Annotated in this window: 37 protein-coding genes and 2 tRNA genes; 26 read left to right on the top strand and 13 right to left on the bottom strand. The window is 57.8% G+C overall.

Annotated features, from left to right (window positions below; genetic code table 11):
* Window positions 1-92: 92 nt before the first annotated feature.
* The 4 genes from HMPREF2562_RS09720 to HMPREF2562_RS09710 all read right to left on the bottom strand — a co-directional run bounded on the left by HMPREF2562_RS09720 (window position 93) and on the right by HMPREF2562_RS09710 (window position 2,541).
* A tRNA-Ala gene (locus HMPREF2562_RS09720) sits at window positions 93-165 on the bottom strand.
* 364 nt (window positions 166-529) lie between these two features.
* On the bottom strand, window positions 530-604 hold the full coding sequence (locus HMPREF2562_RS11200) for a 50S ribosomal protein bL37 (protein WP_014300525.1): 75 nt from the start codon (window positions 602-604) through the stop codon (window positions 530-532).
* A gap of 76 nt (window positions 605-680) precedes the next feature.
* Complete coding sequence (locus tag HMPREF2562_RS09715; RefSeq protein WP_016422223.1) at window positions 681-950, bottom strand: WhiB family transcriptional regulator; 270 nt, start codon at window positions 948-950, stop codon at window positions 681-683.
* Between the two features lie 484 nt (window positions 951-1,434).
* Window positions 1,435-2,541: a diacylglycerol/lipid kinase family protein gene (locus HMPREF2562_RS09710; protein WP_246819346.1), complete on the bottom strand. Its 1,107-nt coding sequence runs from the start codon at window positions 2,539-2,541 to the stop codon at window positions 1,435-1,437.
* 100 nt (window positions 2,542-2,641) lie between these two features.
* Between HMPREF2562_RS09710 and HMPREF2562_RS09705 the strand changes: the two genes are divergently transcribed.
* Window positions 2,642-3,100: a hypothetical protein gene (locus HMPREF2562_RS09705; protein WP_224783785.1), complete on the top strand. Its 459-nt coding sequence runs from the start codon at window positions 2,642-2,644 to the stop codon at window positions 3,098-3,100.
* Here the strand turns inward: HMPREF2562_RS09705 and HMPREF2562_RS09700 are convergent.
* Both HMPREF2562_RS09700 and HMPREF2562_RS09695 read right to left on the bottom strand, forming a co-directional pair.
* Window positions 3,097-4,428: an Rv3212 family protein gene (locus tag HMPREF2562_RS09700; protein WP_069359464.1), complete on the bottom strand. Its 1,332-nt coding sequence runs from the start codon at window positions 4,426-4,428 to the stop codon at window positions 3,097-3,099. The genes HMPREF2562_RS09705 and HMPREF2562_RS09700 overlap by 4 nt on opposite strands.
* A 68-nt stretch (window positions 4,429-4,496) precedes the next feature.
* Window positions 4,497-5,861 carry a DEAD/DEAH box helicase gene (locus HMPREF2562_RS09695; RefSeq protein WP_049191109.1) on the bottom strand — a complete coding sequence of 455 codons (1,365 nt, stop codon included), beginning with the start codon at window positions 5,859-5,861 and terminating at the stop codon, window positions 4,497-4,499.
* 94 nt (window positions 5,862-5,955) lie between these two features.
* On the opposite strand from HMPREF2562_RS09695, the gene HMPREF2562_RS09690 reads away from it, so the two are divergent.
* From HMPREF2562_RS09690 to HMPREF2562_RS09660, 7 genes are all read left to right on the top strand, one after another.
* On the top strand, window positions 5,956-6,180 hold the full coding sequence (locus HMPREF2562_RS09690; RefSeq protein ID WP_042388469.1) for a DUF3107 domain-containing protein: 225 nt from the start codon (window positions 5,956-5,958) through the stop codon (window positions 6,178-6,180).
* Window positions 6,180-7,088: a DUF3152 domain-containing protein gene (locus HMPREF2562_RS09685; protein WP_049172838.1), complete on the top strand. Its 909-nt coding sequence runs from the start codon at window positions 6,180-6,182 to the stop codon at window positions 7,086-7,088. The genes HMPREF2562_RS09690 and HMPREF2562_RS09685 overlap by 1 nt, the downstream gene beginning before the upstream one ends.
* A 9-nt stretch (window positions 7,089-7,097) precedes the next feature.
* Window positions 7,098-7,949: a TIGR02569 family protein gene (locus HMPREF2562_RS09680; RefSeq protein WP_048733339.1), complete on the top strand. Its 852-nt coding sequence runs from the start codon at window positions 7,098-7,100 to the stop codon at window positions 7,947-7,949.
* A gap of 104 nt (window positions 7,950-8,053) precedes the next feature.
* Entirely contained in the window at window positions 8,054-11,404 is a 3,351-nt protein-coding gene (locus tag HMPREF2562_RS09675) for an ATP-dependent helicase (RefSeq protein WP_224433827.1), read from the top strand.
* 2 nt (window positions 11,405-11,406) lie between these two features.
* A complete protein-coding gene (locus HMPREF2562_RS09670; protein ID WP_070429783.1) occupies window positions 11,407-14,901 on the top strand; it encodes an ATP-dependent helicase in 3,495 nt (1,164 codons plus the stop codon).
* A gap of 115 nt (window positions 14,902-15,016) precedes the next feature.
* Window positions 15,017-16,084 carry a potassium channel family protein gene (locus tag HMPREF2562_RS09665; protein ID WP_049182182.1) on the top strand — a complete coding sequence of 356 codons (1,068 nt, stop codon included), beginning with the start codon at window positions 15,017-15,019 and terminating at the stop codon, window positions 16,082-16,084.
* A gap of 119 nt (window positions 16,085-16,203) precedes the next feature.
* Complete coding sequence (locus tag HMPREF2562_RS09660) at window positions 16,204-18,273, top strand: ATP-dependent DNA helicase UvrD2 (protein WP_070549928.1); 2,070 nt, start codon at window positions 16,204-16,206, stop codon at window positions 18,271-18,273.
* Window positions 18,274-18,299: 26 nt separating this feature from the next.
* On the opposite strand, the gene HMPREF2562_RS09655 is transcribed toward HMPREF2562_RS09660, so the two are convergent.
* Window positions 18,300-19,235 (bottom strand): TOMM precursor leader peptide-binding protein, encoded by a 936-nt coding sequence (locus HMPREF2562_RS09655; protein WP_070545786.1) that lies wholly within the window; start codon window positions 19,233-19,235, stop codon window positions 18,300-18,302.
* A gap of 68 nt (window positions 19,236-19,303) precedes the next feature.
* Here HMPREF2562_RS09655 and HMPREF2562_RS09650 point away from each other — a divergent pair, with 68 nt between their 5' ends.
* Window positions 19,304-19,834 (top strand): YgjP-like metallopeptidase domain-containing protein, encoded by a 531-nt coding sequence (locus tag HMPREF2562_RS09650; protein WP_016422236.1) that lies wholly within the window; start codon window positions 19,304-19,306, stop codon window positions 19,832-19,834.
* 4 nt (window positions 19,835-19,838) lie between these two features.
* On the opposite strand, the gene HMPREF2562_RS09645 is transcribed toward HMPREF2562_RS09650, so the two are convergent.
* Entirely contained in the window at window positions 19,839-21,317 is a 1,479-nt protein-coding gene (locus tag HMPREF2562_RS09645) for a zinc-dependent metalloprotease (protein ID WP_069359468.1), read from the bottom strand.
* Between the two features lie 139 nt (window positions 21,318-21,456).
* Here HMPREF2562_RS09645 and HMPREF2562_RS09640 point away from each other — a divergent pair, with 139 nt between their 5' ends.
* Entirely contained in the window at window positions 21,457-22,530 is a 1,074-nt protein-coding gene (locus HMPREF2562_RS09640) for a YlbL family protein (protein WP_048733327.1), read from the top strand.
* Window positions 22,531-22,568: 38 nt separating this feature from the next.
* Here HMPREF2562_RS09640 and HMPREF2562_RS09635 read toward each other — a convergent pair whose 3' ends face one another.
* From HMPREF2562_RS09635 to HMPREF2562_RS09625, 3 genes are all read right to left on the bottom strand, one after another.
* Window positions 22,569-23,996: an alanine/glycine:cation symporter family protein gene (locus HMPREF2562_RS09635; protein ID WP_048733326.1), complete on the bottom strand. Its 1,428-nt coding sequence runs from the start codon at window positions 23,994-23,996 to the stop codon at window positions 22,569-22,571.
* Between the two features lie 69 nt (window positions 23,997-24,065).
* The gene (locus tag HMPREF2562_RS09630; RefSeq protein WP_049172850.1) at window positions 24,066-24,491 is read right to left on the bottom strand and encodes a fluoride efflux transporter FluC; all 426 of its coding nucleotides are present in this window, start codon (window positions 24,489-24,491) and stop codon (window positions 24,066-24,068) included.
* A complete protein-coding gene (locus tag HMPREF2562_RS09625; protein ID WP_224784093.1) occupies window positions 24,488-24,907 on the bottom strand; it encodes a fluoride efflux transporter FluC in 420 nt (139 codons plus the stop codon). The genes HMPREF2562_RS09630 and HMPREF2562_RS09625 overlap by 4 nt, the downstream gene beginning before the upstream one ends.
* A gap of 282 nt (window positions 24,908-25,189) precedes the next feature.
* On the opposite strand from HMPREF2562_RS09625, the gene pgm reads away from it, so the two are divergent.
* From pgm to HMPREF2562_RS10910, 12 genes are all read left to right on the top strand, one after another.
* Window positions 25,190-26,845, top strand: a complete 1,656-nt coding sequence (gene pgm / locus HMPREF2562_RS09620) for a phosphoglucomutase (alpha-D-glucose-1,6-bisphosphate-dependent) (RefSeq protein WP_048733320.1) — start codon at window positions 25,190-25,192, stop codon at window positions 26,843-26,845.
* A 54-nt stretch (window positions 26,846-26,899) separates the two neighbouring features.
* Entirely contained in the window at window positions 26,900-27,340 is a 441-nt protein-coding gene (locus HMPREF2562_RS09615; protein WP_048733317.1) for a MauE/DoxX family redox-associated membrane protein, read from the top strand.
* A 144-nt stretch (window positions 27,341-27,484) separates the two neighbouring features.
* Window positions 27,485-28,216, top strand: coding sequence for a DsbA family protein (locus HMPREF2562_RS09610; protein WP_070429782.1), 732 nt, complete (start codon window positions 27,485-27,487; stop codon window positions 28,214-28,216).
* Between the two features lie 175 nt (window positions 28,217-28,391).
* Window positions 28,392-28,467: transfer RNA gene (locus tag HMPREF2562_RS09605), tRNA-Ala, on the top strand.
* Between the two features lie 179 nt (window positions 28,468-28,646).
* Window positions 28,647-29,900, top strand: coding sequence for a tyrosine-type recombinase/integrase (locus tag HMPREF2562_RS09600; protein WP_070549925.1), 1,254 nt, complete (start codon window positions 28,647-28,649; stop codon window positions 29,898-29,900).
* Window positions 29,901-30,547: 647 nt separating this feature from the next.
* The gene (locus tag HMPREF2562_RS09590; protein WP_070549923.1) at window positions 30,548-30,802 is read left to right on the top strand and encodes a MerR family transcriptional regulator; all 255 of its coding nucleotides are present in this window, start codon (window positions 30,548-30,550) and stop codon (window positions 30,800-30,802) included.
* 2 nt (window positions 30,803-30,804) lie between these two features.
* Window positions 30,805-31,170, top strand: coding sequence for a hypothetical protein (locus HMPREF2562_RS09585; protein WP_070549922.1), 366 nt, complete (start codon window positions 30,805-30,807; stop codon window positions 31,168-31,170).
* 3 nt (window positions 31,171-31,173) lie between these two features.
* Complete coding sequence (locus HMPREF2562_RS09580; protein ID WP_070549921.1) at window positions 31,174-31,800, top strand: hypothetical protein; 627 nt, start codon at window positions 31,174-31,176, stop codon at window positions 31,798-31,800.
* On the top strand, window positions 31,800-33,143 hold the full coding sequence (locus HMPREF2562_RS09575) for a hypothetical protein (RefSeq protein ID WP_070549920.1): 1,344 nt from the start codon (window positions 31,800-31,802) through the stop codon (window positions 33,141-33,143). The genes HMPREF2562_RS09580 and HMPREF2562_RS09575 overlap by 1 nt, the downstream gene beginning before the upstream one ends.
* 580 nt (window positions 33,144-33,723) lie before the next feature.
* A complete protein-coding gene (locus HMPREF2562_RS09570; RefSeq protein WP_070549919.1) occupies window positions 33,724-34,359 on the top strand; it encodes a helix-turn-helix domain-containing protein in 636 nt (211 codons plus the stop codon).
* A 379-nt stretch (window positions 34,360-34,738) separates the two neighbouring features.
* A complete protein-coding gene (locus HMPREF2562_RS10985; RefSeq protein WP_168162082.1) occupies window positions 34,739-34,906 on the top strand; it encodes a hypothetical protein in 168 nt (55 codons plus the stop codon).
* 311 nt (window positions 34,907-35,217) lie between these two features.
* Window positions 35,218-35,532, top strand: a complete 315-nt coding sequence (locus HMPREF2562_RS10910; protein WP_126107920.1) for a hypothetical protein — start codon at window positions 35,218-35,220, stop codon at window positions 35,530-35,532.
* A gap of 420 nt (window positions 35,533-35,952) precedes the next feature.
* On the opposite strand, the gene HMPREF2562_RS09560 is transcribed toward HMPREF2562_RS10910, so the two are convergent.
* Window positions 35,953-36,198, bottom strand: a complete 246-nt coding sequence (locus tag HMPREF2562_RS09560; protein WP_070549917.1) for a hypothetical protein — start codon at window positions 36,196-36,198, stop codon at window positions 35,953-35,955.
* Window positions 36,199-36,550: 352 nt separating this feature from the next.
* Between HMPREF2562_RS09560 and HMPREF2562_RS09555 the strand changes: the two genes are divergently transcribed.
* Both HMPREF2562_RS09555 and HMPREF2562_RS09550 read left to right on the top strand, forming a co-directional pair.
* The gene (locus HMPREF2562_RS09555) at window positions 36,551-36,985 is read left to right on the top strand and encodes a pyridoxamine 5'-phosphate oxidase family protein (RefSeq protein ID WP_070549916.1); all 435 of its coding nucleotides are present in this window, start codon (window positions 36,551-36,553) and stop codon (window positions 36,983-36,985) included.
* A gap of 179 nt (window positions 36,986-37,164) precedes the next feature.
* The gene (locus HMPREF2562_RS09550) at window positions 37,165-37,761 is read left to right on the top strand and encodes a TetR/AcrR family transcriptional regulator (protein WP_224784081.1); all 597 of its coding nucleotides are present in this window, start codon (window positions 37,165-37,167) and stop codon (window positions 37,759-37,761) included.
* Between the two features lie 51 nt (window positions 37,762-37,812).
* Here the strand turns inward: HMPREF2562_RS09550 and nadE are convergent, their stop codons facing one another.
* Window positions 37,813-38,664 carry an ammonia-dependent NAD(+) synthetase gene (gene nadE, locus HMPREF2562_RS09545; protein WP_070549915.1) on the bottom strand — a complete coding sequence of 284 codons (852 nt, stop codon included), beginning with the start codon at window positions 38,662-38,664 and terminating at the stop codon, window positions 37,813-37,815.
* 38 nt (window positions 38,665-38,702) lie between these two features.
* On the opposite strand from nadE, the gene HMPREF2562_RS09540 reads away from it, so the two are divergent.
* Both HMPREF2562_RS09540 and ykgO read left to right on the top strand, forming a co-directional pair.
* Window positions 38,703-40,184: a sugar porter family MFS transporter gene (locus tag HMPREF2562_RS09540; protein ID WP_141744329.1), complete on the top strand. Its 1,482-nt coding sequence runs from the start codon at window positions 38,703-38,705 to the stop codon at window positions 40,182-40,184.
* Window positions 40,185-40,435: 251 nt separating this feature from the next.
* The gene (ykgO, locus tag HMPREF2562_RS09535; RefSeq protein ID WP_005511141.1) at window positions 40,436-40,558 is read left to right on the top strand and encodes a type B 50S ribosomal protein L36; all 123 of its coding nucleotides are present in this window, start codon (window positions 40,436-40,438) and stop codon (window positions 40,556-40,558) included.
* The last annotated feature ends 224 nt before the right edge of the window (window positions 40,559-40,782 follow it).

The following is a 40,782-nucleotide window of genomic DNA, read 5'->3' as shown; positions in this document are numbered from 1 at the left end:
CCGAGCGGACACACTTTTTGCTACTTAACCCCGTAATGGGAAAATCCCAGGTCACGGTGATGTGGCCTGGGATATTTTTGTGGAGCTATTTGTGGAGCTAAGGGGAATCGAACCCCTGACCTTCGCATTGCGAACGCGACGCTCTACCAACTGAGCTATAGCCCCATTGCTTTCGAGCAACCTAGCTGGAGCTGCTGTAAAAGCTCTGTTTTCAGACGTTACTCCGGTGGGGTTTGGGCTCCAAACTCGCTGGTAAGGTTCTGGCGGATGGTTAATCCGGAAAGCGAGGATGCGGTATCGACGAGGCATCGAAAAGGTGTTGAAAGTGACTAGGTTTATGACAAAAAACTGCGGGTGAATTCAATTCATGTGTCATAAACCTAGTCACTTTCAGACCTGCTACCCGTTGAGGTATCCGCTGGAGGCATAAAAAACTCCACCCCGTCCCTCGGTGCAATACCGAGTTGTGCTGGAGTGGAGTGAGATGTCTTAGCCGGTGATGGCTAAGACTGCTGCAACTAAGGGCAACTTAGCTGTTCGGACGCTTGCCGTGGTTAGCCTTGTTCTTACGGCGGTCCTTGCGCTTACGGCCACGCTTGCTCATAGCTGGGCTCTCTTTCTATCGGGTTAAACAGGTATCAACCGGTATAGATTACACGGTACGAGGGTAAGTCCTTTAATTAGACCGTGGTGCTGGTGCGAGTGCGACGGGTGCGGCCGCGGTTGCGACGGCGCTTCAGTGCGCGACGCTCATCCTCGCTCATGCCGCCCCAGACACCTGCATCCTGGCCGGTCTCAAGTGCCCAGGCCAGGCACTGAGCAGTAACGGGGCAACGGTTGCAAACGACCTTGGCCTTAGCAATCTGGGCGAGAGCCGGGCCGGAGTTACCGACCGGGAAGAACAGCTCCGGATCCTCTTCACGACAAACGGCCTTGTGACGCCAATCCATGACAAACTCCTAAAACATTACGAGCCCGGGTGAGGGCAGGGTTAAATTTCCTTGCGGGAAGGCAGCTCCGGAAATGGATTTCGTCAGACACGACAAATCGCCGTATCTCAACGAAGGTTGGGGTTCATTCCCGGTTGCCCAGGGGTATTAGGCATCTTGGGAGGGGCCACCTGTTCCATCGCCTATATGACGTGAAAGGTAGTGGGGACTCACCAAAGAGTTTGCGCCTAAAAAGGCGAGACTTGCATGGTTACACAACCAGTGAACTGCGTGCCTGTCTCGCTGACGATTTACATGTTTTCACGACTGGGGCGGTTCGTAAAGAGCAAAATGAATAAAAGTGCCAAACCTCACAGAAAAGTGAAGTTTTGGTTAAAACGCCAGGTCAAAACTAGCCCTTTGTGGGGGTAAAATTAGTTTTGGTAATTGCAGTAGTGAGGGTGTATGGCGCATTTTTGTTGGCTTGTCAGTAAACAGTTGCAGTTTAAGTCGGGTTTGCCTCGGCTTTTTGGCTAGCACTGAACAGTCGGCGTGTGCGATCCATGACCTTTTTGGTCACCACAACGAGCAAGCGCTCGTCCACGGGGCGGGTAGCGACTTTCTTGGTGAACTGGTCCTCGGTGTAATCGTCGGCACGCGCCACAAAATTGATAGCGCCTTGCTTAACACGGATGTTGAGGGACTCACACTGATTGATGTACTCGCCGTCCAACTGGAGACGAAGTGGGGCAGTAGCGGTGAGCTCGATGTGCTGGACGTTGTCGGCGCGTCGTTCGCGGGCTTCGACGTGGAAGGGGGAACGCAGTCGGGTGAAGAAACCGGCTAAATTGGCTGCGGCGACAAGTCCCGTCACTCCCCTCAGGGAAGTGAAGCCATAAAAGCCCAGGCCCCTGCGCAGTGACACAGTGGGGTTGGTGACGATGGGGAGGTCGCCGAGGAATGTCCAGGGATTGGAGTTGGACACCACGGCCATTGCGAGATCACGGCCAAACTCCGTGCCGTCGATAGTTGCGGTGATTTGTGGCGGGCTTTTGCGCAACTGATTCCATGCGGTGAAAATTGCCGGCAAATAGCGCACGGCTTTGGCGCGGGTACCGTTTTGTCGGAGCTGTTCCATGGTGGAAATGACTTCCGCATCGATGCCGATACCGGCATTGACCACGAAGCATCGCTCCGCTGCATGTCCAACGCTGATATTGCTGCGGGTTCGGGAGCGCAGCAGACTTGCGATGTACCACGCGGCATCTACGGGGTCGCGGGGAATACCCAACGCACCTGCCAAAACGTTGGCGCTGCCGGTGGGAATTGTCGCGATGACAGGCAGGTCAGTGGCAGGCAGTGCGGAGAATGGGTTGGAGTTCATGAGCCCATTGACAATCTCGTTAATGGTTCCGTCGCCGCCGAGAGAAATAATGACGTCGTAATCGCGAACCGTTATTCCCGCCACCATTTCCGCAGCATGGCCAGGGTAGGCGGTAAACATGGATGTCAAGCGAATCCCCTCGACCGAGCGAAGCGCCCGCACAACGCCGGGCATACGTCGAGCAGTGTTACTGGTCGAATTTGGATTGGAGATTAGCAACGCACGCACAGGCACCAAGAATAGTGCATGAGCAGACTTGTGATGGGCGCATTAGCCGGTATGCCTCCAGGGTGTATTCATCGGTTCGCACCGGGCTAACATGTAGGGCGTGAGTAACCAGAAAAACAGCAGCAATGCGCCCAAATCGCGTACTACCGACCAGCTTGCGGCAGCCGACGGGCCGATCGCCGCACCTCAGGTTGTTATGGTCGGTGCGTGGATTGGTGTCGCCGAATGTGCCCTCGGTCTGGGCTACGGGATTTTCCTTCTCATTCGTGATTTGATGGGGTACCGCGACGAGGCCGCGGTCATTTCCGGTTGGGGTACCGCGCTGTGGTTCCTTCTCATTTTCGGCGCTGTTCTCGCTGGTGCGATTATGTTGCTGCGTGGCGCCCGATGGGGGCGCGGGCCGATTATTATGCTCAACCTCTGCTTGCTGGGCGTGGCCTATTACATGTTCCGCTCGAGCGCTTTTCTGCTTGCTCTACCGACGGCGGCAGCTTCAATTGCTGCGCTGGCCTGTATGTTTAGTCCGAAGGCGATTGATTGGGCTGCCCGCTCTTTCTAAGCTTCGATGGCGAACGCGTCGACTGACTCACCGCGCTGAACTAGTAGCGTGTCACCGACAACCGCAAGGCGCACGGGCACTTCCGGCTTGTCCGCATTATTTGCATGAGTGGACTTCGCAGCTGCAGGCAACGGGAGTGTGCCGATAATCTCGAGAGTCTTGGCATTCAATACCGCGACTCCGTCAGCGACTGGCATGAAAACATGCTCACCCCATGGAGCTGGGGTTCCTGTGGCCTCAGGAAACTCGAAATCCGGCGCCAGGGTGCTCGGGCGGAAGCCCAGTAAACCACGCGGCGACCACCACGTCATGTGATGGGGAAGATCCGTTGTAAAAGGCGCACGCGGGGCATCGCCGTTGGAGTTAGCTTCCGCCGGTGCTGGGCGCAGGGTAGTCTCATCCAGCGCCAATTCAGTCAGCATCGTGCCGTCCATACGAAAAACTCGGATGCGATTGTCTGACAGTACCGCCGCCGTGTCCTGGCCAATCGATACCAGTGACATATCTGCAGTTACCGGACCAAGGTCAATATCGCTCTTGACCTCCGGTTTCCGAGACTCCTCCGGATTTGCCGCCTGCATGACCAGGCGCCCGTGACCATCGCAGTTGTTTACGACGGCCAGCAGCTCCACGCGCGTGAGCGCACTGATAATCGAACACTCCGGATGCGGCTGCATCTTCGGTTCCGGAGACGCTGGAATCTTGCCGTACTCGACTACTCGGACCAGGTCAGAGCGCCACAGCTCCAGGAATCCAGAGTCGTAGACACCCGCGTATGAGTTCGAGCGCACGGCGGCAGGGCTGTCAGCCGCAATCGATTTACGGGTCGCGACATACTGCCCCGAGTCGGGCTTGAGTGCAACGGTCTCACCGCAGCCAGCTGCCCCACGAAAAGTCGCGAAAACTTGGCCATCACTGCCCGAGAGCGCACAAAGCGGAATATCTCGTCGATAGTGCCAGCGCTCCGTGCCGTCGTTAAGCGAGATAGCACGCACGCCCTTGTTCTCAGCAACGATGAGGGAGTTGTCCATCACCAGTGGCGCCGGGGAGATGGTGTGCGTGCTTGTGCTTGCCGACGATTCAGTGGACCACACCGGCCGGAGAGTATGTGGCATTGCCTCCGGATCGTTCGCGGCCGGGGCTTGCGCTGTGCTGCTCGTCGGTGCCGTGGATTCAGTGCGATCGACCTTACGAGCCGGAGAAGCGACCCATGTCCAACCGACGACTAGCACTACGGCGATGATGAGAACTACTGATGCGATTCGATTGCGGCGCAGTCGGGTCTCTGCAGTGGTGGGCTCAGCGTTGGCTTGTGGTGACTGCAGCACGGTTGGAATGTCCTGTCGACGAGTGGTCGTGGCGAGAGGTGAGGCGGGGAGTTGGCACGCGCAGCGGCCTAGCTGCGACGATGAGAATTGGAGTGGCCGGCCCGCTTTGAGCTTCGTCCTTGGCCGCGATTGCGATGATGAGCCTGTGAGCGGTTGTTTCGCGGGCCTCTTCCGCCACGCCCGCGAGGTGGTCTGGAACCCAACACCGGGCGGGCTGGCCCGACCTTCTCATCGATCCCCTCGGGGATGTCTAGAGCTTCAGCGAGCTCGGGGGAGGTGGAAAACCACGTCGGAATCTCGGCCATGTCCAGGTCGAGAGCATCTGAAATAGCCTTCCACTTTGTGGTTTCATCCCAGCCGACGAGCGTAACGGCGACACCGCTGTGTCCCGCGCGGCCGGTGCGGCCGATGCGGTGGACATAGGTCATTTCGTCATCGGGCACCTGGTGGTTGATGACGTGGGTGACATCGTCGATATCGATACCGCGAGCCGCGACATCGGTTGCGACCAGGACGTCGACGTCGCCATTGCGGAACGCCGTCAGCGAGCGCTCACGTGCAGGCTGGCCCATATCGCCGTGGACGGCGGTGACCAGGAAGCCGCGCTCGCCGAGCTGCTCAGCAACCGAGGCGGCGCCGCGCTTCGTGCGAGCAAAAATGATGGTGCGACCACGACCGTTGGCTTGCAGGATGCGGGCAATGACCGAGACCTTATCCATCTGGTGCGATTGGAAAACAATCTGTTTAGTGGTCTCGTGGACTGTGGCCTCTTCCTCGCCTGATTCAGCGCGGATGTGCACCGGGCGATTCATAAAGGTACGTGCGAGAGTCAGAATTGGGCCCGGCATTGTTGCCGAGAAGAGCATGGTCTGACGTTCATCTGGCACCGCAGCCAGAATCTTCTCGATGTCCGGAAGGAAGCCCAAGTCGAGCATCTCGTCGGCCTCGTCGAGAACCAAAATCTTTACGCCTGACAGCTCTAGATTATTGCGCTGGTAAAGATCGATGAGACGGCCGGGAGTACCGACGATGATGTCCACGCCGCGGTCTAGCTGTTCAATCTGTTCCTCATAGGGGCGGCCACCGTAAATAGTGCACACACGCAGATTGGTTGAGTGCGCAGCGCGGGCCAAATCCTCGCCGACCTGCACACATAGCTCACGGGTGGGGACGATGATGATTGCGCGGGCAGTGCCATCCGGTTCTGGAATGCGGGCGTCATCAAAGACGCGGTCAATAAGGGGGACACCAAAACCAAGAGTTTTTCCCATTCCAGTACGGGCTTGGCCGATGATGTCCGTGCCGTCGAGCGCCAAGGGCAGCGTCAGTTCCTGGATGGCAAATGTGCGGGTGATTCCTTCGTCGGCGAGTGCGTCGCAGATTTCCGCGGCGACCCCCAATTCGACGAATGTCGGGGACTGGGACTCTGCCACGGCGACTCCTTTGCTGTTTGTAACCTCACGTGACACGACGGCTTAATCGGTCTCTCTAATCCTAGCCGCTTTGGGAATGGTTATGATGTCACCTATGGACATCACTATTGGATTTGCAGACAATACGCGTGAGCTGAACATTGAAAACGTCGCTGGTGGCGAGGAGGTCAAGGCTGCGATCTCCCAGAAGCTGGCTGCTGGCGAAGGTGTGATTGAGCTCAGCGACGGCGCTGGTCAGGAGTACCTGATTAATGCTGACAAGGTCGCCTACGTCCGTACCGGTAATAACGCAGACCGTAAGGTTGGCTTCTTCGCCTAATGACGCAAGAACCCTTTCTCGTACGCATTGCAAGGAGTTGGGGGTGGCGAGCCTATGCCATCCCTGTACTTGTGGTGCTCACAGTCATCATTCTCTTCGACATCTTCACTGCTGAAGATGATTCTTCAGGTTCCGGCACTGGCACTGTCGCCTCGCAGAGTGGCAATGGTCGCCCTGGTCCGGTGCCCGGTGAGGGATACGGTGATGGTTACGAGGGAGGGCAGTTGCCACCCGGTCCGGCCTTTGCCACGGAACCCTCGGGAAATTTTAAAGATGTTACCGTGGCGCATCCCCGTGTTGGGGAGGGGCGCGACAATGCGGTCAGGTATTCCGTGGAAATTGAAGACAACATTGATGTTCCTTCGATTGGTGGCGAGCGCGCCTTTGCAGAGACGGTGAACTCGATTCTGGCCGATCCACGTGGCTGGACAGCTAATCCAGATTTTTCTTTCGAGGCAGTGCCTCGCGACCAGGATCCGACGATTGTCGTGCAGCTTTCCGCGACTGGAACCGCACATCAGCTGTGCGGCAACACCTTGGGAATGGAGACCTCCTGTTACCTGTCTGGGCAGCGGGAAGGTGAGCCTGGGCGCGTGGTCGTCAGTATCGCCCGGTGGGTTCGAGGTGCCCTGCCTTTTGAGGGGGACCTGGGATTGTATCGCCAATACCTTATTAATCACGAGGTTGGTCACGGACTTGGGTACGCGGTTCACGAGCCCTGTCCGAGGGACGGCGGTATCGCGCCAATCATGATGCAGCAGACCCTGAGCGTGTCGAACGATGAACTGCACAAAATCGACAGCAGCGAGGTCTATCAGGTCGATGGTAAGACGTGTTCTGTCAACGGCTGGCCGTACCCATTTGGGGCGGACGACGATACGGCCGCACCGACTCAGAAAGCAAGGTAGTAGCAGATTATGATCGCCACTCCTCCCGACCGTGTTTTAGAGGCCTTTGGTGCCGAGGGCGAGCCGCATCGTGCCGGGCGAGCTTGGGACAATGGCTGGGTCTACGACGATTCCATTGTCCTTTCGCCGGTACATAATTCGGCGCAGGCGCTGTGGTCTGCAAAGGTTCGCAGTGCGCTAGATGTCGATGGCGTCCGAGTGGCGAAATCCGTGCGTACCAGTGACGGCCGCTTAGTCATTGCTGGGTGGCAGGCTCGTCATTTCATCCCGGGGGGATTCGCGCCACGTGCCGATGAAACCATTGTGGCCGCTGGTCGCGTGGAAGAGTCGCTTGCCAGTATTGAACGGCCACAGTTCCTCCTTGATAAAGAGCCCGATTACTTCGTCATGTGTAATCGCGCAGCTTGGGACTCTGACCCAATCGGCATCCTCGAGCAGCTTCTCGACGCGGATAGCGTCCCCCGCGCCGATTGTGCCGAGGCTCTCACGATCTCCGGTGATCTTCTCCAGCTGCGGGCAGAGATGGTTGTGCCAACGGAGCTTCTGCAGGTCTGTCACGCAGACCTCGTCGGCACGCTGCTTTACGACGGCACGGCCGCCCCGGTTCTCACCGATATCGTGCCAGCGTGGCATGTCCGTGGTTGGACAGCTGCCTTGGCGGCAGTGGATTGTCTGTCCATGATGGGGGCTGATGAGGAGCTACTGCGGCGCTTCGATCACCTGCCGGATTTCGGTCAGTTGCTCGTTCGTGCGATGTGTTATCGACTTTTTGTCCACGCTGTTAGTCCAGAATCGCAGCCGAGTGCGTATCGCGGTCTGTTCCGCGCGGCTTCGCTAGTTCGCGCGTTTGTGTCTAAGTAACGCCGGGCAGTATTTACGGGAGTTTTTTGGGGCGGGGGTATTTTTCTCCTTACTTCGAATGGGTGTTCGAGTATTGGTCCGGAGGTTGTGCCACAATGGTGCACATGAACGTAGATGGAATGCCGAAGGTTCGGTTCGTCCAGGAGGAACCTCCTCGTCGTCGGCAGTGGTTGGGTACTGCGGTAGAGGCGCTTTTCCCTTCCCATAATCAGGCGCTCGTGGTAGAGAACAAGCTTGTAAACCAGTCTGTTGTGCGCGTTTTAGGCGGCCCAGGGACTGGTAAGAGTTCGCTGCTGGCAGATCTCGCGGTGGACTACATGCAGGCGGGCATTCCGGCGGACAGCATTTTGGTGGTGTCACAGTCAAAAGAGGCCGCCGCGGAATTGAGGCGGGATATTGACAGGCGTTTTTCCTCTGAACTGGGGGAAGGCGGTTCGGTCGGGGCAGGTCAAGGTGGCATGGTGCGTGCCGTGCATTCGCTTGCCTATGCAGTAGTACGTGATGCCGCTGTCAGTCGGGGAGAGCCTGAACCATCGTTGACCACTGGTGCACGCCAAGATGCTGTCGTGCGGCAACTTTTGGCCGGTCATGCGGAAGATGGTGGTGCGTATTGGCCAGAGCGGTTGCGCCCGGCTCTTCCGTTAGTCGGTTTTTCCCGTGCGGTTCGTGACTTTCTGCTGCGTGCAGCTGAGCGGGGGATTGATGCCCCGAGGCTTCAGCAGCTCGGCGTGGACTATGGCATTGAGTCGTGGTGTGCGGCTGGCAAGTTTATGGCGGAGTATCAGCAGACTATGCGGTTGGCGTGGGAGCCCAGCCTGAACGCTGCAGAGATTGTCTCTGCGGCATTGATGGAGCTGGATACAGACGCGCAAGCACTGGCTCGGTGGGGAAAGTCGGTGGTGCTGGTCGATGATGCTGAACACCTATCCCCGGAAGCTGCGCGTCTTGTGGATCGGTTTGTGTCGCAGGCGGCCGTAGCCGTCATTACTGGTGATGAAGATCAATCGGTATTCCATTTCCGCGGTGCTAATAATGACTATCTCCGGGGGACTGGTGAGGTCGAGTACAAGGCAATCCACTTGCAGCAGTCTTACCGCTGTAACGCTGATATCGCGGATTTAGTCAACGCAGTTTCTCAGCGCTTGCCTAAGGCTCCTGCATACCGTGGCATTGTCGGTTCAGTTGGAGCACAGGAAGCTCGTGAATCCGAAGTTGGAAACAACAGCGATACCGTCGCAGCGGAAAACTCGTACGCAGCTAAAAGTGCAGTAAGCATAGCTATTCATCCTTCTGAACGTGCACAGCGAGCCACAGTCGCGGACTACTTCCGGCGCCTTCATATTGACGAGGGAGTGGCATGGAAGGATATGGCGGTCATCGTCCGGTCCGGTGCAGGGGAGTCCTCTCTGTTCCGTGCGTTGTCGCGTGCGGGTGTGCCTGTGCAGATTGACCCAACGGACATCGTGCTAAGTCATCAGCGATTGGTGCGAGCGCTGATGGTGGCGTTGCGGGCAACTATGAACCAGCTCGATGACGTGGAGTGGGACGAGTTCCTCTCCGGCCCATTGGTCAACATGGATCCGATTGTCAAAGAGCGTCTGCTGCGCGGAATCCGAAAGGCCGACCTGTTCGGCGGGGCCGCGATGACTCAGCTCATCGGAATCTTGAAGGCAGAGGGACTCACAGCTGAACAGCTGGAGCTTATTGAGTCTCTGTCGCAGCGTGAACGTCAGGCGCTGCAGGTGCCGCTGGATCTGTTGAGCGCAGCTCGTGAAGCGTTGCGCGATGGTGTGGAAGCAACTTTGTGGGCAATTTGGCAGTCCACTGGTTTGGCAGACCATCTGGTGGCGGCATCGTTGCGCGGCGGTACAGCTGGCGCATCGGCTGACCGCGATTTGGATGCTGTGATGGCACTGTTCGACTTTGCTGGTGACCGTGTGGAGCTGAATCCAAAACTGACGGTTGACGGTTTTATCGCTTCTGTGGAAGAGCAGGAGCTGCCCATCGGCGCACGTGACCGTAGCGGGGTAGAGCGCGATGCCGTGCGCATTCTCTCAGCCCATGCGGCTCTGGGCAGGCAGTGGAAAGCAGTAGCGGTTGTCGGAGTCCAGGAAGGCCAGTGGCCCAGCCTCGGTGTGACTGGCTCGGTGATGAAGCAGAACGAGTTCATCGGTCTCGTTGATCACGGAATTGAGCCGCGGGAGTACATCAATTCCATGGCGGATGCGCTGGCGGAGGAACGTCGTTTGCTGCACGTCGCGGTATCACGGGCGAGCGACAGGGTACTGCTGACCGCAGTCGATTCTCCTGACGATGTTGGAGTTCCCAGTCCGTTTATTATCGAGCTCGTTGAAAAGCTCGGTAATTCGGTGACGGAGCTGGTGAAACAGTCGGAAGCATCGTCGTCTGCGAACGGAGTCGGGGCTACGGCTAATGAAGCAAACGCCGGCAATCCGGATGTTGCAGAGGCAGAAGATGTCGCATGGGCCGGTGAAGGCCTGCCACGGGTGCTCTCTGTGGAGTCACTGCTGGCAGAACTGCGTGCAGCCGTTGTGGACGATGCGGAGACTGAGACGCGGCGTCGACAAGCTGCACGTCAACTCGCGCGATTGGCGCAGGTTGAGGTTGCTGGCGCACATCCAGACACCTGGTGGGGGCTCCGTGCACCGTCGACTTCGAAGCCGGTAAATGACAAGAAGCCGATGAGGATCAATCCCTCCAAGGTGGAAGCAACCCTGAGTTGTCCGTTGAAGGCCATGTTGGATAAATCAGCACCGACATCGGCCATGTATCTGGGCTCTCTACTGCATCAGGCGGTAGAAGCAGTCGCCAAGGGAGTGACTGTGCCTGAGGCTCAGTCTGAGATCCGGCGTGTTTTTGGGGACCTGTCCGATGATCCGGAGTGGCGTAAGCGTACTGAGGAAGAGACCTGGTTGACCGGGCTGGAGGATTGGCAGCGGTGGATTGAGACTAAGAAAGATATCGGAACCGAGGTCCCAGTAAATGTCAACATCAACGATGACATCGTGATTGTCGGACGAATCGACCGGTTGATTGAAGACGCTGATGGTGCAGTTCAAATCGTCGATATTAAAACCGGTAAGACAGCGCCCTCCGGTAAAGAAGTAGAAGGACACGCACAGCTAGCTACATATCAACTGGCGCTGTCGAAGGGGAAGCTCGTTGAAAGCGGAGATGGGCTCGCTGTGGACAACGGCGAAGGCATTGAACAATCTGGGGCATACCTGGTATTTCCGCGAAAGTCACACAATAAGACCATTATCACTAGCCGCGAACAGTCAAAGCTCACGGAAGACAAGTTGGCTGACTGGGAGCGTCGCGTAGAGCAGGTAGCACGTGCGACGTCTGGCCCGCGTGCCTTGGCGCTCGCTGGTGATCATTGCAAGTTCTGCACGCTTTCGAAGGCGTGCCCGGCAGCAGAAGGGAATCGGTAGTCATGTCGGAGGAACGAACCATCATTGATCCCGTCACCCTGTCGGAGATGATGGGGCAGGACTTTCCGCCCACCCCGCAACAAGCGGCGGTAATCGGTGCACCGATGGAACCAATGCTTGTTGTCGCCGGTGCCGGTGCTGGTAAAACAGCGACAATGGCTGCCCGTGTTGTGTGGTTGGTCGCCAACGGCTTTATCCGCCCAGAAGAAGTTCTAGGTTTGACCTTCACCAGGAAGGCAGCGCGCGAGCTCGGCGTCCGTATCCGCCAACAGCTGAATGCGCTTGCTTCTTCCGCTGCATTTCGTGCACAAGCTTCACCAGAGGTGCTAGCAAGCCTCGAGGTCATTGCCCCAACCACGCTTACTTACGATGCCTATGCCTCTGAAGTCGTGAGCAATTATGGTCTTTTGCTGCCGACGGAGCCGGGGGTCACCATTATGGATGGCGCGACGCAGTGGCAGTTGGCCTGGGAAACAGCTCGCAATGTGACCGAAATTGATGTCGATATTGCGCCATCAACGCTGGCCAGTCGCATTATTGAGCTGGGGTCGAACATCGACTCAAACTTGTCTACTCCGCAGGCGATTCGCGAGGAAACCGAAGCGTTCATCAGCAATATTGAGCAGACCCCGCAGAAGGGTAAACGCGAGGGGCTAATTGGCGATCTACAGGGCATCGTCGATAAGCAGCGGGAGAGATTAGAGATTTTGCCGCTGGTAGAGCAGGTTCGAGCTCGGTGCAATGAAGAAAATGTAGCCACCTTTGGTATGCAGATGGCTCGTGCGGCCCGGCTAGCCACCGACTTCGCGGAAGTCGGGGAGGAGGAGCGGCGTCGCTTTAAGATCATCATGCTCGACGAGTACCAGGACACGTCGCACACACAGCGGCTGTTCCTGCGTGCGCTGTTCTCCGGTGGTTGTGTCACCGCTGTCGGCGATCCGATGCAGGCAATTTATGGCTGGCGAGGAGCAACGGCCGAAAACCTTGTGCAGTTTGTCAATGATTTTCCGCGGTCGGATGGGCAGCCAGCGGAGAAAAAGCAACTGACCATTTCTTGGCGAAACCCGCAGTCAGTGCTGCAGCTTGCTAACGCAGTCTCCGACCGTGCTTTTGCGGGGCAGGCTCGTACGGTAGAGGCACTGGATGCGGGGCCAAAAGCAGGTCAGGGCGAGGTGCAGCTTGCTTTCACTGCAACCGGTGAGGAAGAAGTTGCATACATCGCAGATTGCATGGAGGCGCAATTACGCGAATGTGAAGCAGCTGGCAACAAGCTCGATGCTGCCATCCTGGTTCGGACAAATGCTGAATCGGCTGTCTATTTAGATGCACTGTCTGAGCGGGGTGTGCCTGCAATCATTGTGGGACTCGCTGGATTGCTGCACTTGCCCGAGGTCATGGATATCACCTCGGTGATGAAGATATTGGTCGACCCCAGTTCAGACCAGGATGCTCTGCGTCTGCTACTCAGCCCACAGTTCAATTTGGGTGCCGCAGACGTGGAGGCACTTCGCACTCGTGTAGATCAGCTGGCAATCACAGGAAAGGACGAGTTGGCCCGCAAGAAGGGCAACGTCGAAGAGACTTCAGACTCCTCACCGCTTTCCCAGCTCGCTCGCCAGTATGACAAGCTCGTGGAAGATGCCGAAGCAGCATCGTCCGCGGTGGGGCTGGGGCACGCCATCGCCGACCCGGATATTCGTTTTTACGACGGCACCCCGCTGGCGCGCGGCAGTGTGGAAAAAAATGGGCGGTTGGTCTGCAGCGAGTCACTGAACTACACAGATGAAGCAATGGTGCGCATCGCACAGTTGGGTGCAAGCCTACGAAAACTACGCCGGTTCTCGCTGAATAAGCCTCTGCCGGAACTGGTCGAGGACATCGCTACTGAGTTTGGAATTCGCGTAGAAGCAGCGGCCGGACAGTACGGTTCCGCTACCGCGATAACCAGGCCGACGACTGCACATCTGGATCGGTTTGTCGATATCGCTGCGACGTATTCTCAAAATATCTCGGACGATGTGACAGGGTTTTTGAACTATCTGGAATTCGCTGTCGAACACGATGATGGCTTGGAACGGGCACCTATGAACATGCCGGAAAACTGTGTCCAAATCATGACTATGCACAAGTCAAAGGGCTTGGAGTGGGAAACCGTTGCTGTTCCGGGCATCACCACTAGCAAGTTCGACAGAGTTGATTTGTCATCGTGGCTCACCAATTCAGTTCAGCTTCCTCCTGGCGCAATTACTCAAGTGGATCCGCTAACGGCTAGTGCGGAAACAACAGAGGATGCAACGCAGCTTGCAGCAGGCGATTGGGCTCCTGTCGCTGATTCTGTCGATAGCAACGCCCCCGAACTGGACATATCAGGCACCGATAACCAGACCGACCTCAACAAGGTGATCAAAGCCTACAAGGAAGAGCTGCGAGAAGTGGAGAGGGAAGAAAAACAGCGCCTCTTCTACGTTGCCATGACTCGCTCCGCGAAAAAGCTCATTGTCACTGCAAGCAGGCGGCCTAATCCGAGCTTGAAGAAACCCACCGACGTGTCGGCGGACTTCGCAGCCATCGCCACTCAATTCAGTGACTATGTGGTGTCGTGGACAGATGGGGAGGACCCTGAGGTAGAGGACACTGAAGTCGATTTGGACTGCGACACTGCGGTTGATGGGGTGGTCTGGCCCGTCGATACCCTGGGCAACCGCCGAGATAGTGTGCAGCGAGCAGCCGAAAGCGTCATGCGCTACATGGGCGAAGACCAGGATGAGCGCCCCATTGCAGGTGACCTGTCTGAGGTATGGGAAACGGAAACGACCATTCTCGTGGATGAAATCCTTCGAGCTAAGGCCGCGGAGATTCATCTACCAATGCCGACAAGCATGTCCACTAGCGAATACCAAGCGATGATTGCGGATCCGGTCGCGTTTGCTCGTCGGAAAGCACGCCCGGTGCCGTTTAAGCCAAACCGATTCGCGCGCCGAGGTACGGCATTCCACGCTTGGTTGGAGAATCGCTTCGGTGCACACAGTCTGCTGGACGATGAGGATCTCTTCGGGGATCAACTGGATGACTTCCTCGGCACAGAACAAGTCGCGTCCGAACGCGAACTGGAGAAATTGAAGGCGAATTTCGAGGCATCTGAGTGGGCTGACCGCACGCCAACGCATGTAGAGGTGCCGTTTGAAATTGCCATCGGGCAGAGGCGGGTCGTCGGCCGAATCGACGCGGTGTTTAACGACAACGGGAAGTGGAGCGTCATTGACTGGAAGACAGGCCAGATGCCGCGCGGAAAGGAAAGGGAAGTAGCGGCGCTACAGCTGGCGATTTACCGCCTGGCGTGGTCGGATAGGCTGCGCGAGATGGGAATGGAAACTGCCCTCGAAGACATTGAAGCCGGGTTCTTCTACGTTTCGGCAGGACGGACGCTAATACCAGATGAAGCGCTACTGCCAAGCAGGATAGAGTTAGACAGGAAAATGCGCGAGCTGATTGGATAATCATCTACGTATGTAACTGCCGCGTGGCCGTGGCCAGTTATCCAGGTGAAAGCAGCAGTTTGTATGCGCTATTTTTCACCGGGAGGAGTTTTCATGAAAGGCAGGCGAGGAGCGGTTGCGTAATCCAATTCGGAAATCTTCGGGATACGAAACCGGGCTCAATGATCTTCCCGGGCATGCACTGCTGGGAGTCATTGGTCTGCCTGAGTCCGCGCCGAAGAATCCTTGGCGGCTAATCATACGTCGTTTGAACTACGCCGTGTTTTTGCTGCTGATTGCATCCGTCGTGGTCTACTACGACCACGACGGATACACGGAGCCTCTCACCTTCATCGATGCGGTGTATTACTCGGCTGTCAGCCTGTCGACGACGGGCTACGGTGACATCACGCCGGTCACACAGAGGGCTCGATTACTCAATATTTTGATCATTACGCCACTGCGTGTGGCCTTCCTTGCTCTCTTGGTCGGTACTACTCTGACCGTTTTGACCCAAGAGTCTCGGAAAACCCTGCAAATTCAGCGCTGGAGGAGACAGTTGCGCAACCACACCGTCGTTATCGGATACGGCACCAAGGGTCGTTCTGCCATTGCAGCTCTTCTCGCGGACGGCGTAGATCCGGCAGAAATCGTTGTTATTGATACGGACAAGGAAGCACTCGACCACGCTTCGAATCAAGGCTTGGCGACGGTGCATGGGTCGGCTACTAAATCTGATGTGCTGAAGTTAGCTGGTATTCAGCGTGCCCGCTCTATAGTCGTTGCACCGAACAAAGATGACACAGCGGTGCTGGTCACGTTGTCTGTCCGCGAGTTGGCACCGGGTGCCTCAATTGTGGCTTCAGTGCGTGAATCAGAAAACCGCCACTTGTTGACGCAGTCAGGTGCAGACCAAGTGGTCATTTCTTCTGAAACCGCCGGCCGAATGCTGGGGCTGGCCACGGTGACTCCTTCGGTGGTGGAGATGATGGAAGACCTCCTGAGCCCGGATGAAGGATTCTCTGTTGCAGAGAGGCTCGTCACCGAAGAGGAAATCGGTGCCAGCCCACGGCACCTCGCGGATATTGCACTCGGTGTGGTGCGCTCGGGTGAGCTGTACCGAATTGATTCACCGGAGTGTGAATCGGTGGAGCCAGGCGACCGGCTGCTGTACGTCCGCCGTGTCTACAGCAATGACGAATAGCACTCGACAAGTTTAAAAATGGGGTCTAACAACTTTTGACTTACTCAGAGGCGGATGTGAACGAGCCGGAATATCTAGCTGGGCTGGATCCAGATCAGCGTGAGGCAGCCACGGCTCCGATGGGGCCGGTGTGCATTCTTGCCGGAGCCGGTACAGGTAAGACCCGAACAATTACTCATCGCATCAAGTACCTCATTGACCAGGGGTTTGTGCAGCCGCAAAAGGTATTAGCGGTGACATTTACCTCGCGTGCCGCAGGGGAGATGCGCGACCGCCTGGCAAAGATGGGAACGCCTGGAGTCCAGGCGCGCACTTTCCACTCGGCATCACTTCGCCAGCTGCGCTACTTCTGGCCCCAAGTCGCCGGTGATATGCCCTGGCAGCTGTTGGATGACAAGAAATTCCGTGTTGTCGCCCAAGCAGTACGTCGAGTGGGCCTGGACACCTCTAAGGAAACAATCCGAGATGTCATGGGCGAGATTGAGTGGGCGAAGGCCACTCTGGCCGGTGCGGATCAGTACCAAGCCGCGCTGCGGGAGCATGGGCGCACGGCGCCTCTGTCTGCGGAGAAAATTGTCGATTGCTATCGCGCTTACGAGGACATAAAAACCACCCCGGACGGGCTATTGCTCGACTTCGACGACCTACTCATTCACACCGCCGGTGCGATGGAGAATTCCCGTGCAGTGGCGGAGGAATTCCGCAACCAGTATCGGTGCTTCGTCGTCGATGAGTACCAGGATGTCACCCCGTTACAGCAGCGAGTTCTCAACGCCTGGCTGGGAGACCGTGACAACCTGACAGTTGTCGGGGACGCCAACCAGACGATTTACTCTTTCACAGGCGCGACTCCGCAATACCTGATGAACTTCTCTCGGGACTACCCGGAAGCCACAGTGGTCCGCCTGCAGCGGGACTACCGATCGACCCCACAGGTCGTCGGTCTGGCTAACAATGTCATCGGCCGTGCGCAGGGACGTATCTCCGGCTCGCGGCTGAAGCTGATTGGGCAGCGTGAAGACGGCCCGGAGCCGACTTTCAATCAGTACGACGATGAGCCAATGGAAGCTCGCGCGACCGCGCGCAGCATCAAGCGACTTATCGACGCGGGTACGCCGGCATCGGAGATTGCCGTTTTGTACCGGATTAACGCACAGTCCGCAGTTTTTGAGCAGGCTTTGTCCGAGGTAGGAGTCGCCTACCAGGTTCGTGGCGGGGACGGTTTCTACCAGCGTCCCGAGATCCGCGATGCCATCGCAGCACTTGTGCGAGTTTCCCGTTCCTCACGGACTGTTCCGACATTGCAGGGCACGAATCTGTTGGATTTGGTCAAGCAGGTTTTCGCGGGTCTTGGCATGACTGACCAAGAGCCGGAAGGCACTGGTGCCAGGGAACGTTGGCAGTCACTGCGCGCCCTATTCGACCTGTGTAAGGACATCGTTCATGCCAACACCGAGGTCAATATCCAGGCGCTCCTCGGCCAATTGCACACTCGGCAGCAGGCCAAACATCCACCGACGCTGGATGGCGTGACGCTGGCTAGCCTGCATGCAGCCAAGGGGCTGGAGTGGGATGCGGTGTTCCTCGTTGGGCTTACCGACGGTTCGCTGCCTATCCAACATGCGCTGAATAAATTCGACCGTTCTCCTGCGCAGGGGGCGGAAGCCATCGAAGAAGAGCGCCGTCTGTTCTATGTCGGCATTACTCGAGCCCGCGAACATCTGGAGCTATCTTGGTCATTGTCGCGGACAGAAGGCGGCCGCAGGTCACGTCGCCGCACACGATTCCTCGATGAACTCGACATTGATGTCTCTGACTACTCGGCTGAGGCACAGCGAAGCTCAAGGAGCTCTAGTTCCCGCAGTAAGCGTCAGCAGTCCAAACAGTGCAAGGGCTGTACTAAGCCATTGCACACCGATGCCGAGCGGATTTCAGGGCGTTGTGAAGAGTGCCCAGTCAGTGCGGATCCTGCACTACTGGAAGCATTGCGTGCATGGCGCTTGGAAATGTCGAGGGAAATGACGGTCCCCGCATTCGTAATCTTCTCCGATGCGACCCTTCTGGCCATCGGTGAGCAGCAGCCGACTACGCCGGAGGAACTTCTGCAGATTCCCGGAATTGGAGAAGCGAAGCTCAATCATTTCGGCGAAGGCATCTTGGGAATCGTCAATTCTTTCGTGAATTCCTAGTCAGATTCTGCTCAAGGCACTTCGAATTACATGAACTGCATCTGCGAGTTTCCATGACCACACACTGGGCACTGCGGGTGGGGAGCAACAGTAGTGCGAGTGATATCGAGGCTTTCCAGATCTATGCGCACCTCCGTTGCACATAGATCTGAGAGATCCGGCCGCCGCAGCTGCCCAACCAACAGTGGCACCGCTGTGTTCAGCCATTCCGGTGCGGCCACGGGCGTAAAAGTGCGAAGCTGTAGCGCAATCAGTGCCCGGACGGGGTCGCGGTCTCGTCGATAAGCTTCGAAACACATCGAGCAGGGTCCTTGACCTGGTTGAACAAGTGGCCCAAGAATCAGTGCCCCATCGCGGAAATGCGTGTGCAGATGCTCAATTCCACGATGAAACAGAGCGCGAACCAAGGGCATGCTCGGTACTTCCATGCCCGTGACCACCGCGAGCCCGATCTCTTCCGGTGTGGATTGAGATATTTTCAGCGTCGCATTGCGGGTGGGCGACATTGCCGTCGTCCAACTACCACAACCCGTGCGACGAAGCTCCTTTAAAAGTCCGGTGCGCAAGCTGTCCCGACCAATCAGCGTAATCCTCCGCCGTGTCGGTGGTTTTTGGACCAGCGCGGCTCGGTGAAGGTCGGAGATAAGTGCGGTAATGAACTGCGGTGACAGTTTGTCGTGACTGTCAGTAAAGGCCTCGCTTAAGGTGCTACCTCTATGAGCTGCAAGAAGCGCCGAGAAGACAGGCCCCGGCGGGGTGCCGTCGGAAAGCGGCAGAATCATGCTGCGCTCCGGTTCCACGCCGAACTGAATCCGCGCGCCTGGGCGCATGACAATCGGTACCTCCGGCCGCAGCGCGTAGTCCGTGGCAGGCGCGGCAAGTGTTTGTGCAGCGGGTGCGTGCGAACCTATTACGCCAGCCGTACCATCCCGCCCCCGAGACGTATCCCTGTATTCCCCCATAAAAATATCTTTTACCCCGGGGCCAGCTTTTACGCAATCGCAGCGCAGAGCATATACGCTTAAAAAGCATGAGCACCAAGCGACCTGAGTACGGCCCGGATGTTGAGGTTCGGCGCTCGAAGCGCCGCCGCCGTACTGTGTCCGCCCGCGCGGAGGGAAACCGGATCATTGTCATGGTTCCGGACGATCTCAGCGCCGCTGCGGAAAAACAGCAGGTCAATGAAATTGTTGCGCGAGTGCGGAAGAAAGTTGGCAGCAACCTGGATAATTCCGAGCTGGAGCGCCGCGCACGGCTGCTCTCTCGTACGGTGCTGGAAGATCGCCCGCGGTTCGAGTCAATCAAATGGGTCAAGAACATGTCGCGCAGGTGGGCATCCGTCACCGGCGGTGTCGATAGTCCTGGGCGCATTCGCATTTCGCACAGGCTTGCCGACGTCCCGGGGTACGTCCTCGACGATGTCATTGTGCACGAACTGGTGCACACTTTCGTCGACGGTGGTCATACCGAAGAGTTCTGGTATTGGGCGGCAAAAGCCCCGTACCACGAACGGGCACGGGGCTATTTAGAGGCGTATCAACGCTGGGGAACCCAGAGCTAACTCGCTACTTATCGTCGTCGGCGTCACTGTCGTTGCCCTCAGCCGCGCGCTTTTCGGCCTCTTTGCGCAGCTGCTCTTCAAGCTCTGCGATCGGGTCGAAGTCATCGTTTTCCGAGCCGCCAAGGACCGAATCAATAAAGGCCGCGGGTTCATCCAAATCCTCTGCCACGGGCAGGAAGTCCGGGTGATCCCAGACCTTGTCGCGTCGCTCGATGCCCACAGCGGTGGTCAGACGGTGCCACAAGTTGGTTGCCTCACGCACCTTGGGGGATCCGAGGTCAATGCCGGTGGCTTTCTCCAGCGCCTGTTCAGCACCTTCGGTGGCGCGGCGACGACGCCAGGCTTCATCCAGCTGTGCGGCACCCGATAGACGCTCACCGAGGGCATCGGTGACAACCATGTCCACCCATCCCTCGACCAGTGCTAGCAGCGTCTGGAAACGAGTACGAGCATTCTCGTTACGAGAACGAATCTTCGGGCTCAGATCCATATTCTGCAGCTCGCTCATAGCCTCCTGCATACGCTGCGGATCCTGCATGTTCTCAATATCCAGACCGCGGGCGGCCTCTTCAATCGCCGAGTAATCGATGACGATGCCGGCAGCGTATTCCTCGACAGAGGAAATCATGCGTTCAGCCAGCCATGGCACGCGGTCGAAGAGACGTTGGTGGGCAGCTTCGCGGGCAGTGGCGTAGATAAACAGATCGCGCGCTGGAACCTCGAGTTCCTCCGCGAGAGCGACGAGATGCGTTGGCAGCAGTACCGCCGCACCAGTGGTGTGTAGCGGCAGCCCGAGGTCAGAACCAGTCAGGCTCGTCTGTGCCAACTCCGCCAGCGCATTTCCTAGCTGAGTACCGAAACTCATCGAGTTCATCTGGCGCATGATGCCCAGCATCGGCCCCATCATCTCGCGAGCTTCCTCTGGAACACCCTCGAGGGAGGCATCACTCATGCGGCTGGCGACGGGATCGACAAGGCGAGTCCATGTCGACTTGGTGTTCTCCAACCACTGCAGGCTATTCCACGCTTCTACGCGGTTGACACCAGCCGGCAGGGAGGTGACGTCATCTAGCCACAGTTCGGCCAGGCGCAGGGAATCAGTCAGCGCCTCGCGGGCCGAGTCCTTCACCGGAGCCGGGTTACCAAGACGGGTCCGCGCAACGCGCTCGGCCGCGTCGTAGTTGACAGGGCCAGAGTTAGACTCCTGGAATCGCTGCCCCATGCCGGAGAACATCTCGCCGAACTGGTTGAGAATATCGCCCAAGTTCGGCTGGTCCCCCTTGCCGGAGGCGCCGCTGCCGGGCTGCCCGGGGCCGCCGAAACCGAAGCCACCGGCGCCGCCCATGCCACCGAAGGGAAACCCGAAGAAACCGAAAGGACCGCCCTGGCCGCCCTGACCGCCCTGACCGGAGTCATTGTTGCCAGCGTCGTCGCGATCGTCATCATTGTCGTTCGGACCAAAGCCAAATCCGTTAGAACTCATGCTCCCACCGTACCGGGCAATGACCCGCGTGAGTACTTAAAAGCACCACTTTATTGGCAACTTCGCGCCCAGCGAACAGACACGGACAAGATTCATCAGGTGTCCAGTAGGCAGATAGCGAGAATGTAGGGTGTTATTTGTGAATCGTCGTACCCAAACTCTTGTTGCGGGCGCTGTGCCCATCGCCGCGTTGGCAACTGTGCTCTCGCTGCCAACGCTGACAGTGCCCTATGCCGCGCAGGGGCCTGGCCCGGTCTTCGATGTTCTCAGCGATGTCGAGGGCAAGAGCATTATCTCGGTCAGTGGCAGTGCTGCGGACTCCGAACTCTCTAAGGGCACGCTGGATATGACAACCGTCGCAGTCAGACATAACCTGACATTGCCGCAGGTCATTGGCCTGTGGTTCGATCGTGACAACGATATCGTCCCCATTGAGGCGGTCTTCCCTCCGGGCCAGAGTCAGGACGAGGTGGAAGAGGAGAACAAGGCTGCATTCACCGAGTCAGAGGCCAACGCCACCTCCGCTGCGCTGGCACATCTCGGGTTGCCGATGGAAGTCACCGTCGCCTACACAGTGCCGGATAGTCCCGTCGATGGGCGACTGCATGAAGACGATGTGATTCTCGCCGTGGATGGGGTGGCCGTAAGCAAGCCTGAGCAAGTCAAGGCGATTATTGCCGGACGCAACCCGGGCGATACTGTCACGTTGAGGGTCAAGTCTGCGACCGTCGACAAGCAGAAGACTGCTAAGGGCGAGGACTCTGACCCCGAGAAAGCCGTCGATATTTCTGTGACACTGGCGGAAAATCCGCATCAGAAGAATGCCGCGCTGCTCGGCGTTGGGATGGGGGCGCAATCCGCGGACGACACCAAGGTTGAGTACCAGCTCAGCGGCATTGGAGGTCCGTCTGCGGGTCTCATGATGACGCTCGGAGTGATTGACAAGCTGAGTCCAGGCGATTTGACCGAGGGGCAGCACCTCGCTGGCACCGGCACTATTGACGCTGCCGGCAACGTGGGCGAAATCGGTGGCATTACACACAAAATCTCGGCCGCCCGAGATGAGGGCGCCGAGATGTTCTTCGTGCCGGAAGGCAATTGCGCAGAGGCTGTGACTGCCGACCGAGGCGATATGAAGTTGGTAAAGGTCTCTGTGCTTGACGACGCGCTTGCGGCAATCGAAAAGCCGGAGACCGCGCAGACCTGCTCGTAGTTTTTGTCGTAGTCCCTACGAGCAGCTGCTAGTTTCAGCTAGTTCTTGCTGAAGGCCTCGAAGTTTTGCTGAGACTGCCATTTATCAATCTCTGCCGCCGTTGCGCGCAACTGCGGGTCAAATTTGAGGTAGGCCTTTGTCTCGCGCGCAATGAGCCCGGACAGGACAATCAGACCGATGAGGTTCGGTAGCGCCATCAGGCCGTTGAGAGCCGAGGCGACGGACCAGACGGTTTCCAGATGAGTAACAGCGCCGACGAAGACTACGCAGGTGAAGACCGCACGGTAGAGACCGGTGCCGCGGCGACCGACCAGGGACTCGAATGCGCGCTCACCGTAGTAGGACCAGCCCAGCATGGTGGAGAATGCGAAGAAGACAACCGACAGCGTGACGATTGTGCCACCCCAGTGGCCAGGTAGACCGCGGGAGAATGCCTCAGCAGTCAGAGCGCCAGTGTCGACGTTGCCATCCTGCCAAACACCGGTGCTGATGATAACCAGGCCGGTGAAGGACACGACGATGATGGTGTCAATGAAGGTCTGAGTCATGGAGACCAGACCCTGACGAACCGGGTGAGTGGTCGATGCGGCGGCAGCGGCGATAGCACCGGAACCCAGGCCCGACTCGTTGGAGAACAGGCCGCGGGCAACACCCATCTGCAGGGCGAGAATGAGCGTGGAGCCTGCGAACCCACCAACGGCCGCGGTGCCGGTGAAAGCATCGGTGAAGATGAGCTTGAAGGTCTCGGGCAGCGCCGAGACATTGGCGACGAGCACCCACACGGCCGCACCGATGTAGAGCACAATCATCATCGGCACAAAGCCGGCGGTGATGCGGCCAATCGACTTAATGCCACCCATCAGCGCCGCACCTACCAGGATGAACATGATCATGCCGGAGAGCGTCGGATCGATGTCGAAGCTGTTTTCCAGGTTCGAGGCCACGGCATTGCCCTGGGTCAGGTTGCCGATACCAAACGCTGCCAGCGCAGCAAAGACGGCGAAGAGAATACCGAGCGTCTTACCAAAACCATTCGGGATGGCCTTGCGCAGGTAGTACTGCGGGCCACCGGACTGTTCGCCAGCTGCATCGACCTGACGGTACTTCACACCCAGGAATGCCTCGGAGTACTTCGATGCCATACCAAGCAGGCCGGTCACCCACATCCAGAACAGCGCACCGGGTCCACCCAGGCCGATCGCGGTAGCGACACCGACAATGTTGCCGACACCGACTGTTGCCGCGAGAGCCGTCGCAAGCGCCTGGTAGTTGGTGATATCTCCCTCGGCGTCTTCGTCGTTACGGTCGATGAGTCCGAGGCGCAGTGCCGGGCCGAGTTTGACCAGGTGAATTGCACCCAGGCGAATGGTCAAAATGATTCCGGTGCCGATCAGCGCGGGGATCAGGAGATACGGACTCCAAATAAAACTATCCGCCGCTGAGGCAAAATCGCTGAAGCTTTCCATGCTGTGGAACTTTACTGGTAGAAAGCCTAAATTCGATCATTAATTTCTCAGAAAATGATTATTGTGCTACTAATTCGCCACAAGTGGGGGTAAACACATTCCGACGAAAGCAAAAACTATTCCGCCAATCAGTGTGAGAGCAAGGTACCCACATGCCCTCCAAAAGTGTTGGTTCTTAAGGCGTACGATCTCTCCGGCGAGTGTGGACCACGTCGACAGGCCGCCGGCGAAGCCAATCATTACCGTCGCATAGGCCAGAGCAGGCGTCATGCCATTGCTTATCGACGTTCCCCGCGACCACACCACAGCAGCGACACCGGCGACGAAGCAGGCAATCATATTCGCGGTCCACGTTCCGGGTAGTTTGGAATCAGCCCACTTCACCGCAAGTTCGGCCAGCGCATAGCGCAGCGCTCCACCTACTGCCGCGCCAACTGCGATAGCGAGGATGGCAGAGAGTGCCGAGGAAAAAGAGCCGAGGAGATCGCCGGTCATTCCGCGACCTCCCGTGCGCACTTGGTGCCCAACCAGTAGGCGAGAGGGCAGCACAGCAGATGAATAAGTCCGACGCTCACAATCAGTACGACTGACGTGTCCGCTTGCACCAACAAGAGAATGACAAATGCGGAGAAAGTGGTGAAACCGCCACAAAAGCCAGTACCGCAGAAAGCGGAAAGCCGAGGATTAGCAAACGCGATACTGCTGACCAGGCCGAAGAGAAAGCAGCCCAACAAGTTGATGGCAGTGGTCGAAACTGCGCTAGTTCCCGAGCTCACAATCGCATCGATTGCCGCGCCGAGCAGAAAGCGACTTACCGCGCCAATAGCGGCACCGCCGGCGACAACCAGGGCCATGAGAACCTGCGCCCGTCCTGCTGATGGCAGTTTCGCAACGACAGATTCCTCATTCACGGTGAAAACGCTAGCACAGTGGCGAAAGGGGAGGTAGGCGCCGACAATTCGGAATCTTTCACCAGGAGGTGTTCCCGTCGGCACGCGACAATCTACCTACTGCACCCTATTGCAGGGGCGAGTTTGCCTTACCGAGTGGTTCTTGCCATGCGCGCTGACCCTAAAACGGGGACACTGGGGAAGAGGAAGCGCATTTAAGTCCGGTTTCCCCATTCCGGCCGGCTCGTCGGCGGTGAAATCGGTGGTTGCGCAGTTCGCCGATTCAGCAGGAGGATACCCACAATGGCTCATGAGCGCGCCGGGCAATTGGCCCAGCCATCCGACCTTATCGATGTCGCGGAACTGGTCACTGCTTACTACACAAAGCACCCGGACCCGAATAACCCCGACCAGAAGGTCGTCTTCGGTACTTCCGGTCACCGCGGTTCCTCCCTCGACGGCGCTTTCAACGAAGACCACATTCACGCCACTACTCAGGCAATCGTGGATTACCGCAAGGGCCAGGGCATTGAAGGTCCGCTCTACGTCGGTCGCGATACCCACGGCCTGTCCGAGCCGGCAATGATTTCCGCCCTCGAGGTGCTCACGGCCAACGGCATCACCGTGATGGTTGACGCTCAGGATCGCTACACGCCGACTCCGGCAGTCAGCCACGCGATTCTGACGTACAACCGCGACGTGGAGGGAGGTCCGACGGGGAGTAGCGCCGCGCGTGCCGACGGCATCGTGATTACCCCTTCCCACAATCCGCCACGGGATGGTGGTTTTAAGTACAACCCGCCGACCGGTGGTCCGGCGGACGCGGATGCGACGGACTGGATTGCAGCTCGTGCTAATGAATACTTGGCTAAGGGCCTGGATGGGGTTAAGCGCCAGCTGGTGGATAAGGCCGGAGACCTCGTCGTAAAGCACGACTACCTCAACGCATACGTGTCGGACCTGCCGAATGTTGTCAACCTCGACGCCATCCGTGATGCCGGCGTGCGTATCGGCGCCGACCCAATGGGTGGTGCGTCGGTGGATTACTGGGGCGCAATTGGCGATGCGCATAACCTAAACCTGACCGTGGTCAATCCGCTGGTTGATGCGACCTGGCGTTTTATGACGCTGGATACAGACGGCAAGATTCGTATGGACTGCTCCTCGCCGAATGCGATGGCGTCCCTGATTGGTAACCGCGATAAGTTCGACATCTCCACCGGCAATGACGCGGACTCCGATCGCCACGGAATTGTGACACCGGACGCGGGTCTGATGAACCCGAACCACTACCTGGCCGTTGCCATTGACTACCTCTTCGCGCACCGTCCGGGCTGGTCGCAGGAGACCGCGGTCGGTAAGACGCTGGTGTCTTCGTCGATGATTGACCGCGTCGTTGCCAATTTGGGCCGCAAGCTCGTGGAAGTTCCAGTCGGCTTCAAGTGGTTCGTCCCGGGTCTGCTCGGCGGCACCATCGGCTTCGGCGGTGAAGAATCCGCTGGTGCATCGTTCCTGCGTCACGACGGAACTGTGTGGTCTACCGATAAGGACGGCATCATCCTGGACCTCCTGGCCAGCGAGATCAAGGCTGTGACCGAGAAGACTCCATCGCAGCTCTACGCAGAACTCGCCGATAAGTACGGTGCCCCGGCTTACGCCCGCACCGATGCGGACGCAACCCGTGAGCAGAAGGCAATCCTGAAGAAGCTCTCGCCGGAGCAGGTCAAGGCCGACACCCTGGCAGGGGAGACCATTACAGCCAAACTGACTGAAGCACCGGGCAACGGCGCTGCGATTGGTGGCCTCAAGGTGGTTACGGAGAACGCTTGGTTCGCGGCGCGTCCGTCGGGCACTGAAGATAAGTACAAGATCTACGCGGAGTCCTTCAAAGGCGCGGATCACCTGGCACAGGTTCAGGCTGAGGCGCAGGACGTGGTCTCGGCAGTCCTGAACGGGTAATCGGTAACCATTGGGCTAGCTGTAAACAGTTAGCCTGTACTAACATTTCTGTGTATGAAGAATTTCGTAGGCGTGGTGGCACGATTCGGCCTGGCTGCAGTTTGGTTGTACTCGGGTCTTATCAAACTGCTGAACCCGCTGGAATCGCGTCAGGCAGTTCAAGCTTATGAGCTGCTGCCGAGCGATTTGGTGCCGATGGTAGCGGTTGCGCTGCCCGCTTTCGAAGTCATCCTTGGACTCCTGCTGGTATTGGGGCTTTTCCTGCGCCCGGTAGCGGTGTTGTCTGGCGCGCTCTTGCTGGTGTTTATCGGCGGCATTATCTCGGCGTGGGCGCGCGGCCTGCAGATTGACTGCGGTTGCTTTGGTGGCGGTGGCTACGACGAGAACGCTGACGCGGTTTCATATCTAAAGTCAATCGCCCGAGACATCGGTTTTCTGGCCTTGGCTGTATTTGTGTACGTGTGGCCGTGGAAGAAGTTTGCCATTTACGCCTAGTCCGCTGGCTAGAGGGGAAGCCTAGGGGATAGGCCAGGGGAATGGGGCAAGGTGATGGGGCCTAGCGATGCGGCCTAACAACCATTTCCGTTTTCTCAGGCGCAATTGTGTCATTGGCAAGAAAACACCGCTATCGTAAGCGGTGTGAGTCAGAAGATTAAGAATCCAAATGAAAAGGGCAGTGGCTTCGTCGTCGGCCTGATTGCTCTTCTTGCTGTCGTTGCAGTTGTTATTGGTGGCGTTATCTACATCGGCCGGTCGCAGCCGATTGAGGGACTGCCAGATGAGGACGTCGACTTCTCCGTCGCACTCGACGGCGATGTCATCCGACTGAGCAAGGACGGCGCCGAAGGGGCTAAAACAGCCACGATTTTTGAGGACTACTCGTGCCACTACTGTGCTCAGATGAGCGAAGAGGGCCACGATGATGAGCTCAAGGCGCTAAACGACGGCAAGCTTGTCGCTGAATACCGCACGCTGAACTTCCTGGATGGTCAGGAGAAGGAGCAGCGTGACGGTCACTCCACTCGCGTCTTCGCGGTTGCCCGCAAGATTGCTGAGACCGGTGATGCTCGCGCATATTGGAACTTCCGCACGATGATGATGGCTGACCAGCAGAACTCTGTCACGTGGAGCGATGATGAGTTGGCTGACCGTCTGGAGCAGCTCGGTGTTGCTGACGAAATTGTCAGCGAAGTCCGTTCCGGCATCGACACCACCGAGGCTAAGGCAAGCGCAAATGCCAACTTCGATGACCTTGAGAAGCGCTTGGGCAAGGTTTCCTCACCGCACGTCTTTGTCGATGGCAAGGATATTCTGGAGAACATTTCCGGTGATGGCGGACTGGGGCAGTGGGTCAAGGTGGCCCTGCGCTAGGTTCCGTGCACGCTCACACGATTCATCTTCAGTTCATGTTCGGCAGATCCACTCTGGGGCACTCGGCGAATACGTAAAAGAGTGTTCTACATGCGGATTTGGTGATACATGACAGTGCCATGTAGCCTTTGAGGAGTCCACAGCGGAGGGTGAAAGCCACTTCGATGTTGATTCTGGGGCTATGGCGCAGCTGGTAGCGCACCACACTGGCAGTGTGGGGGTCACGGGTTCGAGTCCCGTTAGCTCCACCAGTATGAAATCCCTCGGTCGAAATGACCGGGGGTTTTCTTGTATCTACCCTGGTAGCGACTGGTTTCAGTCTACATGATTAATGTCCTGTTGTGGACTCGGATAGACTGGAATCTGGCACAAATCTGGCATATCTGGCACAAATCTGGCACGCCCGACATGACCACCACAGGCGGAAACAATGGCATTCGGCAGTATCCGAAAACTCAAGTCTGGAAGATTCCAGGCTCGCTACACCTACCGGGGGCAGGAGTGTAAAGCCCCAGACACTTTCAAAACCCGCGGCCTTGCTCAAGGCTGGCTCAATGAAGAAGAAAAGCTAATCAGTTTCAATGAGTGGACACCACCAGAGCAGCGCGCGGCGGAAGAGCAGCTAGCGCAGCAGCGCCACGCCCTTACCGTGGAAGCATGGCTAGAGCAGTATCACGACGGCCTTACAGTCCGCGCGTCCACGCTGCAGATCTACCGGCGTACCGTCCGCAACCGCATTACTGACCCGCGGCCCCCTGGTGACTTGGATCCCGACATCACCCGGCTTGCCGGTATTCCCCTTGTGGAACTGACTAAAGCCGATGTTTATTCGTGGTGGGACGGTATCACCCGCGCTTATGACACCCCGGAAACCAACCACAAGGCCTATGTGCGGCTTAAAGCGGCGTGTGATGAAGCTCAGCGACGCGAGTTGATAGACCGTAGCCCGGTAGAGATTGCGGCCGCTAAACGGCGTAGAGAGCGGGAATTACCGTATCTGCCAACCACGGAAGAGCTGCATGCCGTGGTGTCTGCAATGAAGCCGTCTTACAAGCTGCTAACCGTGCTGTGTCTGTTCCACGGTCTGCGTATCGGTGAAGCAATCGCTCTGGAAGTGGACGATGTTATTTGCGATGTACCGGTGCCGTATGCCCCTCGGTACTCGATTCGGGTTAGGCAGAATGCCCAGCGGATTACACCGGACGGCGGTAGCACGTACATGCTGGTGCAAAAGCCTAAGAGCCAGGCGGGTAACAGGGAGGTCCCCTTTATGCCGTCAATGGTGCCGCTGTTGTGGGAGCACCTGGCTAAGCACGTAGCCCCGGACCCGGTGGCCCTTAATCTGGCTGATGAGCTCGGGGGCGGCACACGCCCGGCGCGATTGCTCACCACCACCGGGGCGGGCGAAATTGTTATGGATACGTCTTACCGGTCGGTGTTGGATCGTGCTACTAAGCGGGCGGGTGTGTCTGAGCGGATTAAACCGCATTCGGGTAGGCGCTGGTTGGTGACTCGGCTTGCGGAAGAGGGTGCGCATGTAAAAGAGATTGGCCGCATTCTCGGTGATGATGATTTGAGTGTGATTATGGGCATTTATATGCAGGTTCGGGCTGAGCGGACAACGGAGCTTATGGACGTGGTGGACGTGTCGGTTACGGCGGCGCGTCGGGCAGGGCAGGAGTAGAGATATGGCTGAAAAGAAAAGTGAGCGGCACCGGCTTGACGGTTTGACTATTCGCGTACTTGATGGGCGGTACATCATGGGAGACCTAATATGTGGGCTTCGACTCATTGGAGGGCGCGTGTCGTGGAGAATCTCAGTTGTGAACCGTTGGGGGGATGATTTCATCCCAGATTGGGTGGTGGGCCCCCGTCAACGGACTTCACAGCTCTGGAGGGACTACCATATTGACCGGGGTTCTGGGAGGCCTAAGAAGTCCTGGTATGTGGTGTTCCCTGACTTCCGCATTCGTGAGGAAAAGCTGGCGCCGATACTAGACGCGCTAATACGCGAGGACATTTATGAGGTTCAGTATTCGGCTCTAAGGCGTGCGCTCGGAATGTAGCGGCCAGTGCAGTCCTGACGCGAGCATGTGAGGCCATGATAAGGTGAAAGAAGTTCTTCACATTTGGTTTGAGCCGTATCACTGTAGTGAAGCCAGTCCACTCCGATTCCGGAGTGCAGGGCCGTTAAGAACGGGACTAAGACGGTGGATGGCAGAGTTTCTACTGTCCCTAGCGCCTAAATGCGGCGCTTTGTAGTAAAGCCCCGATTCGTTGGGGATTACTACTCGTACCCAAAATAGGTACGTGGGAAAGAGTGTAGAACTCATGTCTAATGTGTCTCGCACCACAGCGAACACCGCCACATCCAACGCCCGCCTGGCGCGTAATTTGAAGCCCCGGCTTATGGGTAGCGTAAAAGACGCTGCAGGCCGCTGGGCAATCAGCGAAAAGACTATCCGGCGCATGATCAACGCCGGGGAGCTCGTCGGCTACTATCCGACGCCCCGCACCCTGCGTGTGGACATGCTCGAGCTCGATGCCCTCATGGAGTCCCGCGCCACCCGCAAGGTGGTGGCGTAACAATGACTACCAACTACGCCCCAGCCGATTCGCTGGCCTACATCAATGAAAATGGTCTAATCGACGCGGCCATAGAAGCGCTGTACACACTCTCAGACGATATGAGCGCGCCCGAACAGGCAGACCTTGCGGTAACTGTTCTGGAGACCCTGAAGAAGATCCTTGCGTATGAAGTCCGGGTACACCGGCTTGATACAGCCACGCACTACAGCAATGACATCCCCCTGCGTGTTACCGGGCTAGAGCCGTATGAAGAAGTCGATACCGACGGCGTGCGGCATACGGGAGTACGTCCGTTCACCACCTGTATGCACCCCAGTGGTGCGGTAACCCACCCGGCTATCGACAACGGCGGGGAGGTGGCGTAACCCATGGCTGAAAAGAATATCCCCGCGCCGGGCCAGCACGGGGACAATCAAGCAAGTTTCTACCGCCATACTAACCCAGTAGGGCAGGGAACACCTAGCGTGTGGGAGTCCTTTGCGGTACAAACACTTGCCTATCTTGTCTCCAGTACGGCGGAAACAGCGCAGTTCGCTATCGCCCGGCGCGGCTTAACCGTGCAGGCGTTCCCTAGGTTGTATCAACCGGCGTTTGAGGTGCTGCTAGGTGGTGTCCTGGAGCTGCTGGAGACGGGCCGGGGCCAGGAGACTGTGAACGTTGTGCAGTTCGGGCAGCGTCTGCATGAGCGGCAAGGCCCGGTGAGCGTCCGGGTAATGCAGCGGATTACCGGAAGTGGCTGCTACCGCGCCGATAAAGCACTGTGTTTCGCTGAGCTTGGGCTGATTAATGTTGCGGCGTGCCTGCTGGTTGAACAGTCTGGTTTTGCGGCCCTGGTGCAGGCTCAGGCGGGTATCCAACGCTGCTTAGACGAAGCAACTTTGGTCGGTACTGGTGAAGTGGTGGACCGCGTTCTGTATGCGCAGGCAGCAGGGCAACGCGCGCTGATCAACGGGCAGCAGGTCCGGGCTTACTCTCCAGCTCAGGGGGTGGCCTAATGGCTGGAATGACTGCAAGCGACGTGAAGCAGACAATGCAGCGCGCGGAAGCAACCGCGGCTAGGGTCGGTGCGGATATTCCGCTGGACTCGGTACTAACCGCACAAGAGTGGGAGCAGCTGCATAGGGACGTATTCGACGGCTCAGACACGCTCGAGCACCTACAGGATTACGCCCGGGCCCACTACGTGCCACCGATTGCATTCCTACTTGTGACGCTGACCAGGATTGCGGCGGCAAGCCACCCAACTACCGTTAACGCTGGGCTGGGCCCCACACCACTGAACACGTATCTTGTGCTGGTCGGTGATTCCGGTATGGGCAAGGATTCGGTAATCAGTCGGTCTACTAAGGCCTACCCACTGGTCCGCACCAGTTTCCCGGCGGGGCTGGAAGAGCGGCCGCTAGGCTCGGGTGAATCGCTGGTATCCGCGTTTATGCCACCCGCGCCGGACAAAGATGACCCGGCCCCTAAACCTAACCCCCGGGTGCTGTTCACGGAGACGGAAATCAGCAACGCCGAAACATTGATGAAGCGCGACGGTGCCACACTTAGGCAAAACCTGCTGAAGCTCTACAGCGGTAGCACTGTCGGTAATGCGACGAAAAACAGTGTGGACACCGTAGCCGGGGGCACGTATTCCACCGGCCTGATTATCGGAGCCCAGCGGGGCAGGGTAGGGGCGCTGCTGGATAACCCCGATGATGGATTGCCCCACCGGTTCATGTGGACGGAGTTGCTAGATCCGAACGTGCCTAGCCAGTTGCCTAAGGTTGGGCCAGAGTTGGACGCGGTGCAATTCCCTAAGGCGGGAACAGCGATTCAGGCATGCGGTAAGGCCAGTGGGCAGGTGAAGCAGCGCAGCAGGTTGCGGCTCACTAAGGGCTATACAGGCGGGCTTGACTCGCACCTGTTGTTAACTCGGGTGCGTATCGCTGCACTGCTGGCCGTGTTTAGAGGGCATGCGGAAGATCGCGGCTTTACCGATGATGATTGGCGGCGTGCGGGCGCGCTCGTAGCGTACTCAAAGAAAGTACGTGAGTCCTGTAACGAACGCCTGCAGACCTCAGCCGTGGTAAAGCAGATGACACGTGAAGAAGCAGAGTACGCAACACGTAGGGAGCGCATTCACCAATTGGTCTACGACAAGTTGCGGGACAGTGAGCAGGTGCGTGTAAGTGAGATTACTAATCCACAGCGCAGGTGGCGTAATGACGCTCAAGACATGATTGCGGAACTGGTACACGCTAAGGCTATTCACTACGTCGATAAGCAGTGTTGGATTATCGGCAAGGGCGAAACATGGCAGGACTTTGCGCGCTCGCGTAGCACCCCGTCCTAAGTGACCTATTCGACCTAACCCCAGGTAGGCGGTGGTTTCCAGTGTCCTAACCACCGTCCTAACCCGTCCTAACCTAGGACACGAAGATAGGACACCATAGGACACCACATAGGACACCAAAAAACGCCCTGACCAGCACATAGGACACTTAGGCCACGTAGGACAGGGGGTAAGAAAAAAGGACGTCCTAGCCTAAAGGGAGCAGCCCGGCGCGCCGGGCGGCCCTGTGGTTAAAGACCCCTGGGGGCTATCCCCTCAGCGAGATTAATCCCGGCCCCCGGTGGCGTAGGTGTGAGGGGCGGTTACAGGTCTGGAGTTTTATACCCCAGGGGGCAACCCCCTCCCTCGGGGCGCATGGCCCCCGGTTGGCAATGGCGCTAGGGCTGCGCCTGGCCGTGGGGGTCCAGGCCCAGGGGGTGCCCCCCCTCCCCAGTCCGTCGTGTCGGCCGGAAGGCATTGCTGCGCTGTTCGTGTACGGGTTTGAGCATTTTCGCATTTTTCCGGTGAGTGGCAGCAGATAGCAGTGTGGGGCGGTTCAACATCACACGAAAACGTTTGTGAAGTGAACTAGTATGAAAACATGATGGTTCACCACACAAACACACCTGAACAACAGGCCATTGAAACACGACTCGCCACAGCACTAGCCACTATTGCGCGGCTGGCGGAAAACCTTAATGACCTTATCGGCGGTCATGGCCGCGTGGCGCGGTTCGGAGAAATCAGGCGGCGTAATCCACGCTCAACACCGCCATGTAATTTGAGCTGGCTGCAGTTGTCGATAGAGCTGCAGGACCTACTCAAGTGCGGTGTGCTGCAGGCGCGTGCTGACGGCATTGCAGGCGTTCCGCGCGATCGCAGCGGTGAAGCGCTTGCTTGGTGGCTGGCAGGTCACAGCAACCAACTAGCAGCGCAGCAATGGGTTACCTCGGCCCCGTGGTGGTCCTTGCGCTCGGGTAGCAATGGGGTGTCCTGGCTCGATGAGGTAGAGCTGTACGCCGGTACCTTAGAGAGCGCTATCAACCCGCCTGAAAAACACCCACCGGCAGGCAGCACGGTAGAGGTTGCAACCTGGTGCGGCGTGTCTGCTACCTCGGTCCGCAATTGGCGGCGCGCTGGAAAACTACAAGGATTCTGGAGCGGCAAGAAATGGGTCTACAGGACTAGCGACGTGCTGAGGGTGAAAGAAGAAATGGCGGCGCGCCGGGCGGGGTAGTCGGTGCCGGATAAGCCGGGTGAGTGCTGCAGTCCGTGCCCGGTGCATGTGTCCTTGAGGTGTGCGGCCCCCGGGAAATCTTAGGGCGGTGGCTCGCCAGCGACTCTCTCGGTTCGCTGTGCTTGCTTGTCTCTCTCTCCTTTTGTTTTGTGGTGCTAATTAGCGGGTGGGGAGGTATCCCTGGCGGTGTCCATGGCGCTAAAGGGCACTGCGTTGTTGCGGTACCTCCCCCGGTGGCTTGTGGTGTCGAACGGGCCCAAGAACAGGGGTTGGGTCGCTGCTGTTTGGTGGCGGTTGCTGCAGGTGGCGGGCTGTTTTAAGGGTGGGGGTTGCCGTAAACTATCGGTGTCAAAACGTAAAGGGTATGTGAGGTGTTTGCATGAAGTTGGAAGCCGGTAAGTGGCAACTGCAGTTTGATGAGCTCACGGCGCTGATCCGGTCGCTGGAAGCGATGGAGCCTAAGCCTGCGAAAGAGATTGTGGCGGCGTATGCGCAGCGGGCGCGCGCGATTGAGGCCCTGGAAAAATCGCCATTCGGCAAGCGCTAACAGGCGGACGGCGCTTAGCCCTAAGTATTCTTCCTAGTGTTAGATTTCCCTCTAGTCGGTATGGTTAGAGCATGGGCAAGGGATTAGGCACTACTCAGCGGGCAATACTGACAGCACTACGCACACACACTTACGCAGAGCTGCAAAAATGGATAACGGCCCACCCTGGCAGGCAAGACGTGTTTCTGTTGCCCATGTTGACCACTGAGGTGGCAAAAGCCGTAAACCGTTCACCCCGGCAAGTGCTGCAGACTATGGAGAGCTTAGAAAAGCGGGGGCTAGTTGAATCCTCTCTGTCATGGAGTGAATGGGTGCCCACTAAGCGACGTACCGCGCCGGGCCGTGACCGTATCCCGCTAGAGATCATTGACCAGGGGGCTGTACGGCGGGCTGTGGTTGCGGCGGAAGAGCAGCTACAAGGTTGGGTGCCCCGCTATACGGACCGCTGGGGAGAAGAGCATTACCCGGACAAGGTGCGGGTTACTATTCAGGTCTGGAATGAACGGTATGGTGGCGGCTCGGTGATTGAGCGGCCGGTTATGTCTCGGGTGTTTTGGGCTGTTCTGCCTACTGGTGTGCGTGTTGAAGATATTGGGCCAGCGTGGGTAGGGGAGTACGGGGATTAGCGCGCGGTAATCCGCATGCCGGGTTATTCTGTCGGTGCCCCTGTTGACTGTGAGACTGTGGCGATAGCCCTACTGCTGGCGGCGCACTCCCCCCCCCTGCGTGCTGGTGGTAGGGCGCTTTTGTCTCGGTGAATTTTACGCCGGTGTAAAAATTCCGTGCGCATGTGGGGCTTACCCTCGTTTCCGACTGGGGAATTTCCCCAGTCGAGTTAGCTTCCGTGCGCATGTGGGGCTTACCCTCGTTGACCTGCGCAAAACCCCTGTTCGCAAATCGATTCTAAGCGGTTAAACGACGGGAGCACGTACCCTAACACCCCTTAATCGCTTACAGGGCGTTCTACAGCACCGGCCCCAACCTGCGATTATGTAAAAACCGGGTGATTCTTACACTTAGCAGGCTCGGGCCGGTCGCTTAATGACTTAGCTGTTGTTGGTATCGCCCGGCGCGGCTCGGTGCGCGTCACGGGCAGCTTCAAGAGCCATTTGAACTTCCTTGTGTGTGTCACGGCCGGCAATGCGGCTAAGTGTGTCGGTGAGGGTGTTCACATGCTCAATGGTGAGCGGCGTGCCGTCGTTGATCTCGTCGGCTAACGGGAGCTCGGGGCAAACAATGCTTGCGGTGAGTTCCTGTAGTTCTCGGAGTGCGTGGGCGGTGTAGGTGGACATAGTGGTTTTCCGTTCTTTTGGTCTAGTGGTTGGTAGCGTGTGGGCTGTATGTGTGTTCGGTGTAGACGGTCAAATGTGGCGGTCCTTTCTAGGTGTTTTTGGGGGCGCTTTTTGGAAAATCTGGCACATATCTGGCACGCCCGAACGGTTATTTTTTCGGTTAAGCCGCCTACCTGGGTAAATGCCCTTAGTTTGTGAAGCCCCGTTAGCTCCACCAGTAGAAAAACCCTCGGTCGTTATGACCGGGGGTTTTCTTGTATCTGCCCCTGGGTAGTGTGCTCGCCGTTTACCTCAATGATTGGTAATCCGTATGGCTGTAGCAACTTTGTCTGAACGGTGGAATACTGGGGGTATGGCACACAACGACTCCGTTATTCAGAAACTGTCCACCGAAGAATCCCTTGAGCTGCTGGCTACGCAGACTTTTGGGCGACTGGTTGTTCGTCGTAAAGACGATATGGATCTTTTCCCACTGAACTACGTCGTTCATGAGGGGAACATTTACTTCCGCACTGCCGAGGGGTCGAAGCTCTTTACTGTTTCTCTGAACCACGATGTTCTTTTTGAGGCCGACTTTGTTGACAAGGATGCTCAGAAGGCCTGGTCGGTCATCGTTAAGGGGGACGCAGAGGTTCTCACCTCCCGCGCTGATATTAACGCTGCAGATGAGCTGCCGCTGAAGCCCTGGCTGCCGACGTTGAAGTACAACTACGTGCGCATTACCCCGAACAATGTTTCGGGTCGCCATTTCCACCTCGGGGAGGAGCCGAATCGCTACGAAGCGTAGCGGCGGCATACGGCGCTTTTGCTTGACGACGGTGGGGGCTCCGTCGTGAAGCAGAGATAGCAGCGTGCAAAGGCAGCTTTTAGTGACTGAGCACCGCCGTTAGCTGTTTTTTTAAAAATTGTTGGGTTAAATTACCCAAAAGCGCCCTAAGTGAGATTCAACGCGTTACAGTCGCAAATGTGACGTGCACCATAGAATCGACCGATGGGGTGCCAGCGCAGCCCGATGTGCGCAGGCAGTCCCCACGTATGCAGAAGATCGTAGATGAAGCGCGCGCGATGCTGCGCGAATCGGGCTGGAGTGCTATCAGCATGCGCCGCCTAGCGGCGCGGCTCGATGTGAAGGCGCCATCGCTGTACAAGCACATCAGCGGCAAAGAAGAGCTCCTTCAGCTGCTGCTGACCGAGAGCCTCGAGAATCTGGGCAAGCGTATTCATGCTGCCATTGATGAGGAATGCACTTCGGCGTCTCTGCTGCAGGCGTACCGCCAGGCAGTTCTCGACGATCCGCATGGTTACCGGCTGATGAGTCGCACTAATTTCGTGAATGTCGTCTCGCCTTCGTCGTTGGATGCCTGGATTCGTGATGCATTCATTAAGGTTGCCGGCGATGAGCCTAAGGGATTGGCCATGTGGGCGTTCGCCCACGGTTTGGTGACCGCCGAGCTCGTCCAGGATGGTTCACCTGCGCTGGAACCCAGCGCTGAAGCCGGTGCGGCAGACAGCTTGGCCGCAGTTGGGGCTATTTGGGACGCTGGCGCGGAGGCCTTCTCTTAAGGGGTTTGCTGCTCTGTCCGGGACGCTGGATCGGTGGCCCGGGGCAGTAGCCTAGCGCCACCAGGAATCGGCCGGTCCGGGAGGGACGGCTCGCTTGTGCCGGGAAATGGAGTAGAGATACTCGATTCGCGCGGCATCCTCATCTGAGACGGCCTTGCCTTCGAGGTAGTCGTCGATGGCGGTATAGGTCACCCCGAGTGCAACTTCGTCGGGAAGCGCAGGGCGATCTTCTTCCAGGTCGGCCGTCGGCACCTTCTCCCACGTACTGGCTGGTGCGCCGAGGGGACGGAGTAAGGCCGCGCCCTGGCGCTTGCTCAGCCCCTGCAGCGGAACGAGGTCGCAGGCGCCGTCGCCGTGCTTGGTGTAGAAGCCGGTGACAGCCTCCGCGGCGTGATCTGTGCCGATGACCAAAGCGCCGTCAACACCCGCCACTGCGTACTGGGCAATCATGCGCATGCGGGCCTTAATATTTCCCTTGTTGAAGTCGCTGATAGCGCTGCCGGCCAGGGCATCGGTGACCTGGGCGGTCATCGCGGCGGTGGCCGGTTCGATATCGATAGTTAGCCTTTGGTCAGGTTGAATGAATTGCAGTGCCACCTGTGCGTCGTCCTCATCGGCCTGCACGCCGTGGGGGAGGCGAATGGCAATGAAGGTGGCGTCCTCGCCGCCGTCGCGAAGCTTTTCGACGGCCAACTGCGCTAGACGTCCGGCTAGCGTGGAATCTTGACCGCCGGAAATTCCGAGCACGAATCCCTTGGCGTGCGCGGCGCGGAAATAATCGCAGAGAAAATCGACTCGGCGGCTGATTTCCTCGGCGGCATTGATGGTGGGCTGGACGTGGAGGTCGTTAATAATCTCCGACTGGAGGGGGTGTGGGAAATCCTGTGTGCCTACTGGTGTCATGAGCCTCACTCTACCGCTAGTTCAGGACGGGAAAAGGGATGATTTTCCTGCCAGAAGAGTGCCAAAACTCTCATCTTTATCGAGTAAGTGCTGTTCGGATAGGGGGTCTTTGGCCGGACGGTGGCAAGATTTCCAGCGTGAGTACAACCGAACAGAATAAGACTGGACCGAACCGGGAAACCACCACAACTCGGTCGATAGCCGTGGCTATCATCGCCGCTCTGGGCGGCCTCCTCTTTGGTTACGACACCGGTGTCATCTCGGGCGCGCTGCTGTATATCCAGCGCTCTTTTGAGCTGACTCCAGGACAGGAGTCCACTGTCACCGCCATGCTCTTGGTCGGTGCGGCTATCGGTGCGTTCCTGGGCGGTCGCGTAGCGGACTCCCTGGGGCGCCGTGGCACCATCCTGCTCGGAGCGGTCGGCTTCATCATCGGCAGTATCTGGTGTGCTTTCGCTACTAGTGCGTTTTCGCTGGGTGCTGCGCGTACTTTGCTCGGCGTCTGTATCGGTGGTGTTTCCATCGTCGTACCGATGTACATCTCCGAAATGGCACCACCGCATGTGCGTGGACGCCTGGTCAGCCTGAACTCGCTGATGATCGTGATTGGTCAGCTGGTGGCGTTCCTCACCAACTCCGCCCTAGCCTCCTCCGGTAACTGGCGACTCATGCTTGGACTCGGCGCTGTCCCCGGCATCGTGCTGCTCATCGGCATGCTGGTTCTGCCGGACACTCCGGCCTACCTCGTCCGTCGAGGACAGGAGGGCAAGGCGCTGGCCGTGCTGCGTCAGATGCAGGGAGATGAGGCGACCCTGGCTGAGGTTGCCGTTGATGAGGCGTCGTCAAGCGCCGATCAGCGTGCAGCCGAGCGCCTTGCCGTGAAAACCCCGTGGGTGCGACGCACCGTCATTATTGCGATGCTCATTGGTGTGACGCAACAGGTCACGGGCGCGAACGCGATTATGTATTTCGCGCCGACGATGATGAACAAGGTTGGCTTGTCGACGGAAAGCTCTGTCTATACCTCCATCATCATCGGTATCGCCTCGGTGATTTCGTGTGCAATTGGTATGAGCATCATTGACCGCGTTGGTCGTCGGCGAATGCTGATTATCGGTTTGGTGGGCTGTGCAAGCTCGCTGCTCGTGCTGGCGCCCGTCTATGGTTTGTCGAGTAACTCTTCGACGGGTGCCATGATGTCGCTTCTGCTGATGACCGTATTTATCGTGTTTCAGCAGGCGGCTGTGTCGGTGGCGACCTGGCTCCTGATTTCCGAGATCATCCCGACAGAGGCTCGTGGCCTGGGTATGGGGCTGGCAGGGCTCGCGCTATGGGTTGCGAATTGGTTTGTGGCGCAGGCTTTTCTTCCGATGGTGGATGCTGTCGGTGGTGCGTGGTCGTTCTTCTTCTTTGCCATTACGGGCGCAATTGCGCTGGTATTCACCATCAAGGCGGTGCCGGAGACCTCAGGTAAGACGCTTGCCGAGGTCCGCGAGTACATGATTGCCGCTGCCAAGTAGAGAAGTGGAAGCAGTTGCAACGTGGGGAGTCGCGATCTTGGGGTTGCCCGTCAAAGAACATGTTTCCCCCGGATTTTTGGAGTTATTCCGCTTATTAGGTAGTATGGCAACTCGTGTCGTAACGCATCCTCTTTGATATTTCTTCGGATTATCAGGAAGGGTGCGTTGCCAGGCAGTCACTGGGGTGATTGTCCGGGGAGAGTGCAGTGTGCACATTCCCGTTTCGGAGCCGAGTAGAAAGGAGCGCCCGAATGAAGGTCCGCAAGTCCCTTCGGTCGCTGAAGAACAAGCCGGGCGCTCAGGTCGTGCGCCGTCGTGGCAAGGTCTACGTGATCAACAAGAAGGAGCCGCGCTTCAAGGCCCGTCAGGGCTAAGCCTTATTTAGGCTAGCGCGAAGCAAATAGCTTCCTCATTTATTGCCAAAACCGCAATCTGAAGTCGCAGTTTTACTGTGGCCAAAGGTTGCGGTTTTTGGTTTTTGGAGGAGGTAGGTTCAGGCGGTGACAGCGTTTATGGCTGGGGGCGGTGGGGCGATGGAAGTTACTGACTGCGTTTATGTCAAAATTGGCCCGGTAGGTTCAGGCGGTGAATGCATCAC

Origin of the sequence: Corynebacterium sp. HMSC077G07 (assembly GCF_001809225.1) — a bacterium.
In the GTDB taxonomy this organism is placed as follows: Bacteria; Actinomycetota; Actinomycetes; order Mycobacteriales; family Mycobacteriaceae; genus Corynebacterium; species Corynebacterium jeikeium_D.
This window is presented reverse-complemented; position numbering and strand designations above follow the sequence as displayed.

Coding starts and splice junctions, on each gene's coding strand:
- HMPREF2562_RS09630 (WP_049172850.1), bottom strand. CDS start 24,491: ATGACCGGCGATCTCCTCGGCTCTTTTTCCTCGGCACTCTCTGCCATC.
- HMPREF2562_RS09580 (WP_070549921.1), top strand. CDS start 31,174: ATGGCTGAAAAGAATATCCCCGCGCCGGGCCAGCACGGGGACAATCAA.
- HMPREF2562_RS09645 (WP_069359468.1), bottom strand. CDS start 21,317: ATGAGTTCTAACGGATTTGGCTTTGGTCCGAACGACAATGATGACGAT.
- HMPREF2562_RS09650 (WP_016422236.1), top strand. CDS start 19,304: ATGAGCACCAAGCGACCTGAGTACGGCCCGGATGTTGAGGTTCGGCGC.
- HMPREF2562_RS09560 (WP_070549917.1), bottom strand. CDS start 36,198: ATGTCCACCTACACCGCCCACGCACTCCGAGAACTACAGGAACTCACC.
- HMPREF2562_RS09675 (WP_224433827.1), top strand. CDS start 8,054: ATGAACGTAGATGGAATGCCGAAGGTTCGGTTCGTCCAGGAGGAACCT.
- HMPREF2562_RS09600 (WP_070549925.1), top strand. CDS start 28,647: ATGGCATTCGGCAGTATCCGAAAACTCAAGTCTGGAAGATTCCAGGCT.
- HMPREF2562_RS09670 (WP_070429783.1), top strand. CDS start 11,407: ATGTCGGAGGAACGAACCATCATTGATCCCGTCACCCTGTCGGAGATG.
- HMPREF2562_RS09585 (WP_070549922.1), top strand. CDS start 30,805: ATGACTACCAACTACGCCCCAGCCGATTCGCTGGCCTACATCAATGAA.
- ykgO (WP_005511141.1), top strand. CDS start 40,436: ATGAAGGTCCGCAAGTCCCTTCGGTCGCTGAAGAACAAGCCGGGCGCT.
- HMPREF2562_RS10985 (WP_168162082.1), top strand. CDS start 34,739: ATGAAGTTGGAAGCCGGTAAGTGGCAACTGCAGTTTGATGAGCTCACG.
- HMPREF2562_RS09680 (WP_048733339.1), top strand. CDS start 7,098: ATGATCGCCACTCCTCCCGACCGTGTTTTAGAGGCCTTTGGTGCCGAG.
- HMPREF2562_RS09660 (WP_070549928.1), top strand. CDS start 16,204: ATGGGGCCGGTGTGCATTCTTGCCGGAGCCGGTACAGGTAAGACCCGA.
- HMPREF2562_RS09575 (WP_070549920.1), top strand. CDS start 31,800: ATGGCTGGAATGACTGCAAGCGACGTGAAGCAGACAATGCAGCGCGCG.
- nadE (WP_070549915.1), bottom strand. CDS start 38,664: ATGACACCAGTAGGCACACAGGATTTCCCACACCCCCTCCAGTCGGAG.
- pgm (WP_048733320.1), top strand. CDS start 25,190: ATGGCTCATGAGCGCGCCGGGCAATTGGCCCAGCCATCCGACCTTATC.
- HMPREF2562_RS09570 (WP_070549919.1), top strand. CDS start 33,724: ATGATGGTTCACCACACAAACACACCTGAACAACAGGCCATTGAAACA.
- HMPREF2562_RS09615 (WP_048733317.1), top strand. CDS start 26,900: ATGAAGAATTTCGTAGGCGTGGTGGCACGATTCGGCCTGGCTGCAGTT.
- HMPREF2562_RS09690 (WP_042388469.1), top strand. CDS start 5,956: ATGGACATCACTATTGGATTTGCAGACAATACGCGTGAGCTGAACATT.
- HMPREF2562_RS09655 (WP_070545786.1), bottom strand. CDS start 19,235: ATGGGGGAATACAGGGATACGTCTCGGGGGCGGGATGGTACGGCTGGC.
- HMPREF2562_RS09635 (WP_048733326.1), bottom strand. CDS start 23,996: ATGGAAAGCTTCAGCGATTTTGCCTCAGCGGCGGATAGTTTTATTTGG.
- HMPREF2562_RS09715 (WP_016422223.1), bottom strand. CDS start 950: ATGGATTGGCGTCACAAGGCCGTTTGTCGTGAAGAGGATCCGGAGCTG.
- HMPREF2562_RS09685 (WP_049172838.1), top strand. CDS start 6,180: ATGACGCAAGAACCCTTTCTCGTACGCATTGCAAGGAGTTGGGGGTGG.
- HMPREF2562_RS09590 (WP_070549923.1), top strand. CDS start 30,548: ATGTCTAATGTGTCTCGCACCACAGCGAACACCGCCACATCCAACGCC.
- HMPREF2562_RS09540 (WP_141744329.1), top strand. CDS start 38,703: ATGATTTTCCTGCCAGAAGAGTGCCAAAACTCTCATCTTTATCGAGTA.
- HMPREF2562_RS09555 (WP_070549916.1), top strand. CDS start 36,551: ATGGCACACAACGACTCCGTTATTCAGAAACTGTCCACCGAAGAATCC.